Origin of the sequence: Streptomyces sp. ISL-96 (genome assembly GCF_018614035.1) — a bacterium.
GTDB lineage: Bacteria > Actinomycetota > Actinomycetes > Streptomycetales > Streptomycetaceae > Streptomyces.
Window position 1 is genome coordinate 1 of record NZ_JAGGPA010000067.1, and the last position, 55,339, is coordinate 55,339.

General features: G+C 69.4%; 56 protein-coding genes (1 of these 56 cut by a window edge). 21 read left to right on the forward strand and 35 right to left on the reverse strand.

From position 1 onward, the window contains the following. Positions 1–131 precede the first annotated feature (131 nt). The 4 genes from J7E96_RS31815 to mqnC all read right to left on the reverse strand — a co-directional run bounded on the left by J7E96_RS31815 (position 132) and on the right by mqnC (position 3,854). A complete protein-coding gene (locus J7E96_RS31815) occupies positions 132–1,043 on the reverse strand; it encodes a glutaminase (protein WP_215136505.1) in 912 nt (303 codons plus the stop codon). Positions 1,044–1,059: 16 nt separating this feature from the next. Beyond that, positions 1,060–1,755 carry a demethylmenaquinone methyltransferase gene (locus J7E96_RS31820; protein WP_214973343.1) on the reverse strand — a complete coding sequence of 232 codons (696 nt, stop codon included), beginning with the start codon at positions 1,753–1,755 and terminating at the stop codon, positions 1,060–1,062. Between the two features lie 173 nt (positions 1,756–1,928). After that, positions 1,929–2,636, reverse strand: a complete 708-nt coding sequence (locus tag J7E96_RS31825) for a hypothetical protein (RefSeq protein WP_215136507.1) — start codon at positions 2,634–2,636, stop codon at positions 1,929–1,931. Between the two features lie 21 nt (positions 2,637–2,657). Beyond that, positions 2,658–3,854, reverse strand: coding sequence for a cyclic dehypoxanthinyl futalosine synthase (mqnC, locus tag J7E96_RS31830; RefSeq protein WP_215136509.1), 1,197 nt, complete (start codon positions 3,852–3,854; stop codon positions 2,658–2,660). A 126-nt stretch (positions 3,855–3,980) separates the two neighbouring features. Between mqnC and J7E96_RS31835 the strand changes: the two genes are divergently transcribed. Next, positions 3,981–4,229 (forward strand): hypothetical protein, encoded by a 249-nt coding sequence (locus J7E96_RS31835; RefSeq protein ID WP_215136511.1) that lies wholly within the window; start codon positions 3,981–3,983, stop codon positions 4,227–4,229. Next, entirely contained in the window at positions 4,226–4,630 is a 405-nt protein-coding gene (locus J7E96_RS31840) for a PIN domain-containing protein (protein ID WP_215136513.1), read from the forward strand. Before J7E96_RS31835 ends, J7E96_RS31840 begins: the two co-directional genes overlap by 4 nt. A gap of 48 nt (positions 4,631–4,678) precedes the next feature. Here J7E96_RS31840 and J7E96_RS31845 read toward each other — a convergent pair whose 3' ends face one another. Beyond that, a complete protein-coding gene (locus tag J7E96_RS31845; RefSeq protein ID WP_215136515.1) occupies positions 4,679–6,316 on the reverse strand; it encodes a serine/threonine-protein kinase in 1,638 nt (545 codons plus the stop codon). 95 nt (positions 6,317–6,411) lie between these two features. After that, on the reverse strand, positions 6,412–7,275 hold the full coding sequence (locus J7E96_RS31850) for a menaquinone biosynthetic enzyme MqnA/MqnD family protein (RefSeq protein ID WP_215136517.1): 864 nt from the start codon (positions 7,273–7,275) through the stop codon (positions 6,412–6,414). A gap of 353 nt (positions 7,276–7,628) precedes the next feature. On the opposite strand from J7E96_RS31850, the gene J7E96_RS31860 reads away from it, so the two are divergent. Continuing rightward, entirely contained in the window at positions 7,629–7,832 is a 204-nt protein-coding gene (locus J7E96_RS31860) for a cold-shock protein (protein WP_003984261.1), read from the forward strand. 104 nt (positions 7,833–7,936) lie between these two features. Here the strand turns inward: J7E96_RS31860 and J7E96_RS31865 are convergent, their stop codons facing one another. Beyond that, the gene (locus J7E96_RS31865) at positions 7,937–9,703 is read right to left on the reverse strand and encodes a long-chain fatty acid--CoA ligase (RefSeq protein ID WP_215136519.1); all 1,767 of its coding nucleotides are present in this window, start codon (positions 9,701–9,703) and stop codon (positions 7,937–7,939) included. 95 nt (positions 9,704–9,798) lie between these two features. Between J7E96_RS31865 and J7E96_RS31870 the strand changes: the two genes are divergently transcribed. Continuing rightward, entirely contained in the window at positions 9,799–10,845 is a 1,047-nt protein-coding gene (locus J7E96_RS31870; protein ID WP_215136521.1) for an AraC family transcriptional regulator, read from the forward strand. 379 nt (positions 10,846–11,224) lie between these two features. Here the strand turns inward: J7E96_RS31870 and J7E96_RS31875 are convergent, their stop codons facing one another. Further along, positions 11,225–11,641, reverse strand: a complete 417-nt coding sequence (locus J7E96_RS31875; protein ID WP_215136523.1) for a VOC family protein — start codon at positions 11,639–11,641, stop codon at positions 11,225–11,227. Between the two features lie 76 nt (positions 11,642–11,717). On the opposite strand from J7E96_RS31875, the gene J7E96_RS31880 reads away from it, so the two are divergent. Together J7E96_RS31880 and J7E96_RS31885 are read left to right on the forward strand one after the other, a co-directional pair. Beyond that, the gene (locus J7E96_RS31880) at positions 11,718–12,311 is read left to right on the forward strand and encodes a TetR/AcrR family transcriptional regulator (RefSeq protein WP_215136525.1); all 594 of its coding nucleotides are present in this window, start codon (positions 11,718–11,720) and stop codon (positions 12,309–12,311) included. A gap of 774 nt (positions 12,312–13,085) precedes the next feature. Beyond that, the gene (locus tag J7E96_RS31885) at positions 13,086–14,303 is read left to right on the forward strand and encodes a lipase family protein (RefSeq protein ID WP_215136635.1); all 1,218 of its coding nucleotides are present in this window, start codon (positions 13,086–13,088) and stop codon (positions 14,301–14,303) included. Between the two features lie 60 nt (positions 14,304–14,363). Here J7E96_RS31885 and J7E96_RS31890 read toward each other — a convergent pair whose 3' ends face one another. Next, positions 14,364–16,337: a long-chain fatty acid--CoA ligase gene (locus J7E96_RS31890; protein WP_251070741.1), complete on the reverse strand. Its 1,974-nt coding sequence runs from the start codon at positions 16,335–16,337 to the stop codon at positions 14,364–14,366. A gap of 71 nt (positions 16,338–16,408) precedes the next feature. On the opposite strand from J7E96_RS31890, the gene J7E96_RS31895 reads away from it, so the two are divergent. Then, positions 16,409–17,239, forward strand: coding sequence for a MaoC/PaaZ C-terminal domain-containing protein (locus J7E96_RS31895; RefSeq protein ID WP_215136527.1), 831 nt, complete (start codon positions 16,409–16,411; stop codon positions 17,237–17,239). A 25-nt stretch (positions 17,240–17,264) separates the two neighbouring features. Here J7E96_RS31895 and J7E96_RS31900 read toward each other — a convergent pair whose 3' ends face one another. From J7E96_RS31900 to J7E96_RS31935, 8 genes are all read right to left on the reverse strand, one after another. Further along, the gene (locus J7E96_RS31900) at positions 17,265–17,888 is read right to left on the reverse strand and encodes a TetR/AcrR family transcriptional regulator (protein WP_215136639.1); all 624 of its coding nucleotides are present in this window, start codon (positions 17,886–17,888) and stop codon (positions 17,265–17,267) included. Between the two features lie 160 nt (positions 17,889–18,048). Further along, positions 18,049–19,446 carry a dicarboxylate/amino acid:cation symporter gene (locus tag J7E96_RS31905; RefSeq protein ID WP_215136529.1) on the reverse strand — a complete coding sequence of 466 codons (1,398 nt, stop codon included), beginning with the start codon at positions 19,444–19,446 and terminating at the stop codon, positions 18,049–18,051. A 412-nt stretch (positions 19,447–19,858) separates the two neighbouring features. Then, entirely contained in the window at positions 19,859–20,113 is a 255-nt protein-coding gene (locus J7E96_RS31910; RefSeq protein WP_215136641.1) for a DUF4229 domain-containing protein, read from the reverse strand. Positions 20,114–20,249: 136 nt separating this feature from the next. Next, complete coding sequence (locus tag J7E96_RS31915; protein WP_215136531.1) at positions 20,250–20,774, reverse strand: GNAT family N-acetyltransferase; 525 nt, start codon at positions 20,772–20,774, stop codon at positions 20,250–20,252. A 19-nt stretch (positions 20,775–20,793) separates the two neighbouring features. Next, complete coding sequence (locus J7E96_RS31920) at positions 20,794–21,477, reverse strand: UdgX family uracil-DNA binding protein (RefSeq protein ID WP_215136533.1); 684 nt, start codon at positions 21,475–21,477, stop codon at positions 20,794–20,796. 85 nt (positions 21,478–21,562) lie between these two features. Continuing rightward, complete coding sequence (gene mqnE / locus J7E96_RS31925) at positions 21,563–22,726, reverse strand: aminofutalosine synthase MqnE (protein ID WP_215136535.1); 1,164 nt, start codon at positions 22,724–22,726, stop codon at positions 21,563–21,565. Positions 22,727–22,776: 50 nt separating this feature from the next. After that, on the reverse strand, positions 22,777–23,232 hold the full coding sequence (locus J7E96_RS31930; protein WP_069927547.1) for an Lrp/AsnC family transcriptional regulator: 456 nt from the start codon (positions 23,230–23,232) through the stop codon (positions 22,777–22,779). A 119-nt stretch (positions 23,233–23,351) separates the two neighbouring features. After that, on the reverse strand, positions 23,352–24,020 hold the full coding sequence (locus J7E96_RS31935) for a UbiX family flavin prenyltransferase (RefSeq protein ID WP_215136537.1): 669 nt from the start codon (positions 24,018–24,020) through the stop codon (positions 23,352–23,354). 101 nt (positions 24,021–24,121) lie between these two features. Between J7E96_RS31935 and J7E96_RS31940 the strand changes: the two genes are divergently transcribed. Continuing rightward, positions 24,122–24,721 (forward strand): rhomboid family intramembrane serine protease, encoded by a 600-nt coding sequence (locus J7E96_RS31940; RefSeq protein WP_215136539.1) that lies wholly within the window; start codon positions 24,122–24,124, stop codon positions 24,719–24,721. On the opposite strand, the gene mqnP is transcribed toward J7E96_RS31940, so the two are convergent. Both mqnP and J7E96_RS31950 read right to left on the reverse strand, forming a co-directional pair. Continuing rightward, complete coding sequence (mqnP, locus tag J7E96_RS31945; protein ID WP_215136541.1) at positions 24,711–25,613, reverse strand: menaquinone biosynthesis prenyltransferase MqnP; 903 nt, start codon at positions 25,611–25,613, stop codon at positions 24,711–24,713. The two genes, J7E96_RS31940 and mqnP, sit on opposite strands and share 11 nt — an antisense overlap. 79 nt (positions 25,614–25,692) lie before the next feature. Further along, the gene (locus J7E96_RS31950; protein WP_215136543.1) at positions 25,693–27,150 is read right to left on the reverse strand and encodes a menaquinone biosynthesis decarboxylase; all 1,458 of its coding nucleotides are present in this window, start codon (positions 27,148–27,150) and stop codon (positions 25,693–25,695) included. A gap of 90 nt (positions 27,151–27,240) precedes the next feature. Here J7E96_RS31950 and J7E96_RS31955 point away from each other — a divergent pair, with 90 nt between their 5' ends. The 3 genes from J7E96_RS31955 (at position 27,241) to J7E96_RS31965 (ending at position 31,491) form a co-directional block, all read left to right on the forward strand. Next, complete coding sequence (locus J7E96_RS31955) at positions 27,241–27,654, forward strand: PLD nuclease N-terminal domain-containing protein (protein ID WP_215136545.1); 414 nt, start codon at positions 27,241–27,243, stop codon at positions 27,652–27,654. 238 nt (positions 27,655–27,892) lie between these two features. After that, positions 27,893–29,938 carry a hypothetical protein gene (locus J7E96_RS31960; RefSeq protein WP_215136547.1) on the forward strand — a complete coding sequence of 682 codons (2,046 nt, stop codon included), beginning with the start codon at positions 27,893–27,895 and terminating at the stop codon, positions 29,936–29,938. Continuing rightward, positions 29,935–31,491, forward strand: a complete 1,557-nt coding sequence (locus J7E96_RS31965; protein ID WP_215136549.1) for an ABC transporter substrate-binding protein — start codon at positions 29,935–29,937, stop codon at positions 31,489–31,491. The genes J7E96_RS31960 and J7E96_RS31965 overlap by 4 nt, the downstream gene beginning before the upstream one ends. Here the strand turns inward: J7E96_RS31965 and J7E96_RS31970 are convergent. From J7E96_RS31970 to hemL, 8 genes are all read right to left on the reverse strand, one after another. Continuing rightward, on the reverse strand, positions 31,461–32,039 hold the full coding sequence (locus tag J7E96_RS31970; protein ID WP_215136551.1) for an SRPBCC domain-containing protein: 579 nt from the start codon (positions 32,037–32,039) through the stop codon (positions 31,461–31,463). The genes J7E96_RS31965 and J7E96_RS31970 overlap by 31 nt on opposite strands. A gap of 51 nt (positions 32,040–32,090) precedes the next feature. After that, complete coding sequence (ccsB, locus tag J7E96_RS31975) at positions 32,091–33,170, reverse strand: c-type cytochrome biogenesis protein CcsB (RefSeq protein ID WP_215136553.1); 1,080 nt, start codon at positions 33,168–33,170, stop codon at positions 32,091–32,093. Next, positions 33,167–34,915 (reverse strand): cytochrome c biogenesis protein ResB, encoded by a 1,749-nt coding sequence (locus J7E96_RS31980; RefSeq protein ID WP_215136555.1) that lies wholly within the window; start codon positions 34,913–34,915, stop codon positions 33,167–33,169. Before J7E96_RS31980 ends, ccsB begins: the two co-directional genes overlap by 4 nt. 5 nt (positions 34,916–34,920) lie before the next feature. Next, positions 34,921–35,688, reverse strand: a complete 768-nt coding sequence (locus tag J7E96_RS31985; RefSeq protein ID WP_215136557.1) for a cytochrome c biogenesis CcdA family protein — start codon at positions 35,686–35,688, stop codon at positions 34,921–34,923. 4 nt (positions 35,689–35,692) lie between these two features. After that, positions 35,693–36,316, reverse strand: coding sequence for a TlpA disulfide reductase family protein (locus J7E96_RS31990; protein ID WP_215136559.1), 624 nt, complete (start codon positions 36,314–36,316; stop codon positions 35,693–35,695). Positions 36,317–36,383: 67 nt separating this feature from the next. Beyond that, positions 36,384–37,640: a hypothetical protein gene (locus tag J7E96_RS31995; RefSeq protein ID WP_215136561.1), complete on the reverse strand. Its 1,257-nt coding sequence runs from the start codon at positions 37,638–37,640 to the stop codon at positions 36,384–36,386. 150 nt (positions 37,641–37,790) lie between these two features. Beyond that, a complete protein-coding gene (locus J7E96_RS32000) occupies positions 37,791–38,468 on the reverse strand; it encodes a histidine phosphatase family protein (protein WP_215136563.1) in 678 nt (225 codons plus the stop codon). Continuing rightward, on the reverse strand, positions 38,465–39,781 hold the full coding sequence (gene hemL / locus J7E96_RS32005) for a glutamate-1-semialdehyde 2,1-aminomutase (protein WP_215136565.1): 1,317 nt from the start codon (positions 39,779–39,781) through the stop codon (positions 38,465–38,467). The genes J7E96_RS32000 and hemL overlap by 4 nt, the downstream gene beginning before the upstream one ends. A 130-nt stretch (positions 39,782–39,911) precedes the next feature. Between hemL and J7E96_RS32010 the strand changes: the two genes are divergently transcribed. From J7E96_RS32010 to J7E96_RS32020, 3 genes are all read left to right on the forward strand, one after another. Continuing rightward, the gene (locus J7E96_RS32010; protein ID WP_214973260.1) at positions 39,912–40,493 is read left to right on the forward strand and encodes a hypothetical protein; all 582 of its coding nucleotides are present in this window, start codon (positions 39,912–39,914) and stop codon (positions 40,491–40,493) included. Positions 40,494–40,621: 128 nt separating this feature from the next. After that, on the forward strand, positions 40,622–40,861 hold the full coding sequence (locus J7E96_RS32015; RefSeq protein WP_215136647.1) for a hypothetical protein: 240 nt from the start codon (positions 40,622–40,624) through the stop codon (positions 40,859–40,861). A gap of 68 nt (positions 40,862–40,929) precedes the next feature. Then, positions 40,930–41,679: a Mut7-C ubiquitin/RNAse domain-containing protein gene (locus J7E96_RS32020; RefSeq protein WP_215136567.1), complete on the forward strand. Its 750-nt coding sequence runs from the start codon at positions 40,930–40,932 to the stop codon at positions 41,677–41,679. A gap of 44 nt (positions 41,680–41,723) precedes the next feature. Here the strand turns inward: J7E96_RS32020 and J7E96_RS32025 are convergent, their stop codons facing one another. Both J7E96_RS32025 and J7E96_RS32030 read right to left on the reverse strand, forming a co-directional pair. Next, entirely contained in the window at positions 41,724–42,326 is a 603-nt protein-coding gene (locus J7E96_RS32025; protein ID WP_215136569.1) for a TetR/AcrR family transcriptional regulator, read from the reverse strand. Between the two features lie 54 nt (positions 42,327–42,380). Next, positions 42,381–42,869 (reverse strand): hypothetical protein, encoded by a 489-nt coding sequence (locus J7E96_RS32030; RefSeq protein WP_251070743.1) that lies wholly within the window; start codon positions 42,867–42,869, stop codon positions 42,381–42,383. 61 nt (positions 42,870–42,930) lie between these two features. Between J7E96_RS32030 and J7E96_RS32035 the strand changes: the two genes are divergently transcribed. Together J7E96_RS32035 and J7E96_RS32040 are read left to right on the forward strand one after the other, a co-directional pair. Continuing rightward, on the forward strand, positions 42,931–43,281 hold the full coding sequence (locus J7E96_RS32035; RefSeq protein WP_215136571.1) for a YnfA family protein: 351 nt from the start codon (positions 42,931–42,933) through the stop codon (positions 43,279–43,281). Positions 43,282–43,290: 9 nt separating this feature from the next. Then, entirely contained in the window at positions 43,291–44,046 is a 756-nt protein-coding gene (locus tag J7E96_RS32040; protein ID WP_215136573.1) for an SDR family NAD(P)-dependent oxidoreductase, read from the forward strand. A gap of 145 nt (positions 44,047–44,191) precedes the next feature. On the opposite strand, the gene J7E96_RS32045 is transcribed toward J7E96_RS32040, so the two are convergent. The 4 genes from J7E96_RS32045 to J7E96_RS32060 form a co-directional block, all read right to left on the reverse strand. Then, complete coding sequence (locus J7E96_RS32045; protein WP_215136575.1) at positions 44,192–44,872, reverse strand: DUF3618 domain-containing protein; 681 nt, start codon at positions 44,870–44,872, stop codon at positions 44,192–44,194. Beyond that, the gene (locus J7E96_RS32050; protein WP_251070744.1) at positions 44,848–45,264 is read right to left on the reverse strand and encodes a phage holin family protein; all 417 of its coding nucleotides are present in this window, start codon (positions 45,262–45,264) and stop codon (positions 44,848–44,850) included. The genes J7E96_RS32045 and J7E96_RS32050 overlap by 25 nt, the downstream gene beginning before the upstream one ends. Positions 45,265–45,273: 9 nt before the next feature. After that, the gene (locus tag J7E96_RS32055) at positions 45,274–45,921 is read right to left on the reverse strand and encodes a hypothetical protein (RefSeq protein ID WP_215136579.1); all 648 of its coding nucleotides are present in this window, start codon (positions 45,919–45,921) and stop codon (positions 45,274–45,276) included. A 252-nt stretch (positions 45,922–46,173) separates the two neighbouring features. Further along, positions 46,174–47,367: an RtcB family protein gene (locus J7E96_RS32060; protein WP_215136581.1), complete on the reverse strand. Its 1,194-nt coding sequence runs from the start codon at positions 47,365–47,367 to the stop codon at positions 46,174–46,176. A gap of 161 nt (positions 47,368–47,528) precedes the next feature. On the opposite strand from J7E96_RS32060, the gene J7E96_RS32065 reads away from it, so the two are divergent. The 3 genes from J7E96_RS32065 (at position 47,529) to J7E96_RS32075 (ending at position 50,696) form a co-directional block, all read left to right on the forward strand. After that, positions 47,529–48,461 (forward strand): DUF3558 domain-containing protein, encoded by a 933-nt coding sequence (locus J7E96_RS32065; protein WP_215136583.1) that lies wholly within the window; start codon positions 47,529–47,531, stop codon positions 48,459–48,461. An 11-nt stretch (positions 48,462–48,472) separates the two neighbouring features. After that, positions 48,473–49,204, forward strand: a complete 732-nt coding sequence (locus J7E96_RS32070) for a DUF3558 domain-containing protein (RefSeq protein ID WP_251070745.1) — start codon at positions 48,473–48,475, stop codon at positions 49,202–49,204. Between the two features lie 169 nt (positions 49,205–49,373). Further along, on the forward strand, positions 49,374–50,696 hold the full coding sequence (locus tag J7E96_RS32075) for a DUF2637 domain-containing protein (RefSeq protein ID WP_251070746.1): 1,323 nt from the start codon (positions 49,374–49,376) through the stop codon (positions 50,694–50,696). 75 nt (positions 50,697–50,771) lie between these two features. Here J7E96_RS32075 and lysS read toward each other — a convergent pair whose 3' ends face one another. Then, positions 50,772–52,556, reverse strand: a complete 1,785-nt coding sequence (gene lysS / locus J7E96_RS32080) for a lysine--tRNA ligase (protein ID WP_215136587.1) — start codon at positions 52,554–52,556, stop codon at positions 50,772–50,774. Positions 52,557–52,689: 133 nt separating this feature from the next. On the opposite strand from lysS, the gene argS reads away from it, so the two are divergent. Beyond that, on the forward strand, positions 52,690–54,462 hold the full coding sequence (gene argS / locus J7E96_RS32085; RefSeq protein ID WP_215136589.1) for an arginine--tRNA ligase: 1,773 nt from the start codon (positions 52,690–52,692) through the stop codon (positions 54,460–54,462). Between the two features lie 106 nt (positions 54,463–54,568). Here argS and J7E96_RS32090 read toward each other — a convergent pair whose 3' ends face one another. Further along, complete coding sequence (locus J7E96_RS32090) at positions 54,569–54,841, reverse strand: DUF1876 domain-containing protein (protein ID WP_215136591.1); 273 nt, start codon at positions 54,839–54,841, stop codon at positions 54,569–54,571. 183 nt (positions 54,842–55,024) lie between these two features. On the opposite strand from J7E96_RS32090, the gene J7E96_RS32095 reads away from it, so the two are divergent. Beyond that, positions 55,025–55,339 carry the 5' end (the start) of an NAD(P)-dependent oxidoreductase gene (locus J7E96_RS32095; RefSeq protein WP_215136593.1) on the forward strand. The gene runs 483 nt beyond the window's last position, so the window shows 315 of its 798 coding nt (coding positions 1–315); its start codon is at positions 55,025–55,027; its stop codon lies off the right edge, out of view.

The following is a 55,339-nucleotide window of genomic DNA, read 5'->3' on the forward strand; positions in this document are numbered from 1 at the left end:
GCGCCGCCCCGGCCCACCGACACTCGAGCTCCCGGGACGGCCCGAAACCCCCAGAAGCAAGCCTTGGTTCGCGACCCCGCCACCCGGAAGCTGCCCCCGCCCCTTCCCGCCCCTTCCCGCCCCCCCCAGGGCTAGAAGACCGACAAGCCCGTCAGGGTCGTGAAGCGGTCCAGCGCCGCCACTCCCGCCACCGAGTTTCCGCGCGCGTCCAGCCCCGGGCTCCACACGCACAGCGTGCACCGGCCCGGTACCACCGCGACGATCCCGCCGCCCACCCCGCTCTTGCCCGGCAGTCCGACGCGGTGGGCGAACTCGCCTGCCGCGTCGTACGTGCCGCATGTCAGCATCACCGCGTTGATCTGCTTCGCCTCGCTGCGCGTCAGCAGGCGGGAGCCATCCGCCCGCAGCCCGTGGCGGGCCAGGAAGCGCGCCGCCAGCGCCAGGTCTGCGCAGCTCATCTCGATCGCGCACTGCCAGAAGTAGTGGTCGAGGAGAGTGGGGACGGGGTTCGTGATGTTGCCGTACGACGCCATGAAGTGCGCCAGAGCCGCGTTGCGGTCGCCGTGGGCGGACTCCGAGTCGGCTACCTCCTGGTTGAACGCCAAGTCCGGATTGCCGCTCTCCTCGCGGAGGAAATCCAGGAGTTCCGAGCTCGCATCGCCCGTCAGGCTCTGGAGGCGGTCCGTCACCACCAGCGCGCCCGCGTTGATGAACGGATTGCGCGGGATCCCGTTCTCGTACTCCAGCTGCACCAGGGAGTTGAACGGGTTGCCCGAGGGCTCACGGCCCACGTGCGCCCACAGGTCGTCGCCGCCCGCGGCCAGTACCAGCGCCAGCGTGAAGACCTTGGTGATCGACTGGGTGGAAAAGGGGCGCTGCCAGTCCCCCACTCCGTACACCCTGCCGTCGACATCCGCGATGGCCATGCCGAAGTGGCGCGGGTCGACGGCAGCGAGCGCCGGGATGTACTCGGCGGGTTTGCCCGTGCCGAGCTGCGGTGAGACGTCCTGCGCGATCCGCTCCAGGACTGACTGGTAGTTCACCACGACCTACCGCTGCCTACTGCGGCTTGGTGCCGCGGTGCAGTGCTACGACCCCGCCCGTCAGGTTGCGCCACGCGACCTTCGACCAGCCGGCCTTCTGGAGCCGGGCCGCCAGCGCGGGCTGGTCGGGCCACTCGCGGATGGACTCGGCGAGGTAGACGTACGCGTCCGGGTTGGACGAGACCGCGGTCGCCACCGGCGGCAGCGCGCGCATCAGGTACTCCATGTACACCGTCCGGAACGGCGCCCACGTCGGGTGCGAGAACTCGCAGATCACTACGCGGCCGCCCGGCTTGGTCACCCGGTACAGCTCGCGCAGTGCGGCGTCCGTGTCCTGGATGTTGCGCAGGCCGAAGGAGATGGTGACGGCGTCGAAAGTGTCGTCCTTGAACGGGAGTTTCGTTCCGTCGCCCGCGGTGAACGGCATCCACGGGTGTCGCTGCTTGCCGACCCGGAGCATGCCGATCGAGAAGTCGCAGGGCACGACGTACGCCCCGGCCTGCGCGAAAGGCTGCGAAGAGGTGCCGGTTCCGGCGGCCAGGTCCAGGATCTTCTGGGCCGGGCGGGCGTCCACCGCCTTGGCGACCTCCTTGCGCCAGATCCGGTCCTGCCCGAGGGAGAGGACGTCGTTGGTGAGGTCGTAGCGTTCCGCCACTTCGTCGAACATCGAGGCGACTTCGGCGGGCTTCTTGTTCAGGGATGCGCGGGTCACGCGGTCCATTGTGCCGGTCCCGCCGCGGCGGCAGCCGCGCAGGCCCGGCGATCCACCGCACGGTCTCCGCCGTCAGCGGCGCAGGGCCTCGGAACCGACCGCGCCGATGACCAGGCGGATCGCCGCGAGGAAGTGGAACAACTGGCTCAGGTCGCCGCTCCCGCCCGGCGGCCTCAGCGCCGCCGGTGCACCAGTCGGCCGCCCAGCACCGTCGCGACGCACGTGCCGGCCCCGCGCATCCGCAGGGCCGCCTCGTCCGGTACGTCAAAGACCGCGAGGTCGGCGCGGGAGCCGACGGCGAGCGGGGACGCGGCCACGGAAGCGAGCGGGGCGCCGCCGGCCAGCGGGTCAAGACGGGTATCGGTATCGGTACCGGCGCCAGTGCCGGTACCTGTGCCAGTGCCGGTGCCAGTGCCAGTGCCGGTACCGGTGCCAGAGCCAGTGCCGGTACCCGTAACCGTGAGGCCCGCCCGCTGCACCGCCCGGAGGACGGCCGGGATCAGGAGCGGGCCGGTGACCGCGACCACGCCATGGGCCAGCAGTTTCTGCGTGCAGCGGCGGGCGCTGTTGCCCCAGCGGGCCTCGGTCATGCGCAGCGCGGCCAAGGCGTCGCCTGTGAGGGGATCCCGTCCGAGTTCGTCGAACTCGCCCGGCTCCTCGGGGAAGTAAGCGTGCTCCAGCAGAAAGCCGCCGCGGTCGTGGCGCAGCCCCGGGGTGAGAACCCCGGGCCAGCGACGGACGCGGGCCGTCGGCCGGGCGGCGGTCACTTCGTCATACGGGCCGAGCGCGACGACCGTCGTCCCGTCGACGGCGACCGCGCCCCGCTCGACCGGCTCCCCGGCGACGGGGACGACCAGGTCGGCGGCGTGAATCGTCAGCAACTCGGCTCCCCGACAGTCAGGTCAGCTGGTGCTGAGGATCTTCAGCTCGGGGTGCGCGGTGCCGCCCTCGATGGCCGTCGACGAGAGGTGCGAGACCACGTGGTCGTCGACCGGGTCGTTCGCCGGGTCGTCGTGCACGAGGATGTGCTCGTACGTCGTCGTCCGCTGCGCGGGCACGCGCCCGGACCTGCGGATGAGATCGATGATCTCCATCCGGTTGGACCGGTGCTTGGCCCCGGCCGACGACACGACGTTCTCCTCCAGCATGATCGACCCGAGGTCGTCCGCGCCGTAGTGCAGCGACAGCTGGCCGACCTCCTTGCCGACCGTCAGCCAGGAGCCCTGGATGTGCGCGATGTTGTCGAGGAAGAGGCGCGCGACGGCGATGAGGCGCAGGTACTCGAAGAGCGTGGCCTGCGTGCGGCCCTTCAGCGCGTTGTTCTGCGGCTGGTAGGTGTACGGGATGAAGGCGCGGAAGCCGCCCGTCCGGTCCTGTACGTCGCGGATCATCCGCAGGTGCTCGATGCGCTCGGCGTTGGTCTCGCCCGTACCCATGAGCATCGTCGACGTCGACTCGACGCCGAGGCGGTGTGCGAGCTCCATGATCTCCAGCCACCGCTCGCCGGACTCCTTGAGCGGCGCGATGGCCTTGCGCGGCCGCTCGGGCAACAGCTCGGCGCCGGCGCCGGCGAAGGAGTCGAGACCGGCGGCGTGGATGCGCCGGATCGCGTCCTCGGCGCTCACGCCGGAGATACGGGCCATGTGCTCGACCTCGGAGGCACCGAGGGAGTGGATGACGAGCTGCGGGTACGCCGCCTTGATCGCGGCGAAGTGCTCCTCGTAGTACTCGACTCCGTAGTCCGGGTGGTGCCCGCCCTGGAACATGATCTGCGTACCGCCGAGCTCGACGGTCTCCGCGCAGCGCCGCAGGATGTCGTCGAGGTCGCGGGTCCACACCTTGTCGCTCTTGGGCGCGGCGTAGAAGGCACAGAACTTGCACGCGGTGACGCACGAGTTCGTGTAGTTGATGTTCCGCTCGATGATGTACGTCGCGATGTGCTCGGTACCGGCGTATCGGCGGCGGCGCACGGCGTCGGCGGCCTGCCCGAGCGCGTGCAGCGGCGCGTGGCGGTACAGCTCCAGCGCCTCTTCCGGGGTGATCCGCCCACCCTCAGCGGCGCGGTCGAGGACGGCTGTGAGGTCGGCCTTCTCAGTCACCGGAGTGTCCCTTTCGGCAGGGTGTGGACGGACCGGCCCAGCCTACGCCAGCCCCTCGGGTGAGCTTCGGGCACCCGGTTGACGTTGACGTGGCGGGCGGGGCGTGCATCGCAGTACGCTCGCCGTATGGCTGAGACATCGCGCGTGACCATCACGCTTCCCACTGAGCAGGTGCAGGCTCTGAAGAAGATGACGGACAACGTTTCTGGGTACGTCGCCGATGCTGTGGCACGACGCATCAGAAGTGAGTTGCTCGCCGAAGAGATGCGCCGCTATCAGGAGGAGTACGGCGAGTTCACCGCTGAGGAACTCGCACAGGCTCGCGCCGAGATCTACGGGCATGGCGAGACCGAAACCGGGTCAGCTGCGGCATGAGCAACGAGCACTTCTCCACCGTTGTCCTGGACAGCGAAGGCCTCTCGGGCTGGGTAAGCAGAGACCGCAAGATCACCACGAAGGTCGAGGTGTTCAGGCAGGACGGCTCGGATGTGGTCATCAGCGCAGCCACGATCATCGAGGTCACGCACGCGAAGGTCAGCACTGCCCGCCTGAACTGGCTGCTGTCCCAGATCAATATCGAACCACTCACCGAGAAGGCATCCCGAGCAGCCGCCAAGCTCCTCAAGGACGCCAACCTGCACGGCCACAAGTACGCCATCGACACGATGGTCGCCGAAGTGGCCCTGCGCCAGCCAGGACCGGTCGCCATGCTGACCTCGGACACCGACGACATGCGCAAGCTCTGCGGACGCGCAGTACACCTGGTCGGCATCTGACCGCCGCCCGGTCCGCCGCGTCGGACCGCCGGCAGCGGGGGCCCGTCTTCAGCGGTCCAGGCGGCGCAGTGAACCCGCCGGGTTCCCGGTTCCCTTGCCCTGGGCCCTGACGGTCAGCGTTCCGTCCTTTTCGAGCGTGTACGTGACCTGTACGGTGCCGCTCGCGCAGCCGGGGGTGGAGGGGCGAGACGGGTCGGCGCGGTCGGTGATGCGGAGTTTGGTCGCGGTCACGGAGGCCAGTTCGCCCAGGCCGTTGCACTTGAGCGGGCCGAAGGTGTTCGTCGTACGGGCCACGTCGTCGCCCTTCGTGCCGCCGCTGATCTTGACGGAGTACTGGCTGGCGACGCCACCCGCCGTAACGCTTCCCTCCCACGTGCCGGTGAAGGCCTTGGGCACGCCGGCCGCCGCGGCGGGGGGAGGGGTGTCCTGGCCGCCGCTGTCCTTCTCGGCGTTGGAGTCGTTGCCGGAGAGCCCGCTCAGGTAGATCGAGCCGCCCACGGTCACGACCGCCAGCGCCCCCGCGACGGCGAGAACCACCGTGCAGCTCCTGCGGCGGCCGCGGCCCCGGTCGCCGGGGGCGGAGTTCTCGGTGGTCAGCGAGAACGAAACGCGGCCCGCCGAATCGGACGCGGACGCGGACGCGATCCCATTCCCATTCCCATTCCCATTCCCATTCCCACTCCCGCCCCCGAAGGAAGCCGGCGGCGGCCCGAACGTGCCCACCACGCCCACCGCCGGGCTGCTGAACGGCACCGGCCCCGAGTCCCCCGGCGGCGCCGTCGCCGGTTCCAGGTCCAGCAGCCGCACCGCCGCCCGCCCCGCCCGCTCGACCAGCGGCCCCGGCAGCCACCCCGCCGCCACCAACTGCGCGGCCCCGCCCGGAGCGAGCCGCCGCGCCACGTCCTCCGGGGACGGCCGGTCCGCCGCCTCCTTCGCCAGGCAGGCGCCGACCACCTCGCGCAACTCGCCGTCCAGCGCCTCCAGCCCGTCCAGCCGCGGCTCCTCGTGCACCACCTTGTAGAGCAACGCCGCCGAGGAGTCGCCCGGGAACGGTGCCTCGCCCAGCGCGGCGTACGCCAGCACCGCACCCAGCGAGAACACGTCGGCCGCGCCCGTCACGTCCTTGCTGAGGATCTGCTCGGGCGACATGTAACCGGGCGAGCCGATGGACACGCCGGTGGAGGTGAGCGAGGCGGTGCCGTCGGTGGCGCGCGCGATGCCGAAGTCGATCAGCCGGGGTCCGTCGAGCGTCAGCATGACGTTCGACGGCTTGACGTCCCGGTGTACGAGACCGAGCCCGTGCACCGCGCTGAGCGCCTCCGCGAGCCCCGCGCCCAGAGCGCGCACGGCGTACGCGGGCAGCGGCCCGGCGTCGGCGACGGCCGCCGTCAGCGTGGGGCCGGCGACGTACCCGGTGGCCACCCACGGCACAGGGGCGTCAGGGTCCGCGTCCAGCACGGGCGCCGTCCAGGCGCCGCCGACCCGCCGGGCCGCCGCCACCTCGCGCCGGAAGCGGGCACGGAACTCGTCGTCGAGCGCGAAGTGCGGATGCGCGACCTTGACCGCGACCGTACGTCCACCCGCGCTGCGCCCGAGATATACGCGGCCCATGCCGCCGGCGCCCAGCCTGCCGAGGATCCGGTACGCGCCGATGGTCTGCGGATCACCCGCGTCGAGCGGCTGCATGCCCTCGTCCTCCCCCGTACCGCCAACTGCCGACTGCCTGCTGTCGCCAGCAGCCTAGGGGGCGACGTGGTCGACGAGCAGTTCAGCCGGGCGGTTCAGCCGAGCAGTTCAACCGTCACGTCGGCCGGGAACCCGGTCGTCGGACCGGTCCGGCGCGCGAATTCCCGTACGCCCGCCAGCTGCTCGGCACCGAAACGGAAGTCCAGCGTCGTGAAGTAGCGCTCCAGCAGCTCCGCGTCGAAGACCTCCCAGCGGGCGGCCTGCTCGGCGACCTTGCCGACCTCCTCCAGGGACAGATCGCGGGAGGTCAGGAACGCCTCGTGGACCTTCTTCACGACGTCCGGCTCACGCGCGAGGTAGTCCTTGCGCGCCGCCCACACCGCGAAGACGAACGGGAGCCCCGTCCAGTCCTTCCACATCTGCCCCAAGTCGTGGACCTGGAGGCCGAGCCGGGGCGCGTCGTGCAGCGCGGCCCGCAGCGCCGCGTCGCCGATCAGCACGGCCGCTTCCGCCTCCTGCATCATCAGCCCGAGGTCGGGCGGACACGTGTAGTAGTCGGGCTGTACGCCGTACTGCTCGGCCAGCAGCAGCTGCGCCAGGCGCACCGACGTACGCGAGGTCGAACCGAGCGCGACCCGGGCTCTGTCGAGCTGCTCCAGCGGCACCTGCGAAACGATCACGCACGACATGACGGGCCCGTCGCAGCCGACCGCGAGGTCGGGGAAAGCGACGAGATCGTCGGCGTTGCGCAGGAACTCGACGAGGGTGACGGGCGCGATGTCGAGATCGCCGCGCACCAGTTGCTCGCTGAGCCGCTCGGGGGTGTCCTTGGACAGCTCGAAGTCGAGAAGGGCTCCCGTACGGGCCAGCCCCCAGTAGAGGGGCAGGCAGTTCAGGAACTGGATGTGGCCGACACGTGGCCGGCTGCGACGGTGGTCGACAGCAGTTGAATTGTCCACATCGTGAGGCTAGACCTGCCCGCCTCCGGGACCGACGGCGGGGCGGACGCCGGGGCCGACGGGGCGAGTCGGGGCTCCCTCCCGAAGATCACCGGCCGGCTCGCCTGAGACCTCTCGGGAGACCTCCGCATTACCTGCGAAAGGCCTACTGGAAGACGCCGTCAAACTTCCGGGTGACGTGATCTTTCCCTCTTCCACTCTCCTGAGAGTGCGTGCTACGATCGCCGCAAGTTGCAGTTTGGTTTCCCTTGCAGTACAGAGCCTGCGGAGCATGTAACCCGCAGGCTTTTGTAGTTTTCAGACTTCTTTGCAGGTTCTGGAGCAGGGCAACCCTTTGGCCCATGGGAGGGCTTATGGCTACCGGAACCGTCAAGTGGTTCAACGCTGAAAAGGGCTTCGGCTTCATCGCCCAGGACGGCGGCGGCCCGGATGTCTTCGTCCACTACTCCGCGATCAACGCGTCTGGTTTCCGCTCGCTCGAGGAAAACCAGCAGGTGAACTTCGACGTCACGCAGGGCCCGAAGGGTCCGCAGGCGGAGAACGTCACCCCGGTCTAGTTGCCCGGCCGACCGGATCGCGGTCGATGTAGCAGTACCCAAGGAGCCCCGTTCCGCGAGGAACGGGGCTCCTGCCTGTGTACGGACAGGCAGGCACAGCACGGTCACCCGGCGTCGTACAGCGCCTCTATCTCGGCGGCGTACCGCTCGACGACCGCCCGCCGCCGGACCTTCAGCGTCGGCGTCAGTACGCCGCTGTCCACCGTGAAGTCCTCGCCGAGTACGGCGAAGGCCCGGATCCGCGCCGGCCGCGAGACCCGCGCGTTCGCCGCGTCGACCGCCTCCTGGACCAGGGCCCGGAGGGCGTCGCGGTTACCGGGGGCACCGGGCTCGCGCCCCTCGCGGGCCGCCCACCCGGCGATCTCCTCGGCATCGAGGGTGATCAACGCGACGGGGTACGGGCGACGGTCGCCCACCATCACCACGTGTGAGATGAGCCGCGACTCCTGCTGGACGGCCTGTTCGACCAGCGACGGAGTGAGGTTCTTGCCGCTGGAAGTGATGATCAAGTCCTTCTTGCGCCCAGTGATCTTGAGATACCCGTCCGCGTCCAGCGCCCCGAGGTCCCCTGTGTGCAGCCAGCCGTCCGCGTCGACCGTCTCGCGCGTCGCGGCGGCCCCATGACCTTCCCCGTAATAGCCGGGGAAGACCATGGGCCCGCGCGCCAGCACCTCACCGTCGTCCGCGATCCGGACCTCGCAGCCCGCGATGGGGCGGCCGACCGTTCCGTAACGGACCGCGCCCGGGTGGTTGAGCGAGATGACGCCGCCCGACTCGGTCATCCCGTACCCCTCGAAGACCTGGATGCCGCAGGCCCGCAGGAAGTCCATGACCTGCGGGGCGATGGGGGCTCCCCCGGTCAGCGCCCAGCGCAGCTCGCCGCCGAAGACGTCCCTGACCAGGCTGTACAGCCGCCGGTCGGCTTCCTCGTACGCCCCCACCAGCTCCTTCGGCAGCCGCCCCTCCGCCGCCAGCACCCCTATCCGTACCGCTTCCTCGAACCGCTCGCGCCCGCCCTCCTGCTGCTCGGCCAGCGACAGCACCACCGAGTGCACCTTCTCGAACAGCCGGGGCACGGACGGCAGATGCGTCGGCCGCACCTCGGCCAGCTCGCTCACGACGTCCTCGATGCGGCCGCCGAAGTAGCGGAGCTCGCCGCCGTACAGCAGGGTCGTGAACTCGATGAGCTGGGCGAGGAGATGGGCGAGCGGGAGATAGAGGTACGTGCGGTCCCCCGGCGCACCGTGAATCACATCCAGGTTGGCTTCGAGCACGGCCCCGAAGTTGCCGTGGGTGAGGCAGCAGCCCTTGGGGAGCCCGGTGGTCCCCGACGTGTAGACGATCGACGCCAGATCACTGTCCACGACGTCGGCGGCCCGCACGCCGAGCACCTCCACGGATTCCTCCACGGTGGCGGCCGGACCCGGCAGCGCGCGGAGTTCGTCCATCAGGAAGACGTGCCGGACGGCCGGCGTCTTGGAGCGTACGCCCGCCACCCGCACCGCCCGCTCGGCGTTCTCGCAGATCACGACCGTGGCGCCGGAGTCGGCGAGGACCCAGGCGAGCTCCTCGTCGCCCGCCGTCGGATAGACGGGTACGACGACCGCGCCCGCCGCGAAGACCGCGAAGTGCGCGTACGTCCACTCGACGCGGGTGTCGGAGAGGATCGCCACGCGGTCGCCCGCCCCGACACCGGCGGCGGGTCCGATCAGCCCGCACGCGATCTCGCGGACGGTGTCACGCAGTTCGGCGTACGAGACGGGCGGCATGCCCTTCGCGCGCAGCGCCGGATGGTCGCCGTACCGCTGCCCCGCCCACTCGGTGAACACCGCGAGCGTCTTTGGCCGTCGAGTTCCACTGATGCGACTCATGCGTCCGACGGTAGGTACGACCGGAGGCCGTGGGGGATGACGGGAAACGTCACCACCACTGACCTCGCCGCTCATCCCCGCTACCGTCGTTGACCATGGCGAAGCGGACGATCACCGTGCACCATGTACGGGCTGTGCTGCGCGGCGCCGAGCGCCGTGGCATCGACACGGTGCCGCTGCTCCAGGCGGGCAACATCCCGCCGCTGCTCCTGGGCGACGACCGGGCGCGTGTCACGGCGGCGCAGTTCGCGGCCCTGTTCCGGGCGCTGTACCGCACCACGCAGGACGAGTTCCTGGGGCTGGCCTCCGTACCGAGCAGGCCGGGCACGTTCGCGATGATGTGTTACGCCGTGCTGGGCTGCCGGGACCTGGGGGCGGCGGTCGAGCGCGGAACGGCGTTCTACGGCCTGTTCCCGGGCGGCCCGGACCTCGAACTGCGACGAGCGGGAAGCGAGGCGGCGTTCACCGTCCGTATCGCCCCGGACCGCGACGAGGACCGGTTCCTCACCGAGTGCCTGCTGATCATCTGGCACCGGCTGTGCAGCTGGCTGATAGGCCGCCGCATCCCGCTGCGCTGGGCCGACTTCCCCTACCCGCCGCCGGCGCACAAGGACGAGTACGACACGCTGTTCGGCTGCCCGGTCCACTTCGGCACCGACCGCACGGGCGCCGGATTCGACGCGCACTGGCTCACTGCCCCGCTCGTACGGGATGAGGCGGAACTGCACGCGATGCTGAGACGCGCGCCCTTCGAACTCCTCAGCCGCCGTGAGTACGGCACGACGGTGGCCGAACAGGTCCGCCACACCCTGGCCCAGTCGCTGCGCGCCTCGCCCCGCCTCCCGTCCCTCGGCGAGACGGCGACCCGCCTGGCGGTCAGCCCGGCGACACTACGCCGCCGCCTTCAGCAGGAGTCGACGTCCTTCCAGCAGCTGAAGGACGCGGTACGCCGCGACGCGGCCATCGCGGGCCTGGCAGAAGGCCGCGAACCGATCGCGGAACTGGCAGCGAGACTCGGCTTCTCCGAGGACACGTCCTTCCACCGCGCCTTCCGCCGCTGGACGGGTACGACACCGGGGGCATACCGGGTGGGGACGCCGGACGCGGCCACCGAAGCGGCGGACGAGACCCGTGCGAAGTAGCACCAGGAGGCGGAAGGCGCGGCGTGGGGCGGGTCCGGCGCAAGCTGAGCTGCTGGCTCGACTCTCGCGGCCGACGGCAGGCCGGTGGGTGGGGCGCGGCAGTTGAATGGGGTGACTCGGCCCCAGGCTCAGCGGCTCACGGGCGGTGGGCAGTTGGGCTTCATGCCCCGTTTCTGGGCTGGGTGGGTGGGGCGCACCGGCCCCTGGGGGAGGTCAGTCGACGGAGCTGCGGGCCAAACCCGCACCATGCGGAGCAGCGGCCATCCAATATCCCCACATACCGCCCACCTGGCAGCCGCTTTCCCGCAGTAGTCGCGGGTTGATCGCACCAAGGGCACCTAGCCGCACTGTCGGTACGAAGCGAACACACCCTACGAACTCAGCTATTGACGTACTGCTGGGAGAATTCGCCGGTGGGGGCGATGGGCGTGATGACGTCGATCAGGACGCCATTGGGGTCGACCACGATGAAGTGCCTCTGTCCGAATTCCTCGCTACGGAGTTCGAGGACGGGATGCAGCCGTTCACGAATAACGAGCCGGTCCCATTCCGCGTCCACGTCCTCCACTTCGAAGTTGAGCAGCAGGCCCTGTGCAGGGACGCGGTAGCCGTCGGGAATTGTTGGGTGCGTGTGGTCGAGGAGGGCGAGTTCGTACGCGGGATCTCCCGGTCGTCGCAGGCTGACATACCAGTCGGCCTCGAACGTCGCCTCGAAGCCCAGCAGCCGGGTGTAGAAGTCGCGGGACTCTTGCAGCTTCGCTGTGCCGATCACGGGATAGAAGCCGGTCAGTTTCATGCCTGAACCCCTTCGCATACCATCGGTATGCAAGTGAAGCTATTCGCGTACCGTCGGTATGTCAATGAGGAGTGCGATGGGGCAGCACGGCATCCGGGCACAGCAGCGGGAGCAAACCAGGCAGGCGTTGTTGCGGGAGGGCAGGCGCCTGTTCGCGGACAGCGGTTACGGCGCGGTGGGTCTGGCGGAGATCGTCCAGGCAGCCGAAGTGACGAAGGGTGCGCTCTACCACCACTTCACCGGCAAGGCGGATCTCTTCCGCGCGATCCTTGAGGAGTTGCAGCAGGAGGTGGGCCGGCGGGTAGCTGCGGCCGCCGACGCCCATGACGATCCCTGGACTCAACTGACGGCCGGTTGCGAGGAATTTCTCGCCTCGACCACCGATCCAGGCATCCAACGGATCATGCTCGTCGACGGACCTGCCGTGTTGGGGTGGACTCAATGGCGGGCGATGGACGAGGCAAACTCGGCCCGCCACCTCGCCGACGCGTTGACCTCCCTCATCGACGCAAGGGTCATTGCCCCACAGCCAGTCGCCCCGCTGGTCCATCTGCTGTCAGGCGCGATGAACGACGCGGCCCTGTGGCTGGCCTCCTCCTCCGACCCCGAAGACCTCGCTCACACCACAGCCGCATTGGGACAACTCCTCCAGGGCCTGCGGACCGGCTGACGCGGAACGCGATTAACCCCGCACTTGGTGAATCCGGGCGCCTCTTCAACCCCACCAGTCCCAGCCATACCGCTTCCGTCATCACGGGAGCGTTTCGACCCACGATCCCACATCAGCACGGTGCTTGAAGGCCGGCCGGGCACCGAACGGGGGTGGGCGCCGAACCGTCCCGAGTCGCCCCATTCAACTTTCGCGCCCAGCCTGCAGACTGGCCGGTCCGCAGGTCGCCCCATCGACCGGTCGCCGAACTTTCATCGGTGCGCGTGTGCGTCCGGAATGGGGATGCCGCACCAACAACCGTCGCCGCACCCGCCGAGACTGGGGCCGAGCCGCCCCCTCAACCTTCCGCGCCCCACCCACACACCCGCCGCTCGGCAGCGATAGCCGAGCCAGCAGACGGGCCTTGCGCCGGGCCCGCCCCCGGGGGCCGCCCCCCGTAAAGAACCAGCGGTGGAGGGGTGGGTGTCAAGGGTGGCCCGCAGGGTCATCGCGCAGCGACGCGACGCAGGACGCCCTTTACACCCACCCCGGAACCGCGAAACTCCCGAAAGGGCGGCCCCACCAGCAGAAGCAGCCAACGCCCCCGGCCCCGCCCCGAGTGGCTCTCCAGTGGCTCGCCGGCTCCGCCGCGTCCCTGCTTCGCTCCTGAGTCGTTGATATCCGGGGTCAGCAAAGCTGAGCTTCCCGGTCAGCTCCATACCTACCGGTCAGTCAGTACTGTCTCGGCAACGACCCCAGCCCCCCTCGGAACGTTGGGAGAGCCGTATGAGTCACATGACCCGCAACCGCACCCGCACCCGAAGCCGCAATCGCCCCCGCACCAGAGTGGTAGCCACCCTCACCACCCTGGCCGCCCTCGCCTTCACCGCAACCGCCGCCGCCACCCCATCCGCCACCGCCACCGCCACCGCCACCGCCACGCCCGCCCCCGGCGACCTCCTCACCTCCGCCCCCACCTCCTTCCACCCACTCCCCAACCAGCCCACCAACACCAACGCCTGGCACATCACCTACCGCTCCACCACCGCCAAGGGCGCCCCCAACGTCGTATCCGGCACCGTCATCGTGCCCAAGGACGGCCGCACCGGGCCGCGCCCGCTCGTCACGTACGCCGTCGGGACCGTCGGGCTCGCCGATCAGTGCGCGCCGAGCGCCGGGTTCCCCCACGGAAAGACCACCGAGGCCAACCTCATCAACCAAGCCGTCCAGCGCGGCTGGGCCGTCGCCGTCACCGACTACGAAGGCCTCGGCACCCCCGGCGACCACACCTACACCGTCGGCCGCGCCGAGGGCCACGCCGTCCTCGACGCCGCCCGCGCCGCCCTCCGCCACCCGGAAGCCGGCCGCAGCGGCCTGAGCGACGACTCACCCGTCGGCATCATGGGCTACTCGCAGGGCGGCCAGGCCTCCAGCTGGGCCGCCGAACTCCACGACTCGTACGCCCCCGAGCTCAACGTCAAGGGCACGGCGACCGGCGGCGTACCGGCCGACCTGCTCGAAGTCGCCGACTTCAACGACGGCAACATCGGCGCTGGCCTGATCCTCATGGCTGCCACCGGTCAGAACGCCGCGTTCCCCGAGCTGGAGCTCGACAAGTACCTCAACGCCAAGGGGCGGGTCTTCGTCGACTTCATGAAGAAGAACTGCGTCGCAGTCGACACCGTCGCGGGCCTCTTCCAGCGCGTCTCCGACGTCACCGTCACCAGCCCGCTCGACCAGCCCGACTGGCAGCAGCGGCTCAACGAGTCGAACGTCGGCAAACGCGCCCCCGGCCACCCCGTCTACCTCTACCACGGTGGCCTCGACGAGCTGATCCCGTACTCCGTCGGCAAGCAGCTGCGCGCCGACTGGTGCGGCAGGGGTGCGAACATCCAGTGGCGCTCCCACCCCCTCCTCGGGCACATCGGCGCGGTGACCGCGGGCGCGCTCCCGGCAATGGACTGGCTGGGCGAGCGTTTCGCCGGCAAACCGACCCAGGGCAACTGCCAGTAATCACAGCGAGGGGCGCCCGCATCCCGGGCGCCCCTCCTCACGCCTCACGCGACCGAACCTTCACGCCTGGGCGTACCCGTACAACCCCGCGATCTCCTCCCCGAAGTCCCGTACGATCGCCGCCCGCTTCAGCTTCAGCGACGGCGTCAAGTACCCGTTCTCCTCCGTGAAGTCGACCGGCAGCACCGCGAACCGGCGGATCGACTCCGCCCGCGACACCAGCCGGTTCGCCTCGTCGACCGCCCGCTGCAGCGCGGCCCGCAGCTCCTCGTCGTCGACCAGCTCGCTCAGCGGTACGTCCTGCTTCTTCGTCATCTGGCGCCAGTGCCCCAGCCCGTCCGGCTCAAGCGTCAACAGCGCGGTGATGTACGGGCGGTTGTCCCCCACCACCAGGCACTGCCCCACCAGCGGATGCGCCCGGAGCCAGTCCTCCAGGGGCGCCGGAGCGACGTTCTTGCCCGCCGACGTGATGATGATGTCCTTCTTGCGGCCGGTGATGGTCAGATACCCGTCGTCGTCGAGCGCCCCCAGATCGCCCGTCGGGAACCAGCCCCCGTCCCGCGTCACGTCCACGGGCGCCTGCCGCTCCCGGTCCCAGTAGCCGCTGAACACCTGGCCGCCGCGCAGCAGCACCTCGCCGTCGTCGCCGATACGGACCCCCGTACCCGGCAGCGGCCAGCCGACCGTGCCGAGGCGGGGCTTGAGCGGCGGGGTCACGGTCGCGGCCGCCGTCGTCTCCGTCAGTCCGTACCCCTCGAAGATCTCGATGCCGGCGCCCGCGTAGAACGACGCGAGGCGCCGCCCGAGCGGCGAACCGCCGCAGATCGCGTACTTCACCTTGCCGCCCAGCGCGGCCCTGATCCGCCGGTAGACCAGCGGATCGTAGAGCGCACGGGCCGCGCGCAGCGCGAACCCCGGCCCTTCCCCCACTCCATGCTCCTGCGCCTCCACCGCCTGCCCGTACCGCTGCGCGATCCTCGACGCGCGGTCGAACGACGAGGCGCGGCCCATCTTCTCGGCGGTCGCGCGGCCGGTGTTGTAGACCTTCTCCAGTACGTACGGGATGGCCAGCAGGAACGTCGGCCGGAACCCGGCCAGGTCGCTGAGCAGGTCCTCGGTCCGGATGCTGGGCGTGTGCCCGAGCCGTACCCGCGCCCGCATACAGCCGATCGCGACCATCCGCCCGAAGACGTGCGACAGCGGCAGGAACAGCAGTGTGGACGCCGGTTCCTTGCTCACCGACTTGAAGACGGGGTGCAGCAACTCGATCGAGTTGTCGACCTCGGCGAAGAAGTTGGCATGGGTGAGGACGCAGCCCTTGGAGCGGCCCGTCGTGCCCGAGGTGTAGATGAGGGTGGCGACCGTATCCGGCGAGAGGCCGGCGCGGCGCGCGGTGATGACCGCGTCGGGGACGGGAACGGCCCTGCCCGCCGCCCGCAGCCGGGCGACCGCACCCGTGTCGAACTCCCACAGGTGCGCGAGGTCGTGGAGGTTCTGCCGCTCGTGGCTGATGATCCTGGCCTGCTCGGCGCTCTCGACGGCGCAGGCGACCGCGCCCGAGTCCTGGAGGATCCAGCGCGCCTGGAAGGCGGAGGACGTGGGGTAGATGGGGACGGTGACCAGGCCCGCCGCCCAGGCGGCGAAGTCAAGGAGCGTCCATTCGTACGTCGTACGGGACATGATCGCGATCCGGTCGCCGGGCCGCAGCCCCTCCGCCACCAGCCCTTTCGCCACCGCGAGCACGTCGGCGGCGAACTCGGCAGCTGTCATGTCGCGCCAGGTGCCGTCACTCTGCTTGATGCCCAGTACGGGGTCGGCGGGGGCCTCGCGGGCGTTGTGGAACGGGATGTCGGCGAGCGACCCGCGTCGTACGGGCGGCACGAGCGCCGGCACGGACACCTCCCGCACGACGCCGTCCACTCGGATCTTGTCGGGGCTGCGCTGCTGTACGGAAACGGGACCGGCAACGGAAACGGCCAACGATTCGGACTCGGGCTCGGACTCGGACTCGGACTCGGGCGCGGGGTGCATCATCTCGACCTACTCCTGACCCTTGAGTAACCTTACTCCGGAGTAAATCTACGACCGCGCAGGGAGTCTGGACAATGACCTCGCTCGTACCACTCCTCGCACTCGGGGCACTCACGTCCCCCCTCAAGCGCAAGGTCTCTCCCACCACCTCCCTCCCCGCCACCCGGCTCACGCTCCGCCACACCCTCGTCGATCACGGCCAGTTGGCGGCGTACGCCCGCATCTGCGGCTTCCCCTGCACCGATCCTCTCCCGCTCACCTACCCGCACGTCATCGCCTTCCCCCTCGCCCTGCGCGTGATGACGCGGCGCGCCTTCCCCCTGCCACTCACCGGCCTGGTCCACACGAGCATCGCGATCACCCGCCACCGCGCCATGCACCCGGACGACCGCCCCGAACTGACCGTGTACGCCGCCCACTTGAGCCCACACCGGCGCGGCACCGAGGTCACCATGGTCACCGAGGCCCGCCTGGCGGGCACCCTGGTCTGGGAGTCGCGCAGCACGTACCTGGCCCGCCACCCCACAGAAAACACCGGCACCCACAGCCTGACGACGGACCAGCACGCCCCGCCGCTCCCCGCCGTCACCACCTGGGACCTGCCGGGCAACCTGGGCCGCCGCTACGGCGTCGTCTCCGGGGACCTCAACCCCATCCATCTGCACCCGCTGACGGCGAAGCCCTTCGGCTTCCCGCGCGCCATCGCGCACGGCATGTGGACGTTCGCCCGCTGCGTCGCCGAGCTGGACCCAGCCGACGAGACGTCCGTACGGGCCGACTTCAGGGCGCCGGTCCTGCTCCCCGCCGCAGTCACCTACGCGGCTGCGGGAGGCGTGTTCCAGCTGCGCGGCCCGGACGGCCGCATCCACCTCACGGGAACACGATCGGACTCAGGCGCGAGGTGAAGGGCTCAGGCGCGAGGTGAAGGGCTCACGCGCGAGGTGAAGGCGCCCACCGCTGCCCGTTCATGAGGTTCTCCAGTCCCGCCCAGGCGAAGTTCATCAGCGTCGCGGCCGCCTCCTTCGCGGAGACGCCCGGCGTGCCGTTCCCCCACACCGCGAGCGACTCGGCGGCCCCCACCAGCGCATGGGCGAGGCCCGCCACTTCCCGCTCGGCCAGTTCCGAGTCGCAGTCCGCCTCGCGCGCAGCGGCGCCGATCAGGTAGGTCACGAAGGTGACGAGCTCCGAGCGCATCGCCGCCACCTCGTCGGCGAACGGCTCCCCGTGCGTGCGGGCCTGATTCTGCAGCACCGCCCAGCCGTCCGGGTTCTCCGCGGCGTGTGTGAAGAACGCCCGCAGCCCGTTCCACAGCTGACGGTCGGCAGGCACCCCCGGCTCGACTCCGGACCGTACCGCCGCGACAAGCGCACTCGCCTCGCGCCGGATGCAGGCCGTGAACAGCTCTTCCTTGGAGTTCAGATACAGGTAGACGAGCGGCTTGGAGACCCCGGCAAGCTCGGCGATCTCGTCCATCGACGCGGCCCGGTAGCCCCGCTGCCCGAAGGTCTGCACGGCAGCGTCCATCATCTGCTGCTCGCGCACGGCGCGCGGCATCCGCTTGCCCTTCACAGCACCACCCACGACCCAGATCCTCCCACCACGCAGCGCGGCTCACCGCATAGCGCGGCCTACTCCCCGGTAAGCGTACGGCGCTCCCGCTGCCCACAAACCGAAATGCCCCCGAACGCAGGGCGTCCGGGGGCACTTGAAACCGTTACGCGGGGACCGGAACAGCGTCCTTCTGCTCCGCGCCACGCACGTCGTCACTCGCGCCGTCACGCACGTCGTCACGCACCTCGTCGTACCCGTCGACCGGCGACGACGACGCCGAGTTGTACGCGTCGTGGTCGAGGATCTTCTCGCGAGCCGCGACGATGACCGGCACCAGGCTCTGCCCCGCGACGTTCGTCGCGGTCCGCACCATGTCCAGGATCGGGTCGATCGCCATCAGCAGGCCCACGCCCTCCAGCGGGAGACCCAGCGTGGAGAGGGTCAGCGTCAGCATGACCGTCGCGCCCGTCAGACCGGCGGTGGCCGCCGAGCCGATGACCGAGACGAAGGCGATCAGCAGGTAGTCCTGGATGCCGAGCTGTACGTCGAAGATCTGCGCGATGAAGATCGCGGCGAGCGCCGGGTAGATCGCGGCGCAGCCGTCCATCTTGGTCGTAGCGCCGAACGGAACGGCGAACGACGCGTACTCCTTCGGCACACCCAGCCGCTCGGTGACCCGCTGCGTGACCGGCATCGTCCCCACCGACGAGCGGGAGACGAAGGCCAGCTGGATGGCCGGCCAGGCGCCCTTGAAGAACTGGAGCGGGTTGACCTTGGCGACCGTGGCGAGCAGCAGCGGGTAGACGCCGAACATCACCAGGGCGCAACCGATGTAGACGTCGGCCGTGAAGGTCGCGTACTTGCTGATCAGTTCCCAGCCGTAGTCGGCGATGGCGAAGCCGATGAGGCCGACCGTACCGACGGGCGCGAGGCGGATGACCCACCACAGGGCCTTCTGGAGCAGCTCCAGGACCGAGTTGCTGAGCTTGAGGATCGGCTCGGCCTTCTCCCCGAGCTGAAGGGCGGCGATACCGGCGACGGCGGCCATGAAGACGATCTGAAGCACGTTCAGCTCAGTGAACGGCGTGATGACATCCGTCGGCACGATGCCGGTCAGGAAGTCGATCCAGGAGCCGGAACCCTCGGGCTTCTGACCGTCCTTCGGCGTCAGGCCCGTACCGGCACCCGGGTTGGTGAGCAGGCCGATCGTGATGCCGATGGCGACCGCGATCAGCGACGTGATCATGAACCAGAGCAGCGTGCGCGAGGCGAGCCTGGCGGCGTTGTTGACCTTGCGCAGGTTGGTGATCGACACCAGGATCGCGAAGAAGACGAGCGGCGCGACGGCCAGCTTCAGCAGCTGGACGAAGATGCCGCCGACCTGCTCCAGCGTCGTCTTGAGCCAGCTGATGTCCTGGCTGCGGGCGAGCCAGCCGAGCAGGACACCGAGGACCAGACCGGTGACGATCTGAGCCCAGAAGGGGAACTTGTCGGATATCCGGAAGCGGGTCTTCTGCTTCTCGGGCACGTTGTCGGGCGTGGTCGCGGAGTTCGCGGACACGGGCACACTCCGTTGATTACGTACGGGTTTACGCACGGGATGTTGGGGACGGGGGGTGCGGCGGCCGGAGCTGCACGGGGCGTGCTGAAGCTGTGGGCGGTCGCCGCTGCGTGATGTCGCTTCTGATGTCAGATGTGGCGGCGACAGGCCGCGGACATGCAGCGGCAGAGATCGACATGCAGGCGCGCCACAAGCACGAGCGGGACGCTCATGTCAGGGGAGTGCGCAGCTGCTGCCTTCATGCCGAGAACGTTAACACTTGCACTTTGGGAACATCAAAGCTGTTCTTTGGGTGCGTACGCCGACGCCCCGTCCCACCCCGTCCCGCAAACGCCAACACCCCAGCCCAGGACGGGTGTCCGGGACTGGAGTGCGGGCGGGACGGTCGTATGTGACGTACCTTACGCAGCACTTACTGCGTAAGGCCGTCCTCCTGCTTGCGGTTCGACTCCAGCTTGGCCTTCGCGCTGTCCACGCGCGCGACGATCCGCTCCGACATCGCGTCGCGCTGCTTGCGCAGCAGCACGAAGCTGAGCGGCGCGGAGACGACGATGGCGAGCATCAGGACCCACAGCAGGTTGGAGTCGCCCAGGCCGGCCGGCAGCACGCCGAAGTGGACCAGGCCCCAGATGGCGAAGAAGCAGCCGACGAAGATGCCCAGGCGCATGGCGGTGTAGCGGATCGTTGCGTGCTTGGTGCTCACGGGGGACCTTCTTCTCAACGGCACCTAAAGGGTCGCTACCAGTCAAACACAGGGCTCCAAAGCGCCGACCGCGCCCCTGCCTTTCCGGCACCGGCCGGCGTCACACCAGCTGCCGCACCATCACGATGTCGTCGCGGTCGTCCCCCGGAGCGACGCGGATCGCGCCGGGTACGCGCCCGACCTCCTTGTAGCCGCAGGAGGCGTAGAAGCGGTCCGCTCCCGTGCCGCCGCGGCAGGTCAGCCGTATCGCGTCGATGCCCTCGAAGCCGCGTACCGCCGTCTCCGTCGCGGCCATCAGGTCGCGCCCGTACCCCTTGCCCTGGTGGGCGGGGTGGACCATCACCGTGTAGAGCCACACCCAGTGCTTCATCAGCCGGTGGGTGTTGTACGAGATGAAGGCCGTCGCGGCGACGGCGCCCTCCTCGTCGTACCCGGCGAGCAGCCGCGTACGGCCTTCGCTCATGGCGGTGAGGTGCTTGACCCACTCGGGCCGTATGTCGTCGGCGATCACAGGAGGTACGAATCCGACGGCGCCGCCCGCGTTGGAGACGTCCACCCACAGAGCGAGGACGCCGTCACGAAGGCCGGGGCCGGTCTGCGGATCGAGTGCGAAGGTCAGCGGCATGCCTTCGACGATAAACGGATCAATTCAGCGCCTGCGCGGCTATCCGCAGGTCGGACACCAGCCCCTGATACGCCGCCTCACGGTCGTCGGCGCGCAGCACCGCCGACGGGTGGATGGTGGCGACCACACTTTCCCCGCGCCCTTCCATCGGCAGCAGCATCCCGCGCTGCTTGGTCACCCGGAACGAGGGCCCGAGCAGCGCCTTCCCGGCGGTCGCGCCCAGCACGACGATGATCTCGGGGTCGACCACCTTCAGCTCGGCGTCCAGCCACGGCTTGCACGCCGTCATCTCGCGCAGATTGGGCGCCTTGTGGATCCGGCGCTTGCCGCGTTCGGCGACGATCTCGAACTTGAAGTGCTTGACGGCATTGGTGACGTACGTGTCATCCGGATCGATCCCGGCCTCGTCCAGGGCCCGCGTCAGCACCTTGCCGGCAGGCCCGACGAACGGTTGACCCTGCCGGTCCTCCTGGTCGCCCGGCTGCTCGCCGAGCAGCAGGACCCGGGCGTGGTCGGACCCGGCGCCGAAGACCGTCTGGGTGGCATCGCGGTGCAGCGGGCAGCCGCGGCAGGCGGCCGCCGCCTTGCGGAGCCCGGGCAGTCCGGCGCGGCCGCCGGGAAGGAAGGGCTCGGCGGTGTACGCGTCCTCGGGCGACTCGCCAGGAGACCCAGGCGACCCAGGAGGCTCGGTGCGACTTGCCATGCGGGCCGGGTACCCCCCGGACCGCACGTCACACCGAAAACATCCCCAAATCACCCATAACCACTCGTGCGGCGCCGTACGACCGTCAGACCCGCATAGCCTGCGGCGACTCGCGCCGGTCCGCCTCCGGCCCCGGGTACTCGCGGATGATCTCGTACCGGGTGTTCCGCTCCACCGGACGGAAGCCCGCGTCCCGGATCAGCTCCAGCAGATCCTCACGGCCGAGCTTGTTCGGCGTGCCGTAGTTGTCCGCGTCGTGCGTGATCTTGTACTCGACGACCGAGCCGTCCATGTCGTCCGCGCCGTGCTGGAGCGCGAGCTGCGAGGTCTGCACGCCGTGCATGACCCAGAAGACCTTGACGTGCGGAACGTTGTCGAAGAGCAGCCGCGACACCGCGAACGTCTTCAGCACGTCCACGCCGCTCGCCATCGTCGTACGGGCCTGAAGGCGGTTGCGGATCTTGCCGTCCTTCATGTCCTCGAAGTCGTGCTGGTAGCGCAGCGGGATGAAGACCTGGAAGCCGCCGGTCTCGTCCTGGAGCTCGCGCAGCCGCAGCACGTGGTCCACGCGGTGGCGCGGCTCCTCGATGTGCCCGTACAGCATGGTCGAGGGGGTCTTGAGCCCCTTCTCGTGCGCGAGGCGGTGGATGCGCGACCAGTCCTCCCAGTGAGTCCTGTGGTCGACGATGTGCTGCCGGACCTCCCAGTCGAAGATCTCGGCGCCGCCACCGGTCAGGGACTCAAGACCCGCCTCGATCAGCTCGTCCAGGATCTCGGAGGCCGACATGCCCGACACGGTCTCGAAGTGGTGGATCTCCGTCGCCGTGAAGGCCTTCAGCGAGACGTTCGGCAGCGCCTTCTTCAGCTCGCTCAGAGAGCGCGGGTAGTAGCGCCACGGGAGGCTGGGGTGAAGACCGTTGACGATGTGCAGCTCGGTGAGGTTCTCGTTCTCCATCGCCTTGGCGAGCTTGACGGCTTCCTCGATGCGCATCGTGTACGCGTCCTTCTCGCCCGGCTTGCGCTGGAACGAGCAGTACGCGCACGACGCGGTGCACACGTTCGTCATGTTGAGGTGACGGTTGACGTTGAAGTGGACCACGTCGCCGTTCTTGCGCGTACGCACCTCATGGGCGAGGCCGCCCAGCCATGCCAGGTCGTCGGACTCGTACAGGGCGATGCCGTCCTCGCGGGTCAGTCGCTCGCCCGCCCGGACCTTCTGCTCCAGCTCCCGCTTGAGTCCGTCGTCCATCTCCGGCCGCCTCCCATTTGTCTACGAATCAGGCTTCGAACACGGTACGCCTAGCCCTCTTCGGGCAGTTCCCCGACCCGGTTCTCCCACTTCGTGGACAGAACAATGGTCGTCCGCGTACGCGAAACGCCCCGCGTGCCGGAGAGCCGGCGGATCGTCTTCTCCAGGCCGTCGACATCCCCCGCCCGGATCTTGAGCATGTACGAGTCGTCGCCCGCGATGAACCAGCAGTCCTCGATCTCCGCGAGATCGCGCAGCCTGCGGGCCACGTCCTCGTGGTCCGCCGCGTCCGACAGCGAGATGCCGATCAGCGCCGTGACGCCGAGACCGAGCGACTTGGCGTCGACCGTCGCGCGGTAACCGGTGATGACACCGGCCGCCTCAAGACGGTTGATGCGGTCGGTCACGCTGGGCCCGGAGAGCCCGACGAGCCGGCCGAGTTCGGCGTACGAGGCCCTGCCGTTCTCCCTGAGAGCCTGGATGAGCTGCCTGTCCACGGCGTCCATATGCCTGAAGCCTTCCATTGTTCAGCTGTACCGCGAGCTTATGTGTGCAATCTAAGGCGCGCAGGGCTCAACGCCCCGCAAATTCTTTCAGATGATCAAACAGAGCGTGCAGTCCGCCGCTAGTCCTTACGGGAACCACCGAGCTCACCTTCCCAGCGGCGGTACAAGCGGTGCGGCACCCCCGCCGCGTCCAGCACCCGCCCGGCCACGAAGTCCACCAGATCCTGGATGTGCGTCGCCCCCGCGTAGAACGCCGGGGAGGCCGGCAGCACCACGGCGCCCGCCTCGTCCAGCGCCACCATGTGCCTGAGGGTCTGCCCGCTCAGCGGCGTCTCCCGCACCGCCACCACCAGCCTGCGCCGCTCCTTGAGCGTCACGCTCGCCACCCGTTGCAGCAGATCCTTCGACAGCCCCAGCGCCACCCCGGCGACGCTCGCCGTTGACGCCGGCACGATCAGCATCCCCTTGGCCGGGTACGAGCCCGACGAAGGCCCGGCGGCCAGATCCCCGGCCGCCCAGTACCGCACGTCACCCACATCGGCCACGAACGTGTCGGGCTTCCCGTCCGCGCCGCGCGCGAGCCAGGTCCGCAGGTCCTCCTGCCAGTGCGCGTCCCGGAACGCGATCCCGGTCTCGTCCAGCAGCGTCAGCCGCGACGCCCGGCTGACCACCAGGTCCACGCTCTCGCCCGCGTCCAGCAGCCCGCGCAGCACGGCGGCGGCGTACGGCGTACCCGACGCCCCGGAAACCCCGACGACCCACGGCCTGCGTACATGTCCTGACTCCACGTGCCCGACCTTATCCGGGCGCCGCGTCGCGGAACCGAGTCAGGTGCCCCGGACGTTCCACTGACAGGCCGCACAGGCCGCACGTACAGCAGGGGGACGCCATGCGACCGACCACCGTCGAACAGAGCCGGAGCCGAAGCCACCGCGCCAAGACCGCCGCCGCGCTGATGCTTGGCTGGATCGCGCTGCTGTGGATCCTGGAGGCGCTGGACGCGGCGACCGGCGCCCTCACCACGTACGGGCTGAGCCCACGCGACGTCACCGAGCTGCGCGACGTACTCCCGATGTCATTCCTCCACCACGGCTTCGACCACCTCGCGTCGAACACCGTCCCGCTGCTCATCCTCGGCTTCCTGGCCGCCCTGAGCGGGATTCGCCGCTTCCTCGCCGTCGTCCTCACGATCATCCTCGTCGGCGGCCTGGGCGTCTGGCTCACGGCGCCCGATTACTCCAACACGGCGGGTGCGTCGGTGGTCGTGTTCGGCCTCTTCGGCTACCTGCTGGTCCGCGGCTTCGTCGACCGCAACGCCGTCGACGTCGTCATAGGCCTGCTGGTGGGCGCGGTCTACGGCTCGCTGCTCTGGGGAGTGCTCCCCACGAACACCGCCATCAGCTGGCAGGGCCATCTCTTCGGCCTGATCGGCGGCGTGCTGGCCGCGTTCCTCTTCCGCCGGCGCCGGTCGCCGGTCCTCACACGGTGAGGCCGCGCACCAGCAGATCCATCAGCGCACATCCAAACAGCGCGATCCCAATAAATCCGTTGGTCGAGAAGAACGCCCGGTTCAGCCGGGACAGGTCGTGCGGCTTCACAATCGTGTGCTCGTAAAGAAACGCCACAACCACCACCACCAGTCCCGCCCAGAAGAACACCCCCGCGCCGGTGGCCAGCGCGTACCAGGCCAACAGCACGGTCGTCACCGCGTGGCACGCCCGCGCGCCGTACAGCGCCGCCGGGACACCGAAACGGGCCGGCACGGACTTCACGCCCTCGGCGCGGTCCGCCTGGACGTCCTGGCTGCCGAAGATCAGATCGAAGCCGCCGATCCAGATGCCGACCGCGAGGCCGAGGATCACCGCGTCCCAGGACCACTCCCCCGTGATGGCGAGCCAGGCGCCGACGGGGCCCATGGCCTGGGCGAAGCCCAGAATGGCGTGCGGGAAGTTCGTGAACCGCTTCCCGTACGGATAGATCACCATCGGGATCACCGCGATCGGCGCCAGCGCCAGGCACAGCGGGTTCAGCGCGGCCGCGGCGCCAAGGAATATCACTACGGCGACGAGCGCGCCGGTCCACGCCGACCTGACCGAGACCGCGCCGGTGACGAGCTCACGGTTGGCGGTGCGCGGGTTACGGGCGTCGAGCTCGCGGTCGATGATCCGGTTGCACGCCATCGCGAAGGTACGCAGCCCGACCATGGCGATGGTGACAAGCAGCAGCTTGCCCCAGTGGATGTTCCCGTCCTGCTGGAACATCGCGGTGAGAGCGGCGATGTACGCGAAGGGCAGCGCGAAGACCGAGTGCTCGATCATCACGAGCCGCAGGAACGCCCGGGTCCTGCCGACCTGCGGGACCGAAGCCGCAGCGCTACTCACAGCCCGTACTCCGGTTCACCCCCGCGGAGGCGGGGAAACCCGGCCTCCGCACTGCCGCGGCCCATGTTCGCCGAGTCCCTCACAGCCCGTACTCCTTCCAGCGCTTTGTCACCCGTTCGGCCGTACTCGGGTCGGACTCGACCATGTTCGGCCAGCCGCCGTCCCGGGTGTAGCCCTCCTCGGGCAGCTTCTTGGTGGCGTCGATCCCCGCCTTGCCGCCCCAGAACTGCTGGTACGACGCGTGATCCAGATGATCCACGGGCCCCTCGACGACAGTGAGGTCACGCGAGTAGTCCACGTTCCCCAGCGCCCGCCACGCCACCTCGTGGTAGTCGTGCACATCGCAGTCCTTGTCGACCACGATGATCAGCTTCTCCAGCGAAAGCATGTGCGCGCCCCAGATGGCGTGCATGACCTTCTGCGCGTGCTTCGGGTACTTCTTGTCGATCGCCACGATGACGCAGTTGTGGAAACCGCCCGCCTCCGGCAGGTGGTAGTCCACGATGTCCGGAACGATGATCTTCAGCAGCGGCAGGAAGAAGCTCTCCGTGGCCCGCCCCAGCGGCCCGTCCTCAGTAGGCGGCCGCCCCACCACAATGGACTGCAACAGCGGACGCCGCCGCATGGTGATCGTGTCGATCGTCAGCGCCGGGAAGTCCTCCTGCGGCGTATAGAACCCGGTGTGGTCCCCAAAGGGCCCCTCGGGCAGCATCTTCCCGGGCTCCAGCCACCCCTCCAGTACGACCTCGGCCTGCGCCGGGACCTGGAGCGGGACCGTCTTGCAGTCGACCATCTCGATGCGCTTGCCCGACACGAAGCCCGCGAAGAGGTACTCGTCGATGTCACCCGGCAGCGGAGCGGTAGACGCGTACGTCACGGCCGGCGGCGCACCGAAGGCGATGGCAACCGGCAGCCTCTCCCCCCGCCGGGCCGCCACCTGGTAGTGATTCCGGCTGTCCTTGTGGATCTGCCAGTGCATACCGATCGTGCGCTTGTCATGCCGCTGAAGCCGGTACAGCCCCAGGTTCCTGATCCCCGACTCCGGATCCTTGGTATGCGTAAGCCCCAGGTTGAAGAAAGACCCGCCGTCCTCCGGCCACGTGAACAAGGCAGGCAGCCGGTCCAGATCCACGTCGTCACCCGTGAGCACGACCTCGTGCACCGGCGCCGCCTCGGACTTGACCTTCTTCGGCGGCACGTGCGCCATCGACCCGAGCTTGCCGAAAGCCTCCCGTACCCCCACAAACCCATGCGGAAGCTCGGGCTTCAGCAGCCCGCCGATCTTGTCCCGGATGTCGTCGTAAGACTTCAGCCCCAGAGCCTTCAACAGCCGGCGGTCCGTCCCGAAGACGTTCATCGCCAGGGGCATCGACGAGCCCTTGACGTTCTCGAAGAGAAGCGCCGGGCCACCCGCCTTGTTCACCCGGTCGACGATCTCCCCGACCTCCAGGTACGGATCGACTTCGGCCTTGATGCGCTTGAGGTCGCCCTCGCGCTCCAGCGCCCGGAGCAGGGAGCGAAGATCGTCGTAAGCCATGCGGTCCAGTATCCGGTACGCACTACGCTTGGCCCGTCACCGGGGCCGTCTACGGCGCCCCGCGGTCCGCGTTCTGGGGGCTTGCTTCTCATGCTCAGGTATCTGCCGTTCCTCATCCTTCTTGCGCTGTGGATCTATGCCTTCATCGACTGCCTGAACACCCCCGAGGAAGAGGTCCGCCACCTCCCCAAGGTGGTGTGGGTGATCATCGTGCTGCTCTTCGGCGAGGTCCTGATCGGCCCCATCGCGTGGCTGGCCGTCGGCAAGGTCCGCAAGGGAGCCCGAGGCGCCTCCGACAGCACACCCTCCGAATGGCACCGACGCCACAAGCAGGAGTGGGTCGCCCCCGACGACAACCCCGACTTCCTGAAGTCCCTGAAGGACGAGACCGCCAAGGACGAGTCGATGATGAAGGACTGGGAAGCGGACCTGCGTCGCCGGGAAGAGGAACTCAAGCAGCGCGAGGACGGCGGCCCCGATGACCCGACGCCGCCGAAGTCCTGACACCACGGTGCCAGGAGGGGACGTGTCGGGGCGCTCCCCGCAGGGCGTTGAACGCAACCACCGCGAACGAATACAACGCGGTGCCCGAACGTTCGACGACCGAGGAGACGCCGCGGCGCGGCACCGACCCCGGAGCCCCGGAAATCACCGACCCCGGATTCGAAAACCCGTGCACGTGTCAACTTACGGTGCGTAAGCTGGAGTTGACGTAGCGACACATGGGACCCGCGGAGGTGCTGTGGACAGAGAGCTGTTCGGCCGCGAGGCGCTCCTCGACGGTCTTGCGCCACGGCTCATAGGTCTGCCGCCCCGCGGTTTCCAGAAGGTCCCCTTCGAGCACCGCGACGACCTCCCCGCCGTAGTCCTCACAGGCGGCCGCGGCATGGGCAAGACCGCCGTACTGAAACGACTGCACACCGCCTACCGCCGGCGCACCCCCATCGCCCTCATCGACTGCGAGCGCGCCGAGTTCACCGAGCGGACTGCCCACTCCCTCTCCTGGTCGCCCGTCACCGAGGCCCTCGCCGAACTCGGCGAGCAGCTGGCGCCCCCCGTGCACGGCGCCGGCGCCGTGGAGTTCCCCCGCCTAGCCGCCGGCCTGCTCGCCGTCGCCAGCCTCGGCTGGCGCCCGCACGACGACGAGAACATCCTCGCCGAGGGCCTGCGCCTCGGCCTCCTCGTAGAGCCCGGCTCCCGCTGGCGCAACCAGACCCGCACCTGGCTGACCAAAGTCGTGGCAAAGTTCGCCGCGATGGCTTCCGGCGTCGGCCCGGGCCTGGACATCGTCGTGGAAACGACGGTCGAGTCCCTCCTGGACGACCTGTTCAACCGGGGCCAGCGCACCTCCGCCGACTGGTACGGCACCTACCCGGGCGCCGGCGGCAAGGCCAAGCGCGGCCTGACCCTCCTCGCCCTGCACTTCCGCCGCGGCAGCGAGCACCGCGTACGCGCCGAGCGCCACCTCGTCGGCGCGCTCCGGGCCGACCTGGACGCCGCCTACCAGGGGATGGGCCGGTTACGCCGAGTAGGCCGACCGGTAGTACTCCTCGACAACGCCCAAGCACCCCTCGGCCGCCACCTCGTAGAGCCCGTACTCCGCGACCGCGCCGACGGCAGGCGCGACCACGTGGTGCTGATCGCGGCCCTGCGCGGGCACGACCACCCCGCGCTGCGTCACTCCGTACGCCGGACCCTGCCGGAGGTCCGGCACGAGCTCGGCTGGCGGCGAGGACGCGAAATCGCATCGGGCGCGACAGCGGTCGAGCTCACCCCGCTCGACCCCGAGCACGTCCGGCAGATCTTCGACCGCAGGGACCCCCGCCAGCTGACCCAGCCGCAATTGGCACGCGCGGTCCACCGCCTCACGGGCGGCCGCCCCCTGGCAGTGGATCTGCTCGCACAGGCCGCCGGCCAGGACGAGCACCCGGAGCGGTTCACCCCCGCCTCGCTGCTGGCCGCGCCCGTCACCCTCCGCGAGGACAGCGAGGGCCAGGAAGTGGCCGCCGAGCTGCTCGCGCGGCTGGTGCCCGCGTCCCGCCTCGACTGGCTCACCGTGCTCGCCCCCGCGCACGACGTGCCGTCGGCGGAGGCACTGGCCGCGTCGCGGCTGCCGGGCGAGGAGGGGCGTACCGGACTGGCCGCCGTACGCGACGTTCGGACCCTGCTCGCGGACGAGCACTGGCCGTCGGCCCCGGGCCACTTCGTGGGCGACCCCCTGCTGCGCACGCTGCTGCTGCACCGCCTGCGACACGGCGACCGCGACTCCACCCGCTGGAGAGCGGTCCACCAGACCCTCCGCGACCACTACGGCACCAACCACCCACCGCACCGCCTCCACCACGAACTGGCCCTCGGAGCAACAGAAGGCGCCGTCACGTACCTCCGCGAGACCTTCCCCCGTGCCGACGCCCGCGTCTGGCTCGACGAGCTCCGCTTCATCGCATCGGCGCCCCATTTCGACGCCCCGGACGTACGCCGCCCCGTGGCGCTCGGCCGCACCGACGCACCGGCGCCGACGCCGCCGCCCGGTGCGGACGCCGTACTCCATCTGCGCATACGCCGCCTGCTGTTCGCGGTGTGGCAGCTGACCGACCCGCTGGCGCTCCCGGACGACGAGGTGACCGAAAAGATGGGGTACGAACTGGGCCTGCTCTCGGAGCTGCACAGTTCGGGCAACGAAGTCCTCTGGCAAGCGTCCCGCTCCTGGCCGCAGGCCGTACGCGAGTGGCGTCTGCCGGCCGGTACACAAACAACCAGCACACAGACAACCGGGGGCGGGGAATGACGGACTGGTTCCGCAGAGTCTTCTGGTTCACACCGCTGCGCAAGGGCCTCACGGTGCTCCTCGCCCTCGCGACAACGGCGGCCCTGTCCTACGGCGGCTATCACCTGGTCAACCCCGACCTCTCCTGCGCCGAGGGCGTGGCCCGCCCCGAGGAAGGTGCGGAGTGCGTGGGCGTCTCCGGAGACGGCTACGCCTTCGAAGTACCGAAACTGAACGACGTGGCGAAAGCCATCGCCCGCGAGAACGAAAAGCTGAAGCCCGGTGAGTACGCGACCGTGGCCGTGATGCTGCCGCTCACCTCCACGGACAGCGGCATGCGCACCAAGGTCCTCCACGAGCTGCAGGGCGCGTTCCTCCAGCAGTACGCGGCCAACCACGATTCCAACGGGATGAGGCCGAAGATCCGGCTCGTACTGGCCAACACGGGCAAGGGCAACGCCCACTGGCGTACGACGGTGGACCGCCTCAAAGCCATGACGGACGGCCCCGACCACCTGCGGGCGGTCTCCGGCGTAGCCACCAGCAGCGCCGAGACCAAGGCCGCCGTGAAGGAGCTGACCCGCGCGGGCATCCCGGTGATCGGGACGACCATCACCGCCGACGACATAGCCAACGGCCCCGGCGACGGCCCCGACGCCGACCCGTACCCCGGTCTCGCCCGCGTCTCGCCGACCAACCGCGACGAGGCCCGCGCCATCGCCGAGTTCGGCAAGGTCGAAGCGAAAAGGGCGGTGCTGGTACGGGACACGCGTCCCGGCGACCACTACACGGCCACCCTCAAGGATGCCTTCACCGCGCTGCTCCCCAACGCTCCGTACCAGGCACACTTGTTCACCTCCCCGCCGGATGCCACCGAGGAGGGCCCCACCGCGAACACCTTCCGGCAGATCACGCTGCTGCTCTGCAGCAGCAACCGCGTGGACACGGTGTTCTTCGCCGGCCGTCACACCCAGCTGCGGCAGTTCGTGAACGCGCTGGGCCGGCGCGGCTGCGACAACCGGAAGTTCACCGTGCTGACCGGTGACGAGGGCTCCTACCTCAGCGGCGACAACGGCCCCGAAAAGGAGGCGCTCGCCGGCGTCAGCGTCCGGTACGCCGCGCTGGCCCACCCCGACGCCTGGAAGGAGGGGCAGCGCGGCACTCCGAAGACGGGCGGGACCCCGGCGGCGTTCACGACCTTCACGGACCGGCTCGCGAAGGCGGCGGCGGACCCCGAGATCGGCCCCATCGGCAAGACGTCCCTCACCGACGGCCAGGCGATCATCGCGTACGACGCCATGGCGACGGCCGTACAGGGCATCCGGGAGGCGGCCGGAGGGGGCGAGAAGCTGCCGGAGATCCGCGATGTCGTCACGCAGTGGCGGCAGATGAACGGGCCGCTGAAGGTGGACGGCGCGAGCGGCTGGATCTGCCTGGACAACCACGGCAACCCGTACAACAAGGCGGTGCCGATCGTGGAGCTCGCCCCGGACGGCACCCAGCGGTTCGTGGAGATCGCCTGGCCCGAGGGAAGGCCGCCGGCTCAGGACTGCCTGCCGCCGGGCGCCTCGTAGGCGGCGTACAGCTCGCGGTAGCGCTCCAGGGTCCGCGCCGACCAGTCCGGCCGGCGGCCGTCGAGGAAATCGACGAGGTACTCCAGGTGCTCGTGCCAGCCCGCCAGGCGGCTCAGCCGCTCGGCCTCACCGAGCGTGGCGACCTCGTTGGTGAAGCGCAGCACCGTGCCGTTCGTCGTTCCGGCGGGCGCCAGGTGGAAGCGGATCCGCCCCTGCGCGCCGACGGTGTACTCCGCGACGTGCTCCAGGTCCCAGGCGGTGACGGTGCCCTCGGAGACCGCGCCGGCGCCGGGCCCTGCCCGCGTGTCCGGCCGGAGGTCCAGGGCGTGGGCGTGCCCCCCGGGGAGACCCAGCTGCCACCGCAGGGTGACCGCGCCGCCCAGGCGCGGCTCCAGCGGGTCGGTGACCGCGAGCCATCCGCGCAGGCCGACGGGGGTGGCGACGGCCGGCCAGACCTGGTGCACGGGGTACGCCAGGTTCAGCGTGAACCGCAGCACGTCCGTGTGTTCGCGGTGCTCGCAGGTGCCCGGACCGATCACATCCGCCATGGCTCCAGCCTCACCCTGCGACGGGGCTTTCGCACCTCCTGCTCGGGGGTCTCAGACGCCCGCGTACGAGTGCTTGCCGCTCAGGAAGATGTTCACGCCGTAGTAGTTCCACAGCCAGCAGCCGAACGCGAAGAGCGCCAGGTAGGCGGCCTTGCGGCCCTTCCAGCCCGCCGTCGCGCGTGCGTGCAGGTAGCAGGCGTACACGACCCAGGTGATGAAGGACCAGACCTCCTTGGGGTCCCAGCCCCAGTAACGGCCCCACGCGTCGCCCGCCCAGATCGCGCCCGCGATGATCGTGAACGTCCACAGCGGGAAGACGGCGGCGTTCACGCGGTACGCGAACTTGTCGAGCGAGGCCGCCGACGGCAGGCGCTCCATGACGGAGGTCGCGAAGACGCCCGGCGTGCCGCCGCCCGCGAGCTTCTCCTCGTACGCGTCGCGGAAGAGGTAGAGCAGCGTGCCGACCGCGCCGAGGTAGAACACCGCACCGCAGAAGATCGCGGTGGAGACGTGGATCCACAGCCAGTACGAGTCCAGCGCGGGCACGAGCTGGTCGCTGTCGGTGTAGAGCCACTTCGTGGCGATACCGAGGTCCAGCAGCACCGTCGTGACCAGCGGCAGACCGGCCCACCGCACGTTCTTCTTGGCGGCCAGGATCGCGAGATACACGCCGACGACCACCGTGGAGAAGGTGATCGAGAACTCGTACATGTTGCCCCACGGCGCGCGCTGCACCGACAGGGCGCGGGCCACCACGCCGCCCGCTTCGACGAGGAAGGCGAGGGTGGTGAGGGAGATGGCGACGCGTCCGTAGAGGTCGCCCTTCTCCGTGCCGCCCGCCGCACCGGGACCGTCCGGAACGTCGCGGGTGCCCGCCGCCGACCGGGTGATGATCTTGGGCTTGTCGAGGACGGCGGTGGAGCCGCCGGACCGCACCGTCACCGACGGTGCATGGGCCGCCGCGGCGTCACCAGTCAGCGCGGCGGCCGTACGGCCGACCTTGCTGCGGCTGCCGAAGACCCACTCGGCGATGTACGCGAGGAAGGCCAGGGTGTAGACGGCCATCGACGAATAGATCAGCACATTGCTGATGTTGGCGAGGTTCTCGTTGGTTGCGGCCGCGAGATTCACGCGCGGACTCCTTCGACAGGTGCAGGTTCAGCGGGATCAGGTGCCGTCGGCGCCTGTGAATTGAGCGTTGCGGCCAGGTCGGCCAGTTCCTCGGGGAGCTTCGAGGACTCGCTGCGGCCGAGTCCGGCCATCTCGACGACGGTGACGCCGTCCGCACCCCGTACCGCCCGGACCCACACACGGCGGCGCTGGATGAACAGCGATCCAGCGAGCCCCGCGATCGCGGCGATGGCCCCGGCCAGCGCGGGTACGTTGCCGGGCTGCTGCGAGATCTGGAAGGTCGCCCACTCCTTCACGTCCTTCTCGAACGTGATGGAGCCCGCGCCGTCCGGCAGCTTCATCGTCTCGCCGGGCAGCAGCCGCTGCTTGAGCAGAGCGCCCTTGTCGTCCTTGAATTCCTTCATCTTGCGCTTGTCGAGCTGGTACACGTTCTGCGGCAGGCCCGCGTTCACACCCAGGCTGCCGTGGTACGCGTTGAGCGCGAGGACGGGGAAGTCGAGACCCGGGTACTGGGAGAGCATCGTGCCCTTGCCCGCGCCCGCGAACGTCGGCACGAAGAACGCCTGGAAGCCCAGCTGGTCCTTCTTGCCGTCCTTGTCGCGGTAGCCGTCCATCACCTTGATCGCGCCGGACGAGGTGACGTTGGAGTCCATGGGCAGCAGCGGCACCGCGTCCCTGAAGACTTCCTTGCCCCTGCCGTCCCTGACGGTGACGACCGGCGCGTACCCGTGGCCGATGAGGTAGACCTTCGAGCCGTCGACCTCCAGCGGCCGGTTCACCTCGATCGTGGCCTTCTTCTCGGCGCCGTCCGCCCCCTTGGCGTACGTCACATGGGCCTCGTAGGTGCGGGGTGTGCCGCGCTGGGGACCGGAGCGCTCGTACGTCCCGATGAACTTGTCCAGCTTGAAGCTGAACGGCGCCAGGTCGTGGTCCCGGTCGAAGAGCGACCCGGACTTGAAGTCGTCGTACTGCGTGAGGGTGTTGGCGAAGCCGCCGCCCTCGACGACCAGCTTGCCGCCCTCGGACTTGAAGAGCTGCCCGGTGGCGAAGGACACGAGCATCACGATGAGCGCGATGTGGAACATGAGGTTCCCGGCCTCGCGGAGGTACCCCTTCTCGGCGGCGACCGCGTCCCCCACGGCGTGGGAGCGGAAGCGGCGCTGCTTCAGCATCGCCAGCGCGGCCGCGCGGACCTGCTCGGGATCCGTTTCCGTACGCCAGGTCGTGTACGCCGGAAGTCGCGTCAGACGGCCGGGCGCGCCCGGCGGGCGGCTGCGGAGCTGGCCGACGAACTGCCAGGTGCGGGGGACGATGCAGCCGATGAGCGAGATGAACAGCAGGATGTAGATCGCGGAGAACCACACCGAGCTGTAGACGTCGAAGAGACCAAGGTCGTCGTAGATGGGGGCCAGCGTCTCGTGCGCCGCCCTGAAGTCTTCGACCTTCGTCTCGTCCACGCCGGTCTGCGGGACGAGCGATCCGGGAATGGCGCCCAGCGAGAGCAGGAAGAGCAGGATCAGGGCGACCCGCATCGACGTCAGCTGCCGCCAGAACCAGCGCACCCAGCCGGTCGTCTCGCGCCAGGCCCAGGCGATCCGGCCGGCCGCGCCGGGCTGCATCACGCCGCCGAAGGAACCGGGGACCGACCGTTCCTGGGGGGCGGTGGAGAGCTGGGCGCCGGCTTCGCCGAGCTCGCTCTCCTCGGCGGCGGTCACAGCCGCCTCGTCCGTCTCGGTCTTGCTCATGGAACTCAGATCCCCACCGTGAAGCTGTTCGTCCAGCCCTGCATGTCCTGAATGATGCCGTTCCAGATCCCTGTCACGAGCAGGAGGCCGGTCACGATCATCATCAGACCGCCGATGCGCATCACCCAGACGTAGTGCTTCTTGACCCAGGCGAACGCACCGAGCGCCCGCCGGAAAGCCATCGCGGCGAGCACGAAGGGCACACCCAGGCCGAGGCAGTACGCGACGGTCAGTATGGCCCCGCGCCCCGCGCTCGCCTCGTTGAACGCGAGGGTCTGCACGGCGCCGAGCGTCGGGCCGGTGCACGGCGCCCAGCCGATGCCGAAGAGCGCACCCAGGACGGGCGCGCCCGCGAGACCGGCGGCCGGCCGCTTGTGGATGCGGAATTCACGCTGGGTGATCCAGGGCATCAGCCCCATGAACAACACGCCCATGAGGATCATCAGGCCGCCGAGCACCCTGGAGAGGGTCTGCTGGTACTCCTGGAGCGTGTTGCCGAAGTAACCGAAGAGCGCCCCGGTCGAGACGAAGACGGCGGTGAAGCCGAGGACGAAGAGCGAGGCGCCCACGACCATGCGGCCGCGCTTGGCCTCCGCCAGGTCGGTGCCGCTGATTCCCGTGACGTACGACAGGTAGCCGGGTACGAGCGGCAGCACGCACGGCGAGAAGAACGAGACGAGTCCGGCGGCGACGGCGATCGGCAGGGCGAGTATCAGGGCACCGCTCAGAACGGTCGGGTTCGGGTCGGTGATCGCGGCGGCGAGAAAGCTCACTTGGTCACTTCTCCGCGATCAGCGGGTCGATCATCTGGCGCAGTTTCTTCTCGCTGAGGGCGGTGAGCGAGCGCGCCGCGATCTTCCCTTCGCGGTCGATCACGATCGTTGACGGAACGCCCTGAGGATTCAGGCTTCCCTTGGGAAAGCGGAGAATCAGCTTGCCGATCGGGTCATAGAAGCTGGGATACGCGACGCCGTAATCCTCTTCGAACTTGATCGCCGGCTGCGTGGAGTTGTCACGCGTGTTGATCCCGACGAACTCGACGCCCTTGTCCTTGGTCTCCTTGGCGACCTTCGCGAAATACGGGGCCTCCGCCCGGCAGGGCGGGCACCACGAACCCCAGACGTTCATGACGACGACCTTGCCCTTGAAGTCGTCGACGTCGAGCTTTTCGCCCTGGAGGGTCTTGCCGTCGAGCTTGGGGGCGTCCTGCCGCTCGCCCTTGGCGACGGTGGAGATGCCCGCGCTGCTGGTCACGAAGTTCGTGCCGCCCGAGCCCGACGACGTACTGCCGTCGCCTCCGCACGCGGAGAGCGCGAGTGCGCCCGCGATCACGAAGGCGCCCGCCGACGTGGCGCGGCGGGTGCGGTGCGAGCGGCGGCGGGGGGCGCGGCTGAGGCTCATGTGAAAAGTTTCGCATGAGCGTTCCAGAGATCTTCCGCGCCCCCCATGGTGCCCGTAAAGCCCCTTGTCAAGACGCCTTAAGGAAAGACTTCCAGCCACCCGCCGGGGACTGTCCGACCTCGAGGGATCGCAGCTTGGCGAGCACCTTCGGGTCCTGTACGTCGAGCCAGTCGCAGAACTGCCGGAAGGAGACCAGGCGTACGTCCTTCTTGCCCGCCATGCCCTTGAGGGCCTCCTCGACGGCGTCCATGTAGATTCCGCCGTTCCACTGCTCGAAGTGGTTGCCTATGCAGAAGGGCGCGCGATTGCTCTCGTACGCCCGCCGGAAACCGGAGAGATAAGCCTCGGTGGCCTGCTTCTTCCAGCCGGGGTAGCGCGACGGCATGCCCTGGGTCGAATTCTTCGACTGGTTGGCGAGGATGTTGTAGTCCATCGAGAGCACCTCGAAGGAATGGCCCGGGAACGGCATCGCCTGGAGCGGCAGGTCCCACAGGCCCTCGCGCTTGGCGGGCCACATCTGGCGGCCGCCGGGCGAGCTCGCGTCGTAACGCCAGCCGAGCTTCTTCGCGGTCGGGAGCAGGTTGTCCTGGCCGAGGAGGCAGGGGGTGCGGCCGCCGACGAGTTCCTTCTCGTAGTCGAAGGGCAGCGGGTCGAGGTCGGTCCAGCCGCTGTTGGTCTTCCACTCGGTGACGAATGACTTGGCCTGGGCGGTCTCGTTCTCCCACTGGGCGGGAGTCCAGTTGCCGACCGAGCCGGATCCGGCGCAGAAGTGGCCGTTGAAGTGGGTGCCTATCTCGTGGCCTTCGAGCCAGGCCTGGCGGACGTACTTGAGCGTGTCCTTGATGTGCTCGTCGGTGAGGTAGCCGATGTCCGAGGCGCCGACGCGGTTGTTCGGCGGCTTGTAGAGGCTCTTCTTCGATTCGGGCAGGACATAGAGCCCGGAGAGGAAGAAGGTCATCGCCGCGTCGTGGTCCTTGGCGAGCTTGAGGAAGCGCGGGAACAGGCCGCTGCCGACCTCGCCCGCGCCGTCCCAGGAGAAGATCACGAACTGGGGCGGGGTCTCGCCGGGCTGGAGGGGGACGGGCTTGTCCGGCTGGTTCGGCTGCTTGCCGGTGTCGGCCGTCGAGCCGTCACCTATCAGCCGTATGCCGTCCCCGGTCCCGGTGGGCGAGGGGGTGCCGCCGCCGCTGCCGCCGCCCTTGCCTCCGCCGGTGCGGCCCGCACCCGATTCCGTCGAACCGGAAGGGCCGCAGCCGGCTATGCCGACCGCGGCCGCTGCTCCGAGTCCCAGTCCGAGCAGACCCCTTCGACTCATGTCCCGCATACCGTCGCCCCATCCGCGCTTGTCGTCCCCGTTGGCGTCCGCCGGTCGTACAAGTCGTACAAACGGACACCGGATAAGAGGCGGTGGTGCGGAAACGGGTTCCGGCGAACCGGCACATTTTTGCCAGGAGTGGCCGGAAAGCGGGGGATATTACGCGCCGAATGCCTTCGCTTTACCCTTTACGGGCTTGGCGCCGACCAGCAGATGCGCCGGCACAAGATCGCGGGCCGGCTCGCTGTACGTCACGGACACGATCTTGTCGCCGTCGAACGTGAACGACGTGAGCGAGGCGAGCGTGCACTGCCGCTTCCGCGGGTCGTGCCACAGCCGCCGCCGCTCGACGAAGCTGCGCAGGGTCCAGATCGGCAGCTGATGGCTTACGGCGACCGCCTCCTGCCCACGCGCCGCGTCGCGCGCCGCGTGCAGGGCGCCCATCATCCGTACGACCTGCTCGATGTACGGCTCGCCCCACGACGGCTGGAACGGATTCGTCAGGTGCTTCCAGTTCGAGGGCCTGCGCAGCGCGCCGTCCCCGACCCCGAAGGTCTTGCCCTCGAAGACGTTGGCCGCCTCGATCAGCCGCTCATCGGTGGCCACATCGAGCCCGTGCGACTTGGCGATCGGCGTCGCGGTCTCCTGGGCGCGCTCCAGCGGCGACGAGACGACGTACGCGATGTCGCGCCCGGCGAGGTGCTCGGCTACCCGGTCGGCCATCTGCCGCCCGAGCTCCGAGAGGTGGTACCCGGTCCGGCGCCCGTACAGCACCCCGTCCGGATTGTGCACTTCGCCGTGGCGCACCACGTGGACGACGGTGGTCTCGCCGCTCATGCCGTCGCCTCCGCTGCGGCACGGGCGGCGGCGGGCAGGGCGGCGGCGATGCGCTCGACGGCCCGTGCGTCGTGGGCGGTGGAGACGAACCAGGACTCGAAGGCGGAGGGCGGCAGGTAGACACCGTTCGCGAGCATCGAGTGGAAGAAGGCGTTGAAGCGGAAAGCTTCCTGCTTCCGCGCATCGTCGTAGTCGCGCACCTCGTCGGCCGTGAAGAAGACCGAGAACATGTTGCTGGCCGTCTGGAGCCGGTGCGCGACGCCTTCCTTGGTGAGCGCCAGGGTGACGAGCTCCTGGATCTCCCTCGACACCGCGTCGAGCATGGCGTACGCCGCGTCGTCGAGCAGCCGCAGCTGCGCGAGCCCGGCGGCGGTCGCGACGGGGTTCCCGGAGAGGGTGCCGGCCTGGTAGACGGGGCCGGCGGGCGCGAGGTGCGCCATGACGTCCTTGCGGCCGCCGAAGGCCGCGGCCGGGAAGCCGCCGCCCATGACCTTGCCGAAGGTCATGAGGTCGGGCGCGATGCCGTCGACGCCGTACCAGCCGGCCTTCGACGTACGGAAACCGGTCATGACCTCGTCGGAGATGTAGAGCGCACCGTCGGCCTGGCACAGCGCCTTGAGCCCGGCGTTGAACCCCTCGCCCGGCGGGACGACGCCCATGTTGCCGGGCGATGCCTCGGTGATGACGCAGGCGATCTCGCCGGGGTGCGCGGCGAAGGCGGCCCGTACGGCGTCGAGGTCGTTGTACGGCAGAACGATCGTGTCGCCGGCCTGCGCGCCCGTCACGCCGGGCGTGTCGGGCAGCGCGAAGGTCGCGAGGCCGGACCCGGCGGCGGCGAGCAGGGCGTCGACATGCCCGTGGTAGCAGCCGGCGAACTTCACGACCTTCGCCCGGCCGGTGAAGCCGCGGGCGAGGCGGATGGCCGACATCGTCGCCTCGGTGCCGCTGGAGACGAGCCGTACCTGCTCGACCGGCGCGATCCTGGCGACGATTTCCTCGGCGAGCGCGACCTCACCCTCGCCGGGCGTACCGAAGGAGGTGCCGCGGGCGACGGCCTCCTGAACGGCGGCGATGACGTCGGGGTGGGAATGGCCGAGGATCATCGGCCCCCACGAGCACACGAGGTCGACGTACTCGCGGCCGTCGGCGTCGGTGAGGTACGGACCGGTACCGGACACCATGAAGCGGGGCGTACCGCCCACGGCGCGGAATGCGCGGACCGGAGAGTTCACGCCGCCGGGCGTCACGAGGGACGCGCGGTCGAAAAGCGTCTGCGAAACTGGGGCGTCATAGGGGAAGCTCACACAAGCCATGGTGTCAGAGGCTCCGACGGTCTTGCGGACAGGTGTTTCACCACACGTGTTTCACCGCACGGTCGTGGGGGAGGTCACTGACACGATGATCGGGTTGCGCGGCCGTGGCCGCGAGTGGTCGGGTGGAGATATGCATCGCGGTGGCGGAGTGGGCGAGGGGACCGACGACCTGGGTCCCGAGCGGGCCCAGCGCGGCCGGCATCGGCGTGAGCGCGAGCAGGCTCGGGAGCGGGAGCGCGAGGCGATCGCGGACACGGGAAACAGGAGTGGCCGGGTGGGGGTGACCTACAAGTACTTCGGCGCCCCGAACGGAGCCACTGCTGCCCGCGTGCCCATTTCGATGCGCCCGGAGGAGCTGGGCGGCGACGAGCTCGGCATGGGCGGCATGTTCACGAAGATCAAGCCGGAGACGGTGGCGGCGATGGTCCTGACCGGCATCGAGGGCATACCCCTGCACAAGGTGCCGCCGCTCGAACTGGTCGTACTCCACCCCGATTACGCGGTGGTCAAACTCCCCATGACGGTCGTCGACCCGCTGCGCGGCATCGGCGAGGAGTCGGTGGGCGCGGCCGCCTTCATCTGGTCCACGGTCCCGGACCGCGGCGGGCCGCGCGACGCGTTCAACGTCTACCAATTGCTCCACGAATGGCAGGACTTCAGCCACCGCCTGCACGAGGCGGGCCACCAGCCGTACTGCCTGGTCTGGCCCTGACCGACCACCCCCGACCCGAGAGTGTGACTTCTCGATCAAAGGGCGGCCCGGTCATGTCCGAATTATGATCTTCAGCAGTCGCTTCGGCGTGCCGATGCAAAGGGCATCGACGCTGAAGGAGGCCCGCCGTGGGCGACGTTCTGGCTGCCCTGGCCATACCGGCCCTGTTGTGCGCCAGCGGCATCTACGCCGCGTGTTCCTGCTGGTGGCGGCGCAGGCACCCGGCCCCGCCGCCGTACTCACAGAGCGCCGCACGGCTGGCGGAACTCGACCTGATGGCGGTCACCGACCGCATCATCAGGGAATCCTGGGCGGAGTTGGACGATCTCTACCGGGCCCCGGTGTCGGACCCCGGGGCCAGACCCTGAGCGCGCGGCGGCCTTCACGGGCTGGAAAGCCCTGGATGCGTCGTACGCCCCAATGGCATGCTGGCGGCGTGAACGGACCGGAGATCCACCTCAGCGTCGCCCCCGAACTGCACCTCTTCGTAGCGGCCGAGCGGCGGGGCGGGCGTACGGCTCTGACCACCGACGGAGCCTCGACGCTCGGCCATGTCGTCGAGTCGCTGGGCATCCCGCTCACCGAGGCGGGACGCCTGCTCGTCGACGGCCGGGAGGTCCCGGTCTCGCACATCCCGGCGGCGGGCGAAAGCGTCGAGGTGCGCGCGGTGCAGCGGCCGCAGCAGGTGCCGGGCGCGCCGCTTCGCTTCCTCCTCGACGTACACCTCGGCACGCTGGCGCGGCGGCTGCGGCTGCTGGGCGTCGACGCGGCGTACTTCAGCGAGGACATCGGCGACCCGGCCCTCGCCACGCACTCCGCGCGCGAGCAGCGCGTACTGCTCTCGCGGGACCGGGGGCTGCTGCGGCGCCGCGAGCTCTGGGCCGGTGCGTACGTCTACAGCGACCGCCCCAAGGAGCAGCTCGACGACGTACTGAGCCGGTTCGCACCCGCTCTCGACCCCTGGACGCGCTGCGTCGCCTGCAACGGCGAGCTGAAGCACACCAGCAAGGAGTCCGTCAGCGGTCTTCTCGAAAGCGGCACCGAGCGCTCGTACGACGCCTTCGCCCAGTGCACCACGTGTTCCCGCGTGTACTGGAACGGCGCACATCACTCAAGCCTGCAGACGATCGTCGAGGACGTCATGCGTACGTACGGCGACGTACAGACGCAGCGGCAGGCATCCTGACCGCCTTGCTGAAGAGGCCGTACGAGGCAAAGACCGCTCCACCGCTACGGCCGCTCCGCCGTCAGATACCGCTGCACAGTGGGCGCCAGCCAGTCGATCACTTCCTGCCGCGTCATCTCCACGGCGGGCGGCAGCCGCAGCACGTACCGCGCCACCGCCATGCCGAGTATCTGGGAGGCGACCAGCGCGGCCCGCATCGGCGCCTCCCGCGGCTCCGGGCACACGCCGGCGGCCACCGGTCCGAGCTGCTCCCGGAATATGGCCTGTATACGCTCCGCCCCGGCGGCGTTGGTGACGCCGACCCGCAGCAGCGCGGTCAGCACCTCGTCCGCCTCCCAGCGGTCGAGGAAATGGCCGACGAGCACGGCACCCACATGCCTGCCCGGCAGCGCGCCCAGCTCAGTCAGCTGCCCCACGTCCGGCATGCGCAGGTCGAATTCGGACGCGGCGGCGAACAGCCCCTCCTTGTTGCCGTAGTAGCGCATCACCATCGACGGGTCGATCCCGGCGTCGCGCGCGATGGCGCGGATGGTGGCGCGCTCGTACCCGTCGGCCGCGAAACGCTCACGGGCGGCGTCGAGGATCGCCGCCTTGGTGGCGTCGGACCGGCGGACCGGCGGTGCTTCGGCAGCAGGCGTTTCACTCATGTCAACAACTGTAGGCCAACAGTCGTTGACATTCCATAGCCCGGAAGGAGGAACTCAGAAGAAGTAGCCGTCGCCGCTCGCCGGCACCAACACCTCGTGCTCGTTGTTCCGAGGATTACGGTCCGTCGCACCGCCGTTCCACGCCGTACTGATCCGCACCACCACTTCGGACGGATCCCCGGACGCCCGCAGATGGAACGCGAAGTCCCGGCCACTCCCGCCCACCCGCAACACACCCGTCCGGCACAGCGCCTCACGCTCCCCGCCCCAGAGACAGTGCGGCGGCAACTCCCGCACACCCGCCAACGGCACCGAAAAACGCACCCGCACAGTCGCGTCCCTCACCCCCGAAGGCCCCTGGTTCCCGGTCTCCAGCCAGACCCCGAGCCGCCCCCCGTCCAGCGTGGCGTGCCCGCGATACACCACATCCGCCTCAGGGGCGATCCGAAAACCCCCCGCTCCCACCGCCATCACCGCCACAGCGGCCCCCGCCACCACAACCCTGCACATCCGCAACCGCATGGGCATCCACATCGCAACCATGCCCAGAACATACCGATTTCCACCCCCCAGCCCGCCCCACACCCCATGACACGCTGAACACATGACCGTCGCCCGCTCCGCCGCCCTCTTCCTCCTCGCCGCCCTCCTCGAAATCGGCGGCGCCTGGCTCGTCTGGCAGGGCGTCCGCGGCGGAGCCCGCGACCAGGGCCGCGGCCTGCTCTGGACCGGCGCCGGCGTCATCGCCCTCGGCGCGTACGGCTTCGTGGCGACACTTCAGCCCCACGGCGAATTCGGCCGCGTCCTCGCCGCGTACGGCGGCGTCTTCGTCGCCGGCTCCATCGCCTGGGGCATGATCGCCGACGGCTACCGCCCCGACCGCTGGGACATCATCGGCGCTCTCGTCTGCCTCGCCGGGATGGCCCTGATCATGTACGCACCACGGGCTCGCTAGCCTGTCCCCATGTCTACGCCTATCGCCGTCATCACCGGAGCGAGCAGCGGAATCGGCGCCGCCACCGCCCGCCAACTGGCCGCCGCCGGCTACCGCGTCGTCCTCACCGCCCGCCGCAAGGACCGCATCGAAGCACTGGAAGCCGAGCTCACCGCCGCCGGCCACCAAGCGACGGCGTACGCCCTGGACGTCACCGACCGCGAGGCCGTCGACGAGTTCGCCACCGCCTTCCGCACCCTCGCCGTCCTCGTCAACAACGCCGGCGGCGCACTCGGCGCCGACCCCGTCGCCACCAGCGACCCCGACGACTGGCGCCAGATGTACGAGACCAACGTCATCGGCACCCTCAACCTCACCCAGGCCCTGCTCCCCGCCCTCACCGCCAGCGGCGACGGAACGGTGGTCGTCGTCTCCTCCACCGCCGGCCACGGCACGTACGAGAACGGCGGCGGCTACGTAGCCGCCAAGCACGGCGCGCACGTCCTCGCCGAAACCCTCCGCCTGGAGATCGTCGGCACCCCGGTCCGCGTCATCGAGATCGCCCCCGGCATGGTCAAGACCGACGAATTCGCCACCACACGCTTCCGCGGCGACACCGAAAAAGCCGCCAAGGTCTACACAGGCGTCGCCGAACCCCTCAGCGCCGACGACGTGGCCGAAACCATCACCTGGGCGGTCACCCGCCCCAGCCACGTCAACATCGACCTCCTGGTGGTCCGCCCGCGCGCCCAGGCCTCCAACACCAAGGTCCACCGCGAACTGTGACGGACGACAGCAGACACCCAGGGTTACGCCGCCAAGCACCTCGGCGCAACCGACGGCCCGCGCCGGGGAACGAACTCCCGACGCGGGCCGCCTGCGCGGCCGAAGCCGTCTCCAATCACCACCCACTACGGCTGGCTAGGGCCCACTACGGCTGGCGGCCGCCCTGATCACGAGCCTCATCCGCCACGGTCTGTCCCGACTGACGTGCCTGCTCGCTCACCTGACCGGCCCGGTCACGCGCCTGCTCCTGCGTAGTACGCGCAGCCTCGGTGGCGGTCTCCTTGACCCCCTGAACCGCCTGCTGCGCCGCCTGAGTGGCATCCTCCTTCAGATGCTGCGCCGACTCGGCCGCCGCCTGCTTGACCGGTTCGATCGCCCCAGCGGCCCGGTCCGCCAACTGCGCGGCCGCCTGCTCCTCGGCCTGCGTACGCGGCAGCATCGAGCCGACCAGCAGCCCCGCCCCGAAGGCGATCACACCGGCCGCCAGCGGATTGCCCTCCGTCTGCCGCAGAGCCTCTTCAGGTGCCTTCTTCACTGCCTCGCCCGCCTGTCCAGCCGTCTGACGTACAGATTCGGCAGCCTGCCCGGCGCCTTCCTGCACCGACTGAGCAGCCTGCTGCGTACGGTCCTGAGCCCGGCCCGTGGTCTGCGAAGCCGTCCCCATGACGCGCCGCCGCACCCCGGAAACCGCACCCCGGACACGCCGGCTGCGGCGCCGGGCTATCCGGCGCGGACTCGTACGATCGGCCAGCAGCTCCACATCACCGGACAACTTCTCCCGCGTCGTCTCGATGTCAGCCCTTATTTGGTCGGGTGACGTGCCCATTGCGCGTCCTCCTTAAGTGTCTGCACGGTACGTTCCGGCTTCGGCGACACACTGCGCATCCGGGAACGGCCCATCACGAACAGGACGGCGCCCACCACCGCCCACACCCCCGTGACGATCAGCGCGGCCCAGCCGGCGTCCATCACGTTCGCCAGCCCGAACACGGCCGCCAGCGAAGCGAAGAGCGCCACCATGTACCCGGCGAACCCCGCCCCACCGAACATCCCCGCGGCCTTGCCCGCCTTGGTGGCCTCCTCCCGGATCTCGAGCTTGGCCAGCTCCATCTCCTGCCGGAAGAGCAGCTGCACATCAGAAGTGACCTCCGACAGCAGCTCACCCACCGGCCTGTCCTGCGCCCGCCCGGAAGGGGCCTGCCGCGTATGCGTCGACATCGCCATCACTCACACCTCCGGTGCACCAGGCAGCCCCGCCCATCCGGGAGCCTGAGCCACACTGCTGTCGGTCTCGGGCGGCGGCGGAGCCTGCACCGGCGGATCCTGCGGGAACTGAGCAGCCCTGTCGGCCCTGCGGCCTCCATCGCCACCCGCGCCCGCCTGCGCCTTTCCGGCCTTGGCCATCCGGCCGACGGCCAGTCCGGCCAGCGCCGCGCCACCCAGGAACGCCCCGGGCCGCCGCCGCGCGAACCCCTTCACGTCGTCCACCACACCACCCAGACCGTTCCTGTCCAGGTAGTCGGCCGCCCGGTGACCACCGTCGGCCGCCTGCGCCACGAGGCTGCGCACCGGGGAATCGCCGGACGCGTTCTGGGCCATCCCGTCGAGGTCGTCCGCCCACTTCCGCAGCGTGCCCGCCGCGCGCTCGGCCTGGCCCTGCACCTCATCGCTCACGCGTCCCCGCAGGTCACGCGCCGCCGTACCGGCCTGCTGCCGAGCCTCACCGGTGACGGCCTTGGCCTGCTGCGCAACCGTGCCGGCAACCTCACCGGCAGCCTGCTTCGCCTGACCGGCTGTGACCGACGCCTCTTCTTTCGCTGTCTGCCCGGCCTGCTGGACACGCCCGGCACCGCCATTCGCGGACACACCACTCATGGATTCCACCTTCTCCGGGGACGCGCGAACCCTGACCACTACGCCGAGACCTCACGCACACCCCGTGTCTCTCGTGCTGGCTGGGACACCTTCCGGGTAACCCCCCACAAGCACCCGAAACGATGGAAATCCTCATTCAAAATCCACCGCGACATCCACCGCGCCTACGCGGGACCTCCCGGCCACGCCTGCACGCGCCGAAGGCCCCGGCAACCACAACCGGGGCCTTCCGCTCTCCGCGCTCAGGGCGCCTCAGCCCTTGACGCAGATGACCTGCTTCAGCTTCGCGACGACCTCCACGAGGTCCCGCTGCTGATCGATGACCTGCTCGATCGGCTTGTACGCCGCCGGGATCTCATCCACGACACCGGAGTCCTTACGGCACTCCACGCCCCGCGTCTGCTCCTCCAGGTCCCGAGCCGAAAAACGCCGCTTCGCCGCATTGCGGCTCATCCGCCGGCCCGCGCCGTGCGAGGCCGAGTTGAACGACTTCTCGTTCCCCAGCCCCTTCACGATGTACGAGCCCGTGCCCATCGATCCCGGGATGATCCCGAAGTCGCCGGAGCCCGCCCGGATCGCGCCCTTGCGGGTGACCAGCAGGTCCATGCCGTCGTAGCGCTCTTCGCTGACGTAATTGTGGTGACAGGAAATGACCGGCTCGAAGGTCACCTTGGCCTTCTTGAACTCCCGTCGGACCACGTCCTGGTAGAGCCCCATCATGATCGCGCGGTTGTACTTCGCGTACTCCTGAGCCCAGAAGAGATCGTTCCGGTACGCCGCCATCTGCGGGGTCTCCGAGATGAAGACCGCCAGGTCACGGTCGATCAGACCCTGGTTGTGGGGAAGCTTCTGCGCCTGCCCGATGTGGTACTCGGCCAGCTCCTTGCCGATGTTCCGCGAGCCGGAGTGCAGCATCAACCAAACAGAATCGGTCGAATCAATACAAAACTCGACGAAGTGGTTGCCGCTTCCGAGTGTTCCCATCTGCTTCGTGGCCCGCTCCTGACGGAATTTGACCGCATCGGCGACCCCCTCGAACCGCCCCCAGAAGTCGTCCCACCCCGCCATCGGGAACCCGTGCAGCCGACCCGGGTCGACCGGGCTGTCGTGCATCCCCCGGCCGACCGGGATCACCTGCTCGATCTTCGACCGGAGGCGCGAAAGATCACCCGGAAGGTCGTTCGCCGTGAGTGATGTTTTTACCGCCGACATGCCGCAGCCGATGTCGACCCCGACCGCCGCCGGGCACACCGCGCCGTGCATCGCGATCACCGAGCCGACGGTGGCGCCCTTGCCGTAGTGGACGTCCGGCATGACGGCGAGGCCTTTGATCCAGGGCAAGGTGGCGACGTTCTGGAGCTGCTGCATCGCGCCGCCCTCGACCGTTGCCGGATCGGCCCACATCCGGATCGGAACCTTCGCGCCCGGTACCTCTACGTACGACATAACTCCTCTATTCCCCCGAAATGCAGATAACGCAAAACTGGCGCCAAGTACCGCGAAAGAGACAGCGGACCGGCGTTGTGGCCAGCGCGTGCGATACACATTGTGTCCACCGGCCGCTATCGCGCGGCAACCGCATTTCCGATCGAAGGGAGCCTGGGACCGTGCAGCGAAAGGCGTTCGTACCCGGCGTCGCGCTCCTCGCGGCGCTTGCCGCCGGCTGCACCGGCGGCTCCGGCACCGAGGACTCCGCCGCCGACGCCAAGACGGGCGAGGCCAACACGTCCGTCGCCGCCCCCGGCAAGTACCGCACGCTCCGTGAGCCCTGCGGCTCCGTCGACCGCGGCATGCTCCGCGACCTCCTGCCGGGCGTCGCCACGCTCCCCGAGGAACAGCAGGAGAAGGCGTACGACGGCACCGCCGCCGTGACGTACGACACGGACCGGCGCGTCGGCTGCCGCTGGAAGGTGGACTCCCAGGGCGCCTCGCACGACCTCAAGGTCGACTTCGAGCGGGTGGTGTCGTACGACTCCGACGTGAGCGACGACGACCGCGCGAAGGACGTGTACGGGAAGCAGGAGATCGCGGCGGACCTCCCGACCCCCACCCGTAGCCCGGAGGAGGGCGAGGGCGGCGCGGAGGAAGACGGCGAGGGCAGCGCGTCCCCGGGCAGCAGCGACTCCCCCGCGCCCCGCGCTTCCAAGGCCGGGGATGAAGGTGGCGAAGGTAGCGAAGGCGGCGAAGGCGAGTCCGCCGCCCTGACGCCCGACAGTACGACCAGCGCAGGCACCAGCTCCGACACCGCGACCGGCGCTAGCGGCAACACCGGCGCACAGGCCCCCGAGGCCCCCCAGGGCCTCGAACCCCGTACCCTCGCCGGTCTCGGCGAGGCCGCCTTCCTGGACGACGCCCTGATCCGTTCCGGCTCGACCACCCAGCGTCGTACCGTCACCGTGGTGTTCCGTACCTCGAACGTCATCGTGTCCGTCCAGTACAGCGAGCACCCCGCCCTGACCGCAGATGTCCCCGACAGCAAGGAACTGCAGGAGAAGACGCAGGCCCTGGCCCGCAGGCTCGCCGAGCAGTTCAGCGAATGAGTGTCAGCCCCATGAGTGAAGGAACCATGCACCAGCACCGATCAGCCCCGCGACTCTCTCGCATACTCGCCTGCGCAGCCGTCCCGGTGATGCTCGTCGCCGCCGGCTGCTCCTCGGACTCCGGAGGCGACAAGGACGCGTCCCCGTCCGCCGCCGCCTCTCCGTCGGTGTCGGCGAAGCCGACCGTGAAGCCGGCGGTGTTCTCGAAGCTGCCCGAGCCGTGCAAGTCGATCAAGCAGAAGACGGTCGATTCGCTGGTGCCGGGGGCGAAGGACAAGTCCGGTACCGCCGACAAGTCGAACGACGTGTCCGCGCGCGGCGGCTGTTCCTGGAACGGCCTGGACAGCAAGGGCATCGACGGCTCGCAGTACCGCTGGCTGTCCGTCTCGTACATGCGGTACGACTCCGACCAGACCCGCGGCGCCGGCGACAAGCTCGCCGAGGAGTACTTCGCGAAGCAGGTCGAGGCCGCGAAGGCGACGGACGGCGCGAAGAAGGTCGAGGCCGAGCCCACCGCCGGTGTCGGTGACCAGGCGACGACGGTCGCGTACGACCTGCGCAAGACGGACGCGGACTTCAAGTACGCAACGGTCGTGACACGTACGGAGAACGTCGTCGCCACCGTCGTCTACAACGGCGCCGGCTACCAGGGCGCCAAGTCCCCGAAGGGCGCCGACCTGCTGAAGGACGCTCAGCAGGCGGCCAAGGAAGCGGTGGCCTCGGTCACGGCGGCCAACAAGTAGCCTCTGGCGGCAACCCGTACATACCACCCCATCCCCGACGCGTACCGGAGCCCGGTCTTCCCCTTGAGGGCCGGGCTCCGCCCCTACCCGCGCAACAGGACCCGCACACATGTGCCAGGCTGACCCCCGCCAAGTCCGTCGTAACGGGAGGGGATCGCGGGTGGCCGCGATGCAGTTGACACGTACGCACCGCATATTGATCGGTGTTGTCGTCGCGGGAGCGGTGGTCATCGCCGCGATCGGTTTCGCCGGCTCGTACGCCGCCGTGCGCGAGCTCGCGGAGGAGAAGGGCTTCGGCGACTTCTCCCTCGTATTCCCCATCGGCATCGACGCGGGTATCTGCGTCCTGCTGGCCCTGGACCTCCTCCTGACCTGGATGCGGATCCCGTTCCCCCTTCTGCGCCAGACGGCGTGGCTGCTGACGGCCGCGACGATCGCCTTCAACGGCGCGGCGTCGTGGCCGGATCCGCTGGGTGTCGGCATGCACGCCGTCATCCCGATCCTGTTCGTCGTCTCGGTCGAGGCGGCGCGGCACGCGGTCGGCCGGATCGCCGACATCACGGCCGACAAGCACATGGAGGGCGTACGCCTCACTCGCTGGCTGCTGTCCCCGCTGCCGACGTTCAAGCTGTGGCGGCGCATGAAGCTGTGGGAACTCCGCTCGTACGAGCAGGTCATCAAGCTCGAGCAGGACCGCCTGATCTACCAGGCGCGTCTCCAGGCACGCTTCGGGCGTGGCTGGCGCCGCAAGGCGCCGGTCGAGTCGCTGATGCCGCTGCGTCTGGCTAAGTACGGCGTTCCGCTCGCCCAGACCGGCCCCGCGGGCCTGGCGGCGGCCGGCATCGAGCCGGTGCTGCTGCCGCCGGCGCCGGAGGTCGAGGCGCAGCCGCAGGAACCCCGGACGCTGGTGTCGCAGCCCGTGCGGGAACTCGACGGCCAGGAGCGCGCCGAGCACAGGCGCGGACAGCCGCACCCCGACGAGGAGTGGCCGCAGGAAGCCCCGGACGACATGGACGACGAGCCCGTCGCGGAGGAGGCGGAGGGCCCCGGCTCGCATTCGAGCCCGTGGTTCGCCGCGCCGCAGGTGCCGCAGGGCGCCGCGTACGACAACGCCTACGAACCGGCCTACGAAGCCGCCTACGACCCGGCGACGTACGCCGAGGCCCCCGGCCCCGCACAGCCCACCCCCGTGATGGTCCCCGCGGGCCCCGGCCGCACGCGCCCCCTGGGCGGCATCCCGGGCCCGCGCCACGAGCAGGACCCCGCCGCATACGTGGAGCAGTACGAGGAGGAGTACGAGCCCGAGGAGCGGTACTACGACGCCTTCCGGAAGTACGTCGGCGACTACGGCACGGTCCCGTCAGCCGGCGCGTTCGGCTCGTACATCCAGGACCTCGGCACCCAGCCGCCGCCCCTCAACGAACTGTCCGACTACGCCAAGCGCTTCGAGATCCGCTACCAGCAGGAACTGGACGCCGAACACATCGCCTGAGAAAGGGCCGCCACCCCCGGAAACCCAGGAGTGGCGGCCCTCACCGCAAGCAGCAGCCGGCAGGCAGCAGCAGAGCTACGCCCCCAGCAACTTCCTCACCCGGTCCGCCCCCACCGCAAGCAGCAGCGTAGGCAGCCGCGGCCCGGTGTCCCGCCCGACCAGCAGCCGGTACAGCAACGCGAAGAACGACCGCTGCGCCACCTTCAGCTCCGGCGTCGGCTTCGCATCGGCCTCCAGCCCCGCCATCATCTTCGGTACGCCGTAGACCAGCGTCGTGAGCCCGTCCAGCGACCAGTGCGAGTCGAGCCCCTCGATCAGCAGCCGCAGCGACTCCCGCCCGGCCTCGTCCAGCGAGCCCAGAATCTCCAGGTCCGGCTCACTGCGCACAACCGTCCGCTGCTCGGCCGGCACCTGCGTGGTGATCCAGTTCTCGGCACGGTCGAACCGCGGCCGCACCTCGTCCAGCGACGTAACCGGATTCGCCGGATCCAGCTCGCTCAGGATCCGCAGCGCCTGGTCCTCGTGCCCGGCGGTGATGTCCGCCACCGAGGCCAGCGTCCGGTACGGCAGCGGCCGCGGCGTCCGGGGCAGCTCCCCCGACGCCGTCCTGATCGCGCGCGAGTGGGCCGCCGCGTCGGCCGGCAGCACAGTCCCGTCCGCAACCTTCTTCTCCAGCGAGTCCCACTCGTCGTAGAGCCGCTGGATCTCCTGGTCGAAGGCGATCTTGAAGGACTGGTTGGGCCGGCGCCGCGCGTAAAGCCACCTGAGCAGCGGCGCTTCCATGATCTTCAGCGCGTCGGCGGGCGTGGGCACGCCCCCCTTGCTGCTGGACATCTTGGCCATCCCGCTGATGCCCACAAAGGCGTACATCGGCCCGATCGGCTGCACGCCGCCGAAGACCTCGCGCACGATCTGTCCGCCCACCACGAACGACGACCCGGGCGACGAGTGGTCGACACCGCTCGGCTCGAAGATCACGCCTTCGTACGCCCAGCGCATCGGCCAGTCGACCTTCCAGACCAGCTTGCCGCCGTTGAATTCGCTCAGCAGCACAGTCTCGGAGTGCCCACAGACGCACACGTACGACAGAGCGGTGCTCTCGTCGTCGTACGCGGTCACCGTAGTGAGGTCCTTGCCACAAGCAGTGCAGTACGGCTTGTACGGGAAGTACCCCGCGCCGCCCCCGCTGCCGTCGTCCTCGTCGGCCGCCCCGGACCCCTCGGCGGCTTCCAGCTCGGCGTCGTCGACCGGCTTCTGCCCCTGCTTCTTGACCTGCTGCTTGGGGTCCTTCTTCGTCCGGTACCGGTCGAGTACGGCGTCGATGTCGCCCCGGTGCTTCATCGCGTGCAGGATCTGCTCGCGGTAGGCCCCGGCCGTGTACTGCTCGGTCTGGCTGATGCCGTCGTACTCGACCCCGAGCTCGTCGAGGGCAGCCGTCATGGCCGCCTTGAAGTGCTCGGCCCAGTTCGGGTACGCCGACCCGGCCGGCGCGGGCACCGACGTCAGGGGCTTGCCGATGTGCTCGGCCCAGGACTCGTCAACACCCGCGACGCCCGCCGGCACCTTGCGGTACCGGTCGTAGTCGTCCCACGAGATCAGATGCCTGACCTCGTGCCCCCGCCGCCGGACCTCGTCCGCGACCAGGTGCGGGGTCATGACCTCACGCAGGTTGCCCAGGTGAATCGGCCCGGAGGGCGAGAGTCCGGACGCGACGACGACCGGTTTGCCAGGCGCACGTCGCTCCGACTCGGCGATGACCTCGTCCGCGAACCGGGAGACCCAGTCGGTCTCTGTGCTGCTCTGAGCCACGATCGGCACGTCCTTCTTCCTCGATAGCTGTCGATAGCTGTCGCCAGCCATAGCTGTCGCCAGCCATTCTCCCAGACGGATCGACGCCGCCGGAGGCTCCCCATTTATACGAGACGACGGGCCGCACACCCCCATGAAATACTCGTCTGCACATTCAACTTCCTCTCAACAGGAACGGCAGCTCATGGCCTCGGTCCATTCCCTCGCTTCGACCGTCAACCAGCGCGTCGCGGACGCCCTCTCGGCAGCCCTGCCGGAGGCCGGCGCCGCCGACCCGCTGCTGCGACGAAGCGACCGGGCCGACTTCCAGGCGAACGGCATCCTGGCCCTCGCGAAGAAGGCCAAGGCCAACCCGCGCGAGCTCGCCACGCAGGTCGTAGCCGCCCTGCCCACAGGCGACGACGTGATCAAGGACATCGAGGTCTCGGGCCCCGGCTTCCTGAACATCACGGTCACCGACCGGGCGATCATCAGCACCCTCGCGGCCCGCACCGCCGACGACCGTCTCGGCGTACCCCTTGCCGACAAGCCCGGCACGACGGTCGTCGACTACGCCCAGCCGAACGTGGCCAAGGAGATGCACGTCGGCCACCTCCGCTCCGCCGTGATCGGCGCCGCGATGGTCGAGATCCTGGAATTCACGGGCGAGAAGGTCGTACGCCGCCACCACATCGGCGACTGGGGCACCCAGTTCGGCATGCTCATCCAGTACCTGACCGAGCACCCGCACGAGCTGGACCACAAGCACGGCGGCCCGGAGGAGGGCGAGGCGGCGATGTCGTCCCTCAACCGTCTCTACAAGGCCTCGCGCGTCCTGTTCGACTCCGACGAGGACTTCAAGGCACGCTCGCGCGACCGCGTAGTCGCCCTCCAGGCCGGCGACCCGGAAACCCTCGCCCTCTGGCAGCGTTTCGTCGACGAGTCGAAGATCTACTTCTACTCGGTCTTCAACAAGCTCGACATGGAGATCAACGACGCGGACGTCGTCGGCGAGTCCGGCTACAACGCCATGCTCGAAGAGACCTGCCAGATCCTGGAGGACTCGGGCGTGGCCGTCCGCTCCGACGGCGCCCTGTGCGTCTTCTTCGACGACGTGAAGGGCCCGGACGGCAATCCGTCCCCCCTCATCGTGAAGAAGTCGAACGGTGGTTACGGTTACGCCGCCACCGACCTCTCCGCGATCCGCGACCGCGTCCAGAACCTCGGCGCGAGCACGCTCGTGTACGTCGTGGACGCCCGCCAGTCGCTCCACTTCAAGATGGTCTTCGAGACCGCCCGCCGGGCCGGCTGGCTGAACGAGGACGTCCACGCGGTCCAGCTCGCCTTCGGTACGGTCCTCGGCAAGGACGGCAAGCCGTTCAAGACCCGTGAGGGCGAGACGGTCCGCCTCGTGGACCTCCTGGACGAGGCGGTCGACCGCGCGACGGCGGTCGTGCGCGAGAAGGCCGCCAAGGTGGGCCTGACCGAGCAGGAAATCGTGGAGAACGGCCGGTACGTCGGCATCGGCGCCGTGAAGTACGCCGACCTGTCCACCTCCGCGTCCCGCGACTACAAGTTCGACCTGGACCAGATGGTGTCGCTGAACGGCGACACGTCCGTGTACCTCCAGTACGCGTACGCCCGCATCCAGTCGATCCTCCGCAACGCGGGCGAGCGGAAGGCGGCGGCTCACCCGGAGCTCGAACTGGCCCCGGCGGAGCGCGCGCTGTGCCTGCACCTGGACCGGTTCGCGGAGACGCTGGCCGAGGTCGCCTCGGCGTACGAGCCGCACAAGCTGACGGCGTACCTGTACCAGCTCGCGTCGCTCTACACGACGTTCTACGACCAGTGCCCGGTCGTGAAGCCCGAGCCGCCGCTCGACATCGCGGAGAACCGCCTCCTCCTCTGCGACCTGACCGCCCGCACGCTCCACCAGGGCATGGCGCTGCTCGGCATCCGCACCCCCGAGCGCCTCTGATCACGCGACTGATCACGCGACTGATCAAGCGGCGCCGGCGATACGGCGATGCCCCCCACCGGGGTCCCGGTGGGGGGCATCGCCGTATAACGCGCGTCGCGAGCGATCACGACGTCAGCGGATACGACGACCGCCCCGAGGCCTCGTCGATCTCATCGTGCGCCTTCCCCAGGAGCTGTGACGCCAGGTCCATGAGCGCACGCGCGCCCGCGATCTCCTCGCCGACCCGCATCTGCTCGACATCGGTGGGGTGCCGTTTGGCGTACCCGTGAGCCCGGAGCTCAACACCGTCACCGAGCCGCACCATGGCTGCCGCCCTGGTCCTGCCGTCCTCCTCCTGGAACTCCATCTCGATGTGCCATCCGACGAGTGTGTGCATGGCCGCTCACCTCCAGCAGTGCCCCTTCCCCCCTTCCAGGGTGCGCCGCCGGGCCGCTGATCACCACTCCCCACTTACCAAACGGTGAGTACCCGACTTATTAGTCGGTACTTGTCGCCAACTCACCACCCGACAAGGATCAAAGGGCCCCGGAAACGTCAGAAACCTCCCCCAGGAGTCTCGATGCCCACGCCCTTTCCTCTGCCTCCCGTATCCGTCCTCGGCCTCGGCATGATGGGCAGCGCCCTGGCCGCCGCCCTCCTGAAGGCCGGCCACCCGGTCACCGTCTGGAACCGCTCCGCGGCGAAGACCGGCCCGCTGGCCGCGCAGGGCGCGACCCCCGCCGAAACTGTCACGGAAGCCGTGGCGGCGAGCCCACTCGTGATCGTCTGCTTCACCACCAACGACAACGTCACCGAGACCCTCGCCACCTGGGCAAAGAGCCGGAACGCGGCGTACATCGACGGCGGGATCATGGCGGTGCCGCAGATGATCGCG

Excerpts from the sequence above, each read along its gene's own strand:
- J7E96_RS31835 (WP_215136511.1), top strand. The coding sequence starts at position 3,981 with ATGGCTGAGACATCGCGCGTGACCATCACGCTTCCCACTGAGCAGGTG.
- J7E96_RS31840 (WP_215136513.1), top strand. The coding sequence starts at position 4,226 with ATGAGCAACGAGCACTTCTCCACCGTTGTCCTGGACAGCGAAGGCCTC.
- J7E96_RS31845 (WP_215136515.1), bottom strand. The coding sequence starts at position 6,316 with ATGCAGCCGCTCGACGCGGGTGATCCGCAGACCATCGGCGCGTACCGG.
- J7E96_RS31860 (WP_003984261.1), top strand. The coding sequence starts at position 7,629 with ATGGCTACCGGAACCGTCAAGTGGTTCAACGCTGAAAAGGGCTTCGGC.
- J7E96_RS31865 (WP_215136519.1), bottom strand. The coding sequence starts at position 9,703 with ATGAGTCGCATCAGTGGAACTCGACGGCCAAAGACGCTCGCGGTGTTC.
- J7E96_RS31870 (WP_215136521.1), top strand. The coding sequence starts at position 9,799 with ATGGCGAAGCGGACGATCACCGTGCACCATGTACGGGCTGTGCTGCGC.
- J7E96_RS31875 (WP_215136523.1), bottom strand. The coding sequence starts at position 11,641 with ATGAAACTGACCGGCTTCTATCCCGTGATCGGCACAGCGAAGCTGCAA.
- J7E96_RS31880 (WP_215136525.1), top strand. The coding sequence starts at position 11,718 with ATGGGGCAGCACGGCATCCGGGCACAGCAGCGGGAGCAAACCAGGCAG.
- J7E96_RS31885 (WP_215136635.1), top strand. The coding sequence starts at position 13,086 with ATGACCCGCAACCGCACCCGCACCCGAAGCCGCAATCGCCCCCGCACC.
- J7E96_RS31890 (WP_251070741.1), bottom strand. The coding sequence starts at position 16,337 with ATGATGCACCCCGCGCCCGAGTCCGAGTCCGAGTCCGAGCCCGAGTCC.
- J7E96_RS31895 (WP_215136527.1), top strand. The coding sequence starts at position 16,409 with ATGACCTCGCTCGTACCACTCCTCGCACTCGGGGCACTCACGTCCCCC.
- J7E96_RS31900 (WP_215136639.1), bottom strand. The coding sequence starts at position 17,888 with ATGCCGCGCGCCGTGCGCGAGCAGCAGATGATGGACGCTGCCGTGCAG.
- J7E96_RS31910 (WP_215136641.1), bottom strand. The coding sequence starts at position 20,113 with ATGCGCCTGGGCATCTTCGTCGGCTGCTTCTTCGCCATCTGGGGCCTG.
- J7E96_RS31915 (WP_215136531.1), bottom strand. The coding sequence starts at position 20,774 with ATGCCGCTGACCTTCGCACTCGATCCGCAGACCGGCCCCGGCCTTCGT.
- J7E96_RS31920 (WP_215136533.1), bottom strand. The coding sequence starts at position 21,477 with ATGGCAAGTCGCACCGAGCCTCCTGGGTCGCCTGGGTCTCCTGGCGAG.
- mqnE (WP_215136535.1), bottom strand. The coding sequence starts at position 22,726 with ATGGACGACGGACTCAAGCGGGAGCTGGAGCAGAAGGTCCGGGCGGGC.
- J7E96_RS31930 (WP_069927547.1), bottom strand. The coding sequence starts at position 23,232 with ATGGACGCCGTGGACAGGCAGCTCATCCAGGCTCTCAGGGAGAACGGC.
- J7E96_RS31940 (WP_215136539.1), top strand. The coding sequence starts at position 24,122 with ATGCGACCGACCACCGTCGAACAGAGCCGGAGCCGAAGCCACCGCGCC.
- J7E96_RS31950 (WP_215136543.1), bottom strand. The coding sequence starts at position 27,150 with ATGGCTTACGACGATCTTCGCTCCCTGCTCCGGGCGCTGGAGCGCGAG.
- J7E96_RS31955 (WP_215136545.1), top strand. The coding sequence starts at position 27,241 with ATGCTCAGGTATCTGCCGTTCCTCATCCTTCTTGCGCTGTGGATCTAT.
- J7E96_RS31965 (WP_215136549.1), top strand. The coding sequence starts at position 29,935 with ATGACGGACTGGTTCCGCAGAGTCTTCTGGTTCACACCGCTGCGCAAG.
- J7E96_RS31970 (WP_215136551.1), bottom strand. The coding sequence starts at position 32,039 with ATGGCGGATGTGATCGGTCCGGGCACCTGCGAGCACCGCGAACACACG.
- J7E96_RS31980 (WP_215136555.1), bottom strand. The coding sequence starts at position 34,915 with ATGAGCAAGACCGAGACGGACGAGGCGGCTGTGACCGCCGCCGAGGAG.
- J7E96_RS31990 (WP_215136559.1), bottom strand. The coding sequence starts at position 36,316 with ATGAGCCTCAGCCGCGCCCCCCGCCGCCGCTCGCACCGCACCCGCCGC.
- J7E96_RS31995 (WP_215136561.1), bottom strand. The coding sequence starts at position 37,640 with ATGCGGGACATGAGTCGAAGGGGTCTGCTCGGACTGGGACTCGGAGCA.
- J7E96_RS32000 (WP_215136563.1), bottom strand. The coding sequence starts at position 38,468 with ATGAGCGGCGAGACCACCGTCGTCCACGTGGTGCGCCACGGCGAAGTG.
- hemL (WP_215136565.1), bottom strand. The coding sequence starts at position 39,781 with ATGGCTTGTGTGAGCTTCCCCTATGACGCCCCAGTTTCGCAGACGCTT.
- J7E96_RS32010 (WP_214973260.1), top strand. The coding sequence starts at position 39,912 with ATGCATCGCGGTGGCGGAGTGGGCGAGGGGACCGACGACCTGGGTCCC.
- J7E96_RS32025 (WP_215136569.1), bottom strand. The coding sequence starts at position 42,326 with ATGAGTGAAACGCCTGCTGCCGAAGCACCGCCGGTCCGCCGGTCCGAC.
- J7E96_RS32030 (WP_251070743.1), bottom strand. The coding sequence starts at position 42,869 with ATGGTTGCGATGTGGATGCCCATGCGGTTGCGGATGTGCAGGGTTGTG.
- J7E96_RS32035 (WP_215136571.1), top strand. The coding sequence starts at position 42,931 with ATGACCGTCGCCCGCTCCGCCGCCCTCTTCCTCCTCGCCGCCCTCCTC.
- J7E96_RS32040 (WP_215136573.1), top strand. The coding sequence starts at position 43,291 with ATGTCTACGCCTATCGCCGTCATCACCGGAGCGAGCAGCGGAATCGGC.
- J7E96_RS32045 (WP_215136575.1), bottom strand. The coding sequence starts at position 44,872 with ATGGGCACGTCACCCGACCAAATAAGGGCTGACATCGAGACGACGCGG.
- J7E96_RS32050 (WP_251070744.1), bottom strand. The coding sequence starts at position 45,264 with ATGTCGACGCATACGCGGCAGGCCCCTTCCGGGCGGGCGCAGGACAGG.
- J7E96_RS32055 (WP_215136579.1), bottom strand. The coding sequence starts at position 45,921 with ATGAGTGGTGTGTCCGCGAATGGCGGTGCCGGGCGTGTCCAGCAGGCC.
- J7E96_RS32060 (WP_215136581.1), bottom strand. The coding sequence starts at position 47,367 with ATGTCGTACGTAGAGGTACCGGGCGCGAAGGTTCCGATCCGGATGTGG.
- J7E96_RS32070 (WP_251070745.1), top strand. The coding sequence starts at position 48,473 with ATGAGTGAAGGAACCATGCACCAGCACCGATCAGCCCCGCGACTCTCT.
- J7E96_RS32075 (WP_251070746.1), top strand. The coding sequence starts at position 49,374 with ATGCAGTTGACACGTACGCACCGCATATTGATCGGTGTTGTCGTCGCG.
- lysS (WP_215136587.1), bottom strand. The coding sequence starts at position 52,556 with ATGGCTGGCGACAGCTATCGACAGCTATCGAGGAAGAAGGACGTGCCG.
- argS (WP_215136589.1), top strand. The coding sequence starts at position 52,690 with ATGGCCTCGGTCCATTCCCTCGCTTCGACCGTCAACCAGCGCGTCGCG.
- J7E96_RS32090 (WP_215136591.1), bottom strand. The coding sequence starts at position 54,841 with ATGCACACACTCGTCGGATGGCACATCGAGATGGAGTTCCAGGAGGAG.